Genomic DNA, 56,733 nt, shown 5'->3' with positions numbered 1-56,733 from the left:
GACCTACCGCTGCAACGAGGCCGATCAACTCACGCGCCTGCTCGACATCGCCGAACGCGACCGGCAGACCACGCAGCGCATCGAGGCCGATGCCGCCGCGCTCGTGCGCGCCGTCCGGGAGGCCGACGAGCACGGCAGCGGCATCGACGCCTTCATGCACGAATACGAGTTGTCGAGCCAGGAGGGTGTGGTCCTGATGTGCCTCGCGGAGGCGCTGCTGCGCATCCCCGATGACGCCACGGTCGACAAGCTCATCGACGACAAGATCGGCGGCTCCAACTGGGAGTCGCATCTGGGCGAATCGCGCTCGTGGTTCGTCAACGCCTCCACCTGGGGGCTGATGCTCACCGGGCGCATCCTGCGCTACGAGGATTCACCGCAGCGCAATTTCCGCAGTGTGCTGCAGCGCCTGGTCAAGCGCAGCGGCGAGCCCTTCATCCGCCAGGCCGTCAGCCGGGCGATGCGCATCATGGGCAAGCAGTTCGTGATGGGCCGCACGATCGACGAAGCGATCTCCAACGCCCGTTCCCTCGAAAGGCGCGGCTATACCTACTCCTACGACATGCTCGGCGAGGCCGCGCGCACCGACGCCGACGCGCAGCGCTACTACGACGACTATCATCGCGCCATCGAGGCTTGCGGCGGCGCCAGCCGCGAGCTCGGCCCGGAGAAATCGCCGGGCGTGTCGGTCAAGCTCTCGGCGCTGCTCGCCCGTTACGAACTCGCCCATCGCGAGCGCGTGCACCGGGAGCTGCTGCCGCGGCTGCTCAAACTCGCGCGCCTGGCCGCCGATAAGAACATCAATCTGACCATCGACGCCGAGGAGGCCGCCCGCCTCGACCTGTCGCTGGAACTGTTCGCCTGCGTGTCGCAGGAGGACGATCTGGCCGACTGGCAGGGCCTCGGGCTGGCGCTGCAGGCCTACCAGAAGCGCGCCCTCGACGTCATCGACTGGCTCGCGGACCTTGGCCGCCGTCACCAGCGCCGCATCATGATCCGGCTGGTCAAGGGCGCCTACTGGGACACCGAGATCAAGACCGCGCAGGAGGCCGGGCTCGACGACTATCCGGTGTTCACCCGCAAGACCAACACCGACGTGTCGTTCCTGGCCTGCGCGAACCGCATCCTGGCGCACGACGATGTTTTCTACGGCCAGTTCGCGACCCACAACGCCCATACCCTGGCCTACATCCGTCATGCCGTGGGCGAGCGTACCGACTACGAATTCCAGCGCCTGCACGGCATGGGCGAAGCCCTCTACGAGCAGATCGTGGAGAAGGGCGACCGACGTGCGCCCTGTCGCATCTACGCCCCGGTGGGCGCGCACGAGGATCTGCTGGCCTATCTCGTCCGACGGCTGCTGGAAAACGGCGCCAACAGCTCCTTCGTCAACCGCGTGGTCGACGAGAACGAACCGGTCGAGGACATCGTCGCCGATCCGGTGACCGCCGCCCGCCAGCAGACCGAGGCCCGCCACCCGCGCATTCCCCTGCCCCGCGATCTCTACGGCGAGCGCCGGCCGAATGCGCGCGGCATCGACCTCACCGACGTCCGTGCGCTGGACGCACTGGCCCGGGGCATGCGCGAAGCCGATGCCCGCGTCTGGCATGCTGGCCCGGTTATCGGCGGCCGTCTACGCGGCCCGTCCGACGGCGGCAAGACCGGATCCGACGATCGCGCCCAGCCGGTCCACTCGCCGGCCGACACCGAACACGTCGTGGGCGACGTGGTCTGGGCCGGGGCCGACGACATCGAGGCCGCGCTCGCTTCGGCCGCGGCCGCCGCCGACCGCTGGGATGCGACCCCGGGAACCGAGCGCGCGGCCTGTCTGCGTCGCTACGCCGACCTGCTGGAAACCCATATGCCCGAGTTGATCGCGCTGTGCGCGCGCGAGGCCGGCAAGCATATTCCGGACGGCGTGGCGGAAGTGCGCGAGGCGGTCGATTTCTGCCGCTACTACGCCTGTCAGGTCGAGGACGAGTTCTCCGGCGAAATGCCGCTGCCGGGGCCGACCGGCGAACGCAACACCTACCGCCTGGACGGCCGCGGCGTGTTCGTCTGCATCAGCCCCTGGAACTTTCCGCTGGCGATCTTCACCGGCCAGGTCGCGGCCGCCCTGGCCGCCGGCAACGCCGTGATCGCCAAGCCGGCGGAGCAGACCTGCCTGATCGGCGCCCGCGCGGTCGCGCTCATGCACGAAGCCGGCATCCCGGGCGACGTCCTGCATCTGCTGCCCGGCGACGGCCCGAGCGTCGGCGCCAAGCTGGTCACCGATCTCCGCGTGGCCGGGGTGGCCTTCACCGGCTCGCTGGCCACGGCCAAGGCCATCAACAAGTCACTGGCCGAGCGCGACGGCCCGCTGATCCCGCTGATCGCCGAGACCGGCGGCCAGAACGCCATGATCGTGGATTCATCGGCACTGATCGAGCAGGTGGTCGCGGACGTCATCAAGTCTGGCTTTCAGAGCGCGGGCCAGCGCTGTTCGGCGCTGCGGGTGCTGTATGTGCAGAACGACATCGCCGACACGCTGCTCACGATGCTCTCGGGCGCCATGGCCGAACTATCGGTCGGCGATCCGTGGCGGCTGTCGACCGACGTCACCCCGGTGATCGACGCCGAGGCGCGCGACGCGCTGATCGACTATGCCGACAAGGCCGGCAAGACCTACGAATCGATCTACACCTGCCGGCTCGGCGAGGACACGCGCCGCGGCACCTTCGTCGCCCCGCGCGCCTTCGGGCTGAAGAACGTGGACGAACTCGGCGACGAGCAGTTCGGCCCCATCGTGCACGTCGTACGCTTCGAGGCCGACGAGATCGACGAGGTCGTCGACGCCATCAACGGCCTCGGCTACGGCCTGACCTTCGGCATCCACAGCCGCATCGACACCACGGTCGAGCGAGTGTTGCGGCGCATCAAGGTCGGCAACGCCTATGTCAACCGCAACATGATCGGCGCCGTGGTCGGCGTGCATCCGTTCGGCGGCGAAGGCCTGTCCGGGACCGGCCCCAAGGCCGGCGGCCCGCATTATCTGCACCGCTTCGCCACGGAACGCGCCGTCAGCCGGGATACGACGGCCGCCGGCGGCAACGCGTCGCTGATGTCGCTGGAGGAGGACGAGCCGGCCGACAACACGCTGATCACGCCCGAGCCCCAGCGTTACGCCCGTTGAGCGTGCCCGGCATTTAACCGGCACGCATCACGGCCTCGGATGAGTGATTCGGGGCCGTGACTTCGTGCGCCTGAGTGGATGTAACGCCACCCCGGTCCAGCACGATGCCCGGCGTGAGTCGGGCGGACCCCATCCCCGTAGCCCGAAGGCACCGCGCGTACGCGCTTCGCTGGTTGGGCAGCGGCGGGTCGTGCGCGAGGTACCATCCGCCACGGCCTTTCGCGCCGTGACGGATAGTCCTATAGGCGTGTCGCGCTAGGCTCGGTCCGCCTCGAGCGGGCGGAATTCGCCGCTCGACTCGGTCGCCAGGCTGACGGCATAGATCGCGATCCAGGCGACGATGAAGCCCGGAATGATCTCGTAGATGCCGTCCCAGCCGAAGAACGAACTGTTCCAGCCGAGCTGTATCCAGACGATCACGGTCAGCGCGCCGGCAACCAGCCCCGCGACCGCGCCGCTACCCGACATGCGCGGCCAGGTCAGCGACAGGATGATGAGCGGTCCGAAGGCCGCGCCGAAGCCGGCCCAGGCGTTGCTGACCAACCCGAGGACCTGGGAATCGGGATTGCTGGCAATGAACACGGCCGCCAGGCCGACGAGCAGCACGCTCAGGCGACCGATGAGCACCGTTTCACCCTCACTGGCGTTCCGGCGCAGAAACAGCCGATAGAAATCCTCCGTCAACGAGGATGAGGCCACCAGCAGCTGGCTGGAGATCGTGCTCATCACGGCCGCGAGCAGCGCGGCGTAGAGAAAGCCCGTGATCAACGGATGGAACAACAGGTCCGCGAGCACGATGAAAATGGTCTCGGCGTCCTCGACCTGCACACCGTTGCGCTCGACATAGGCCCGGCCGAACACGCCGAGGGCGACCGCGCCGATCAGCGATACCGCCATCCACGTCATGCCGATATTGCGTGCCTTGGGCACCTCCGAGATGGAGCGGATCGCCATGAAGCGGACGATGATGTGCGGCTGACCGAAATAACCCAGCCCCCAGGTCACCGCGGAAAGAAAGCCGATGATCGACAATCCTTCCGTCCAGGAGAGGAAATTCGGATCGACGCCGGCCAGCGTCTGGGAGGCTTGGTCGAAACCGCCGCCCCCGCTGCCGAAAAGAACCACCACGGGCATCAGGACCAGCGCCACCATCATGATGCAGCCCTGACAGAAGTCGGTCAGGCTCACCGCCAGGAAGCCGCCGACGACCGTGTAGGTGAGCACGATGCCCAGCGTCAGCCAGATACCGACGGCGTAGTCGCTCATGATGTCGGTATCGATGACGCCCCCGAAGGCGCTCGTGAACAGCTTGCCCCCCGCGACCAGCCCCGAGGCGGTGTAGACCGCGAAGAAGACGACGATGATGACCGCCGACACCGTCCGCAGCGCCATCGCGCGGCTAGGAAAGCGGTTGGAGAGAAACTGCGGGATCGTCAGGCTGTTGTCGTAGCGCTGGGTCTGTTCCCGCAGGCGCGGCGCCACGATGATCCAGTTGGCGAACGCGCCGACGAACAATCCGATGCCGATCCAGGCCTCGACCAAGCCCGACGCGTAGAGGGCGCCGGGCAGACCCAGCAGCAGCCAGCCGCTCATGTCCGAGGCGCCCGCGGACAGCGCCGCCACGGACGGGCTCAGATTGCGCCCCCCGAGTATGTATTCCTCCGACGAGGACGTGGACTTGCGCCAGGCATAGAAGCCGATGCCGAGCATCAGCGCGAAATAGCAGATCAGACTGATCCAGATGCCGATTGCCATGATTCCCCCTTGAGCGACTGAATAATGTCTTTTGAACAGTTACACAGTTGGTCACGGGTGTGAAGGTGCCGACGACCGCCGCGCACCGCCGCCCCGACCCGAGCCGGGGCTTCGGCGTCGACCACGAAGCGGACCGCGAGGGCGTGCATTCGCATTGCCACGGGCTTCCATCCAGGCTCGGAATCGATCGATCCGGCACATTCGAGGCGGGCCGGAACCGACGCGACCCGGGCCGAACGGGCGTCATCGACGATGGATTCATGGCACATGCGCCGATCCCGTGCGCGCGCATCGAGACGTGCCGCCCCGCCCGGCCGAGCGGTCGCACCTTGCGACATCGCCTGACAGTCGACGCGTCACGGCTCGGTTCGGCGAGGCGCGTCGCGGTTGCATCGTTCGGATACCGGCGGCGGTGGCCGGCGCGGTCAGATACCGTCGTCCTGGCCCACGCGCTGGCGAATGAAGGCGGCCGTATCGGCCAGCGCGCCGCCCTGCGCGGCGACGAGCCGCGCGCCGGCGGCACCGGCGTCGCGGCCCGCATCGGACGCATCGAACCAGTCGGCGAGCACCGCGGCCAGCGCCTCGGGGCCGGACACGACCTGCAGCGCGCCGGTCTCGGCCAGCGCGTCGACGATATCGCGCCAGTCCTCGATATGCGGCCCCACACAGATCGGACGGCCGAGCGCGGCCGGCTCGAGCACGTTATGGCCGCCGATGCCGGCCACCAGACTGCCGCCGACGAAGGCGGCGTCGGCCGCGGCGTAGAAATCCGGCACCTCGCCGAGCGTGTCCGCGAGCACGACGTCCGTGTCCGCGGCCACCGCCGCACCGCCGCTGCGACGCACATAGCGCCACGAGCGCGCCGCCAGCAGTTCGGCGACCCCGTCGAAGCGCTGGGGGTGGCGCGGCGCGAGTACCAGCAACGCCTGCGGGTGCTGCCGGCGCAGGCGCTCGAACGCCTCGAGCACGATCGCCTCCTCGCCCTCGTGGGTACTCGCGGCGACCAGAATCGGGCGCCCTTCGGCCTGCCAGCGGCGGCGAAGCGCCGGCCCCTCGGCCAGACGCGCCGACAGATCCGGCACATCGAACTTGAGGTTGCCGGTGACGGTCACCGTCTCGCTGCGGGCGCCAAGCGCACGAAAACGCTCGGCGTGGGTTTCGCTGATCGCGCCGATGCCGGCCAGCCGACGCAGCGTGGCGCCGACGAGTCCGGCGATCGGCGGCGACCGATAGCGCGTCGCGGAGCGCGTCGACACGCTCGCGTTGACGATCATCATCGGCACATCGGCGCGCTCGGCGGCGGCGATCAGATGCGGCCAGAGTTCGGTTTCGGCGACGACGCCGAACGCGGGGCGTACGATACGCATGAAACGCCGGGTCGCCCCGACCGTATCCAGCGGCAGGTAGCGCACGCGCACCGTATCGCCGAAGCGCCCCCGCGCGCGTTCGCGGCCGGTGGGGGTCACGGTCGTGAGCAACACCGCCCGATCCGGCCACTGCGCGCGCAGGGCGTCGACCAGCGGCGCGATGAGCACGACCTCGCCCACGGAGGCGGCGTGCACCCAGATCGGCCCGCCGGCGAGCGGCGCGCCCCGGCCGAGCCGCTCGCCCCAGTGCGCGCGATAACCCGGCTCCCGCCGACCGCGCCAGTGGAAATAGACGAATGCCAGCGGCAGCGCGATCGCCGTCGCCAGCCGATAGACCGCGCGGGCGAGCACGTCAGTCCGCCTCGGCCGGGCCGCTCGCGTTCATGCGCTCGATGATGGCGGTGGTGGAGTAGCCCTCGACGAAATCCAGTATTCGGACCTCGCCGCCGGCCGCCCGCACGCACTCGCCGCCGGCGACCTCGTCGGGCCTGTAGTCCCCGCCCTTGACCAGAACGTCCGGCTCGAGACGACAGATGAGGCGCTCGGGCGTGTCCTCGGAGAACGGCACGACCCAGTCCACCGCCGCCAGCCCCCGCAGCACCTGCATGCGGTGGCCGAGATCGTTGAGCGGCCGGGCCGGCCCCTTCAGACGGCGCACCGAGGCGTCGTCGTTGACCGCCACCACCAGACAGTCGCCGAGCGCCCGCGCCGCCTCGAGATAGGCGATATGGCCGGGATGCAGCAGATCGAAGCAGCCGTTGGTCATGACCACGCGCTGGCCGTGGGCGCGGGCGTCCGCGAGCAGCGCGACCAGGCTGTCCTCGTCCACGAGACCGACGGCACCGCCCTGCATGGCGTGGGCGGCGCGCTCGAGCTCGGCGATCGACGCGGTGGCGGTGCCCAGCTTGGCCACGACGATGCCGGCGCCCAGGTTCGCGATGGCTGCGGCGTCGCCCACCTCGAGGCCGGCGCCGATGCCGGCGGCCAGAAGCGCGATGACGGTATCGCCGGCACCGGTGACGTCGAACACTTCCCGGGCCTGGGCGGGCAGATGCAGATGCCCCGCGGCCGAGAACAGGCTCATGCCCTTTTCGCTGCGCGTGACCAGCAGCCCGTCGACGGCGAGATCGACGCGCAGGCGCTCGGCGCGTTCGACCAGGGCGTCGTCGTCGTCGCCGGCCGCGCCCGCGACCGCCTCGAATTCGGTCAGATTCGGCGTGATCAGGCTCGCGCCGGCATAGCGCTGCCAATCCCGTCCCTTGGGATCGACCAGCACGGGGATGCCCCGGCGCCGGGCCGCGGCGATCAGCGCCTGCACATCGGCGAGCGTGCCCTTGCCATAGTCCGAGCACACGACCACATCGGTGCCCGCCAGGGCCTGCTCGTAGCGCTGCATGAGCGCGTCGCGCTCGAAGGCGCCGTCGAGCGCGAAGGATTTCTCGAAGTCCAGCCGGATCAGCTGCTGACTTCGGCTCATCACGCGCAGCTTGGAGACCGTGGGATGCGAGCCACTTTCGAGCAGCAGCGGCTCGACGCCGGCGCCCGCGAGCAGACCGCGCACCGCGGCTCCCGGTTCGTCGTCGCCAATCACGCCGATGAGCCGCGTGACCGCGCCAACGCGCGCCAGGTTGAGCGCCACGTTGGCCGCGCCGCCCAGACGACGCTCCTCGTCGCCGATGCGCACCACTGGCACCGGCGCTTCCGGCGAAATACGGCCGGTGTCCCCGTACCAGTAGCGATCCAGCATCACGTCGCCCACCACGAGCACGCGGGCCTGATCGAACGGGGGGATGGTCAGCATGCGCGCTTTCGCCGGCCGGACAATTCGCGCATCATACAAAGCCTGCCGGATGCTGTGTAGCGCAGCCGGCCGTGTTTTTCCTGTCGTTTTCGCCTATGACCGCATCCCGGCCGTGCCGGCAGGCCGACCGTGGCTGACCCGGCCAACACCCACGGCGACGCCCTGAAGCGCCCCCGCCACTGGCCGAGCTGGCTGGTGATCGGCATCGGCTGGCTCGTCACCCAGCTGCCCTATCGCCTGCAGATGGCGATCGGCCGGGCGCTGGGTCGGCTCGGCTACCACGTCATCGGCGCGCGCCGGCAGGTCGCCGCCATCAACCTGCGGCTGTGCTTCCCGGAGCTCGGCGAAGCCGAACGCGCCCGCCTGCTGCGCGAACATTTCGCCTCCGTCGGCATGGGCGCGATCGAGACCGGGCTCTGCTGGTGGGGCGACCAGGCCAAGATCGACGCGCTCGCCGAGGTCGAGGGGCTCGAACATCTGGAAACCGCGGCGATGCGCGGCCGCGGCATCATCCTGCTGTCGGCGCATTTCACATCGCTGGAGCTCGGCGTGCGCATGGCCAAGCCGCACCTGCGCGCGCTCGGCTATCGCACGACGGCGATGTACAAGCCGCCGCACGACCCGGTCATCGATCACGTCATGCGCACGCGCCGGGAGGCCCACATCGGCGGGGCCAGCATCCCCGACGACGACATGATGGGCCTGCTCAAGGCGCTCAAGCACAAGGATGCGGTCTGGTACGCCGCCGACCAGAAGGCCGGCCGCCGCCACGGCATGCTGGTCGACTTCTTCGGCCAGCCGGCCCAGACCCACGTCGCCATCAGCCGGCTCGCCAAGATGACGCGAGCCACGGTGGTGCCGTTCTTCACCCTGCGGCGTGCCGACGGCCGCGGCTACCGCCTGATCATCCAGGCCCCGCTGGACGACTTTCCCGGCGCCGACGAGGCCGAGGACGCGCTGCGCATCAATCGCATCATCGAGACGGTGATCCGCGAGGCGCCGGCACAGTACTTCTGGCTGCACCAGCGCTTCAAGCGCAAGGGGCACGACCCCTACCGGGCGGCGAACACCGACGCATAGCCGCCCCGCAGCGCCGACCAGTCGCCTTCGGCGAAATGGAATTCGGCAAGGCCGTCGGCGCACTTGTCCAGCGATCGCTTGAGCCGCGCCAGATTGGCTTGCCGCCAGCGGCCGGGCGCGCGCCGGCGCGCCTTGTCGAAATCGATCAAGTGAAACGCGTCCGCGGCGTCGATCAGGATGTTGCGCGCGTTCAGATCGGCGTGATCGATGCCGGCGCGATGAAAGCGCGCCAGCACCCCGCCCAGACGCTGCCATTCGGTCGCCGGCAGCGGCGCCATAGCCAGCCGATCGGCCAGCGGCCGGCTCTCGACCAGCGCCGCGGTGATCACGTCGCCGCGATAGAAGCCGCCGCGCCGGACGGCCCGGGCGGCCACCGGCGCCGGCACGGGCAGATCGTCGGCCCGCATGGCCGCGAGCAGTCGCAGTTCGGCGATCGGGCGCAGACGCGCGGCGCCCGTCCACAGGAAGCGATCGTGGTTGAGGCGCGCCAGCGCCCCACCGCGGCGATTGTGGCGCAGCACCCAGGGCGCGCCGTCCAGCCCGTCGACAAAATAGGCCGCGCCGCGCCCCGCCGCCTCGCCGCGCACCGCCCCACGCGAGCACCACCAGGCGGGATCGAACAGGCGCGCGTCGGCGTCGACCACCCGCGCCGGGTCCCAGGCCAGGTGCTGGCCGTCAACGACCGCCGTGGCCAGCGTCACGGTCGGGACACCGCGGCGGGCCTCAGACGTAGGTGAGCCAGTCGGCGTGATCGTCGCGCTTGCCGCTGACCTGATCGAAATAGCGCGCCTGCAGCGCTTCGGTCACCGGACCGCGCCGGCCCTCGCCGATGGTGCGGTCGTCGAGTTCGCGCATGGGCGTGACCTCGGCGGCGGTACCGGTCAGAAACGCCTCGTCGGCGATGTAGACTTCGTCGCGGGTGATGCGGCGCTCGACGCACTCGATGCCCATCTCCCGCGCATAGGTCAGGATCGTGCGGCGGGTGATGCCGTCCAGGGCGCTGGTCAGATCCGGCGTGATCAGCACGCCGTCGCGCACGATGAACAGGTTCTCGCCGCTGCCCTCGGAGACGAAGCCGTCGCAGTCGAGCAGCATCGCTTCGTCGTAGCCGGCCTTTTTGGCCTCGGTCACCGCCAGCATCGAGTTGAAGTACGGGCCGTTGGCCTTGGCCTTGGTCATGGCCGAGTTGACGTGGTGGCGGGTGAACGACGACGTCTTCACGCGGATGCCGTTGACCATGTTGTCCTCGCCGAGATAGCTGCCCCAGGTCCAGGCCGCGATCATGACGTGGCTGGACAGCGATTCGGCGTGCAGCCCCATGCCTTCGGAACCGTAGAAGATCATCGGCCGGATATAGGCCGACTCCAGCCCGTTCTCGCGCAGGACCTCGACCTGCGCGGCGTTGAGCTCGTCCTCGGAATACGGCATGGGCATGCCCAGGATCTTGGCCGAACGACAGAGCCGCCGCGTGTGCTCGGCCAGGCGGAAGATCGCCGTGCCCCGGCTCGTATTGTAGGCGCGTACGCCCTCGAAGGCGCCCATGCCGTAATGCAGCGTGTGCGTGAGCACGTGGACCTTGGCCTCGCGCCAGTCCACGAGCTGGCCGTCGAGCCAGATCTTGCCGTCGCGATCGGCCATCGTGGTCATGGGCAGTCTCCTGTCGTTGTCGCCTGACGGCGGAAAGGCCCGCTATTTGACCACAGCGCGCCGCCCGCCGGCCAGCGGCTCATCAGCAGGCTGCAGCGTCCGCGGCCACACCGGGAATCACGACCTGCCAACGCGCCCTCACCGATCGCGCCGCCGCTCGCAACCATGGACAGCCGGGGACGGATGGGCGGCTACCGCGGTCGAAACCGTTGGCGCGCCGGATCGGTCGACTGCGGCACGACCCGTCCAATGGCCTATCCGGATCGATCGAACCGCCCCGCGATCGCGCGTCGCCGCCCACGCCTTTCGGCCGGCACCACCGCACGCCCAGCACTGCGGCTCGCGGGAACCCGCCGGGTTACGGGCAGTCGCCGGCGCGGTCTCGCGGGACGCGGTGACCGGCCCTAAACCGTCAGCGCGTGTCGTTCGAGCCAGTCGAGATAGTCGGGCACGCCCCGCTCCACCGGCCGGAACGTGCCCGGATAGCCGGCGGCCCGCAGTGCGCTCATGTCGGCCTCGGTATAGCTCTGGTAGCGCCCGACCAGCGATTCCGGAAACGGGATGTAGCGACGCGCGCCGCGGCCGTGCCAGGCAATGACCGCATCGGCGACCTCGTTGAAGGTCTGGCTGCGGCCGGTGCCGCAGTTGAAGATGCCGGACACGCCGGGATTGTCCAGCAGCCAGAGATTCACCGCCACACAGTCGTCGACGTGGATGAAGTCGCGGCGCTGCTCGCCGTCGCCGTAGCCCTCGGCGCCCTCGAACAGCCGGCATTCGCCCTCGGCCGCGATCTGGCGCGAAAAATGTCGCGCCACGCTCGCCATGCCGTCCTTGTGCTGTTCGCGCGGGCCGTAGACGTTGAAATAACGCAGCCCCGCGACCTGCGACTCGACGCGGCCAGCGTTGGCGCGCACGTACTGGTCGAAGGCGAACTTGGAGAAGGCGTACATATTGAGCGGCCGCTCGGCCGAACGCTGCTCGACGAAGTGCGGCCCCATGCCGTAGACCGACGCCGACGAGGCGTAGAGGAACGGCACGCCGCGGGCCGCGCACCAGTCGTGCAGGCTCTTCGAGTAGCGGTAGTTGCGCGCCATCATGTAGCGCCCGTCCCACTCCGTGGTGGCCGAGCAGGCGCCCTGATGGAACACAGCGTCGATGTCCCCCAGCGCATCGCCGCGTTCGACGCGCGCCAGCAGATCGTCGTACTCGAGATAGTCGGCGAAATCGAGATCGGCCAGATTCAGGCACTTGCGGCCGTCGGCCAGATCGTCGACCAGCAGTATGTCCGAGCGGCCGCGTGCGTTGAGCCCGGCGACCAGATTGCTGCCGATGAAACCGGCGGCACCCGTGACGATGATCATTGTGTATCTCCCGGACCCGCCGGCGCACCGGACCGGGCCTCGTTCGTCCCATCGAGATCGAGACCGAGCTCGCGGTAGAGCGCCACGTAGCGATCGGCCATCGCGCGCGGAGTATACGCGAGGACCTGTTCCCGACCCGCCGCGGCCAGCCGCGCCGCCAGCGACGGATCGGCCCGCAGCCGGCTCAGGGCGGCCGCGAGCGCGCTCGGGTCGCGCGGCGGCACGAGCAGTCCCGTGCGTTCGTGGGCGACCAGTTCCGGGATGCCGTCGACCGCGCTGGCCACGATCGGCAGCGACGCGCGCATGGCATCCAGCAGTGTCGAACCGAGCCCTTCGTGCACCGAGGGAAAGGCGAACAGGTCGAAGGCCGCGAGGTAATCGCCCACGTTGTCGACCTGGCCGGCGAAGCGGATCGCCTCGCAGCCGGCGGCGGCCTCGCGCAGCGCGGCCTCGTCGCGGCCGCCGCCCACGAGCACGAAACGCCAGCCGGGCTCACGGGCGGCCAGCGAGCGGGCCGCGGCGATCAGATCGTGCTGGCCTTTCTGGCTGTCGTCGAGCGCGCCGACATGGCCCACGATGCAGTCGCCGCCGAATCCGGCCCGCAGCGCCGCGGCCTCGGCCGCGTCGACCTGCAGTTCGCCGGCCGCGCTCGGGATACGCACCGTTGCCAGCCCCGGCAGATGATCTTGCATGACCCGCCCGATGGCGTGCGAGAGCACGACCACGGCGCGCGCCCGGCGATACATCCGCCGCGTCAGCCAGCTGCCGCTCGGGCGGTTGTCCACCCGCCGCGTGATCAGATATTCGCAGCCACCCAACACGTGCGCCGCGTGGGCCAGATGCGCCCCCTTGCCGTCGTGCGCATGCAGGAGCCCGCCGCGCAGTGCCCGCGCGTGGCGTATGAACGGCTTGCGGATGGGGCGGCGCTCGAGACCGGGGACATCCGCGAGGCGGCTCACCAGCGGTTGACCCTCGCGCAGCACGATGCGCTGGGCGATGCCGCGTTCGGCCAGCGCCCGGACGAGCAGTTCCGTCTGACGCTCGCCGCCGCGGAATCCGCGCGCGAGATTGATGTGGGTCAGCGTCATGCCCGAGACGCGACCGCGACACCCGGCCGGCGCTCGATCGGGGCAGACGATGGCCGTCGCGTCACGCGAGCGCGGCCGCCCCGCCGTGACGTGGCCTTTGAGGCCGCAGACGCTCGGCGCCCGAAGCCGCTGCCGGCCTCTAGGGCGACACCGACCGCGTGACCCGCGCCGGGCCTCACGAGGCCGCGTCTGCGCCGGCGGGCCCGATCCAATCGTCCCAGAGCGCGGCGACCGCACGGCGCTGCTCCACGTATTCCGCGGCCGGCATCATGGCCCGCTGCTGCTGCAGCGAATCCGCGTGAATACGCTTGCGATAATACCGATAGGCCCGGGTGAGCGTACGGATGTCCTCGTAGGCCGCCAGCCCGGCGGATTCGAGCGTTTCCAGAATGCGGATCGCATCGGTGAACAGGAGCAGTTCGGGGCAGTCGGGTCCGTGCCGCAGGGCCGCGAACTGGGCCATGAATTCGATGTCGATTAGCCCGCCCGGCATCTGCTTGACGTCGAGATGCTCGCCGCGGGTCTCGTCCTTGGCCCGGCGCATGCGATCGCGCATGTGGCGTACTTCTTCGGTCAGCGCGGCCACGTCGCGCTCGCGGGCGAGCACCTCGCGGCGGATGTCGGCGAAGCGGGCACCGAGTTCGGGATTGCCGGCCACGAACCGGGCTCGCACCAGCGCCTGGTGCTCCCATGTCCAGGCCTGATCGCGCTGGTAGCGCGCGAAGGCGTCGACGTGGCTCACCATCATGCCCGCCTTGCCGCTCGGCCGCAGGCGCATGTCGATCTCGTAGGCGCGCCCGGCCGTCGTCTGGGTGCTCAGGATATGGATGATGCGCTGGGCCATGCGCGTGAAGAACGCCTGGTGGGTCAGCGAGCGCTCACCGTCGGTCATGCCCTCGATGTCGCCGTCGTAGAGAAACACGAGATCGAGATCCGAGGTGTAGCCGAGCTCGAGGCCACCAAGCTTGCCGTAGGCGATCACCGTGAAGGCCGCGTCGCTGGGCCGACCGTAGCGGGCGAACATCTGTTCGCGGGCCATGTCGAGCGCGCCCGAGAGCACCACCTCGGCGAGCTCGGTGAGGTTGTCCGAGACGATCATCAGCGGCATCGAATTGCTGACGTCCGCGGCCGCGATCCGCAGCTTGGCCGACTGCGTGAAGCGTCGCAGCGCGTCCATGCGATGTTCCACGTCGTCGGCGTCGATCGCCGCCAGATCCTCGTCCAGCGCCGCCGCCAGTTCACCGCGACGCGGCGGCCGATAGAGCTGCCGCGGGTCGAGCAGACTGTCCAGAAGCGCCGGCTGGGCGCGAATCCGGCTGGTGATCCATTCGCTGGCCGCGCACAGGCGCATGAGCGTCGACAGCGCCGCCGGGTGTTCCACCAGCAGCGCCATGTAGGTGCTGCGACCGACGATCGCATCCAGAACCGAGAGTGTCCGCGTGATCGCGAGATCCGGATCGGCCGCCCGCGCCGCGGCCGCGAACAGCAGCGGGATCAGCCGAGCGATCCAGCGCCGGCCCCGATCCTCCAGCGCACGGTAGAGGCTCTGGTCCTGCATTTCGGCAAGCGCGTGGCGCACCGCGTCGACGTCGCGGATGCCGTAGTCGGCCAGCAGCGCCCGTGCGCTTTCGTCGTCGAGCCCGCCTTCCCACAGGGCGACCAGTCGCTCGCTGTCGGACTCGGCCTCGCCGGCCTCGGCCTGCGGCGAGACGAAGACCTGCTCGAAGGCGTCGTGCACGTCGCGGCGGACCGAGCGCAGATCAGCATCGAAGGCCTCCCAGTCGGCGTAGCCCATGGCCCGGGCCAGCCGGCTGCGCTCGAGATCGGTCTCGGGCAGGTCGTGGGTCTGGCGGTCGTCGACCATCTGCAGCCGGTTCTCGGCACGGCGCAGGAAGTAATAAGCGGCCCGGAGCTCCTGCGCGGTGTGCTCGGGCAGATGATCGCCGGCGACCAGCCGCTCCAGCGTCGGCAGCAGCCGGCTGTCCTGGAGCGCCGGCTCTTGACCGCCGCGGATGAGCTGGAACGCCTGGACGATGAACTCGATCTCGCGGATGCCGCCGCTGCCGAGCTTGATGTTGTCCTGCAGTTCGGCGCGCTCGACCTGCCGGTCGATGAGCGCCTTCATGTCTCGGATGGATTCGAAGGTGCCGTAATCCAGATAGCGGCGATAGACGAACGGCCGGAGCGTGTCGATCAGTGTCTCGCCGCCGTCGATGTCGCCGGCCACCGGGCGGGCCTTGACCCAGGCATAGCGCTCCCACTCGCGGCCGTGGGACTGGTAGTAGTTCTCCATCGCGGCGAGACTGGCCACCAGCGCCCCGGAATCGCCGAACGGCCTCAGCCGCGTGTCGACGCGATAGACGAAGCCCTCCGCGGTGGTCTCCGACAGACACTGCACGAGCATACGCGCCACGCGCTTGAAATAGCCGTCGGCGTCCAGGGCGCGCTCGCCGTCGGACTCGCCGGGCGCACGGTAGCCGAAGATCAGATCGATGTCCGAGGAGAAGTTGAGTTCGCCGCCACCGAGCTTGCCCATACCGATGACGATCAGCCGCTGCGGCCGGCCGTCGGCATCGCGCAGCACGCCGTGACGCTCGGCCACGCGGGCCTCGGCATGCTCGAGCGCCGCCTCGATGCAGCGATCGGCCAGCGTCGACAGCGCTGCCAGCGTGGCCTCGAGCGCGTCGACGCCGGCCAGATCACGCCAGGCGATGATCGCCAGCGTCTCGTCTCGATAGCGACGCAGGGCGGCCTGGAAATCCGGCGGCTCATCCACGGCCGGGGCCGTCGCCACGATCTCGGCCTCCGGATCGTCCAGACGCCCGTCGGCGGCCAGCGTCTCAAAACGCTCGGGGTTGGCTGCGCACCAGGCGTCCAAGAAATCGCTCAGGCCCGCGATGCGTTCGCGCGCGGCCTCGACCGCGGTGGGCAGCTGGGCCATGGTCAGATGCGCTCTGAAGTTCGGGGGCGAACCCCGGTGACGAGACGTCCGGGACGAATGGCCTCCCGTCTCGGCGGGCTCTGGTGCGTGGCGTTCGGCATCCGCGGGCGACATCGTGGAGATCGATGCGCCGTAGTCTACCCGCCGACGCCCTGCCGATGGAACGTGCGCGGCCCACGGACGGGGCCGACGGCCGCCCACAAAAAAGCCCCGCCGAAGCGGGGCTCTCGTTTCACGCGGGATGGTCATCCCATGGGCGTGGAACGGCGATGATTTACATCATGCCGCCCATACCGCCCATGCCACCCATGCCGCCCATGTCGGCACCGGCACCACCCTTGTCGTCGTCGTCCGGGACGTCGGCGATGGTGGCTTCGGTCGTCAGCATGAGACCGGAGATGGAGGCTGCGTTCTGCAGCGCCGTGCGGCTGACCTTGGTCGGATCGAGAATGCCCATCTCGACCATGTCGCCGTACTCGCCGGTCGCCGCGTTGTAGCCATAGTTGCCGTCCTTGGACAGCACCTCGTTGATCACCACGGACGGCTCGGCACCGCTGTTGAACACGATCTGACGCAGCGGCTCCTCGACGGCGCGACGCAGGATGCTGATGCCGGCCTGCTGGTCCTGGTTGGCGCCCTTGGTCTTCTCGATCGCCTTGAGGGTGCGCAGCAGGGCCACGCCGCCGCCGGGCACGATGCCTTCCTCGACGGCCGCACGCGTGGCGTGCAGGGCATCCTCGACGCGCGCCTTCTTCTCCTTCATCTCGACTTCGGTGGCCGCGCCAACCTTGATCAGCGCCACGCCGCCGGCGAGCTTGGCCACGCGTTCCTGCAGCTTCTCCTTGTCGTAGTCCGAGGAGGATTCCTCGATCTGCGCACGGATCTGCTTGATGCGGGCCTCGATGTCGTTATTGCCACCCTTGCCATCGATGACGGTGGTGTTCTCCTTCGAGATCTGGACCTTGTTGGCCTCGCCGAGATGCTCGAGCGTGGCGTTTTCAAGGGTCATGCCCAGATCCTCGGAGATCACGGTGCCGCCGGTCAGGACGGCCATGTCCTCGAGCATCGCCTTGCGGCGGTCACCGAAGCCGGGCGCCTTCACGGCCGCGACCTTGACGATGCCGCGCATGTTGTTGACCACCAGCGTCGCCAGGGCTTCGCCCTCGACGTCCTCGGAGATGATCATCAGCGGCCGGTTCTGCTTGGCCACGTTCTCCAGCAGCGGCAGCATGTCGCGGATGTTGGAGATCTTCTTGTCGTGGAGCAGGATGTACGGATTGTCCAGCTCGGCCTGCATCGTCTGGTTGTCGGTGACGAAGTAGGGCGAGAGGTAGCCGCGGTCGAACTGCATGCCTTCGACCACGTCCAGTTCGTTGGACAGGCCGGAGCCTTCCTCGACCGTGATCACGCCTTCCTTGCCGACCTTGTTCATCGCGTCGGCGATGATCTTGCCGATGTCGTCGTCGGAGTTGGCCGAGATCGAACCGACCTGCGCGATCGCCTTCTCATCGTCGCAGGGCTTGGACAGCTTGGCCAGTTCCTCGACGGCCGCGTCGACAGCCTTGTCGATGCCGCGCTTGAGGTCCATCGGGTTCATGCCCGCGGAGACGGCCTTCACGCCTTCACGCACGATGGCCTGGGCCAGGACCGTGGCGGTGGTGGTGCCGTCGCCGGCCAGATCGGAAGTCTTGGACGCGACTTCCTTGACCATCTGCGCGCCCATGTTCTCGAACTTGTCGTCGAGCTCGATTTCCTTGGCGACCGAGACACCATCCTTGGTGACGGTCGGCGCGCCGAAGCTCTTGTCGAGCACGACGTTGCGGCCCTTCGGACCGAGAGTGACCTTGACGGCATTCGCGAGCGTGTTGACGCCGCGGACCAGACGCTGACGTGCGTCCTCACCGAAATGAATTTCCTTTGCAGCCATTGCTAGCTTCCCCTAGATTCTGTGTGGATGCGGTTCGATGCGTGTGAGCCGCTTCAGCCCACGACCGCGAGGATGTCGTCCTCGCGCATCACGACGACTTCGTCGCCGTCGACCTTGAGTTCGGTACCCGAGAACTTGCCGAACATCACCGTATCGCCGACCTTGACTTCCGGCTTGCGCGTATCTCCGTTATCGAGCGGCTTGCCGTTGCCGACCGCGATCACTTCGCCGCGCTGCGGCTTCTCGGCCGCGGTATCGGGAATGACTATGCCCCCGGCGGACTTCTGCTCTTCCTCGATACGTTTGATGACGACGCGATCATGTAAAGGACGGATATTCATTGCCACCCTTCTCCTCGAACATTGGTTGTTGACGTGAACACTGTGGTCTGTGCCGAGGATTCGGCCCAGACGGGACCGCCGCCATTGGCGATCTCGATCACCCGCATTAGTGCGGCCGGGGCTGGCCCTTTCAAGAGCGCAGGCCGAAATTTTTACCGTGGCGGCGCAGATCGCGGCGTCCGGCCGGCCCACGTCTGAAACGCTTTCTTGTCAGTTTGCACTGCAACATTTATCGTCGACCGACCACCACACAGGCACGCCGAAACCGCTCGGCGCTCATGGAGGCCCCATGTCCGAACCCACGCTTCGTCGCGTCGCCATCGTCGGCGGCGCCCGCATTCCCTTCTGCCGGTCGAACACCAAGTACTCGCATCAGTCGAACCAGGATCTGCTGACCGCCTCGCTCAAGGCGCTGTCCGAGAAGTACCGGCTTGCCGGCCGGCGCATCGGCGAGGTCGCAGGCGGCGCGGTGCTCAAGCACTCGCGCGACTTCAACCTGACCCGCGAGGCCGTGCTCGGCACCGACCTCGACCCGCACACGCCGGCCTTCGACGTCCAGCAGGCCTGCGGCACGAGCCTCGAGGCCACCCTGCTGCTGGCCAACAAGATCGCCATGGGCCAGATCGATTCGGCCATCGCCGCCGGCGTGGACACGACCTCGGACGCGCCGATCGCCGTCAACGAGGAACTGCGACGAATCCTGCTGGACGTCAACCGGGCCAAGACCGGCGGCGAGCGCATGAAACGTCTGGCCCGCATCCGGCCGCGCCACGTGGTGCCGAGCTTTCCCGGCGTCGGCGAGCCGCGCACCGGCCTGTCCATGGGCGAGCACTGCGAACTCATGGCCAAGGAGTGGAAGATCACCCGCAAGGCCCAGGACGAACTGGCGGTCGCCAGCCACCGCAAGGCCGCCCAGGCTTACGTCGACGGTTTCTACGACGATCTGGTCTTTCCCTACCTCGGCGTCGAACGCGACAACAACCTGCGCCCGGATACCAGCGTCGAGCAGATGGCCAAGCTCAAGCCGGCCTTCGACAAGGACAACGGCACGCTGACCGCAGCCAACTCCACGCCGCTGACCGACGGCGCCTCGTCGGTGTTTCTCTGCAGCGAAGCCTACGCACGGGAGCACGACCTGCCGGTGCAGGCCTATTTCACGCCCTATTCCCGCACCGCGGCGGTGGATTTCGTCGACGGCGGCGAAGGCCTGCTGATGTCGCCGACCTATGCGGTGGCCGACATGCTGGACGCCGCGGGCCTCACGCTCCAGGACTTCGACTTCTACGAGATCCACGAGGCCTTCGCCGCCCAGGTGCTGTGCACGCTCAAGGCCTGGGAATCCAAGAAGTACTGCAAGGAGCGCCTCGGTCGGGACACGCCGCTGGGGTCGATCGATACCGGCAAGCTCAACGTCAAGGGCTCGTCGGTCGCCCTCGGCCATCCCTTCGCCGCCACCGGCACGCGCATCGTCGCAACGCTGGCTAAGATACTGGACGAGAACGGCGGTGGCCGCGGCCTGATATCGATCTGTGCCGCCGGCGGCCAGGGCGTCACCGCCATTCTGGAAAAGCCGTAGCGCCCATCGAGACGGTAGTAATCGAAGGCGGGCTCCGGCCCGCCTTTTTCATGCGCCTGCCGACTCTACGACGATTTTCGACGTGACGGGCGTCAGCATTTAGGCTCTACTTGGTCTGGGTCGGCGCATCCGTGGCGCCAGGCGAGACCCGCGGCCGGCGATACGGGCACGATTAGTGCATCGTGGACAGGGCCCGCGACAACTCCGCCGATCCGGGGGCGCAGCGGTCGACGGGGCGAAGACCAGACTTCAGGGGAGCGATTGCATGCACAACGGGATTCGACGCCACGACGCTGCTGGAACGGGCCGGTCATGAGCGTCGCACGCGAGAGCTGGGGCACGCGCATCGGGTTCATCATGGCCGCGGCGGGCTCGGCGGTCGGCCTCGGCAACATCTGGAAGTTTCCCTATGTGGCCGGCGAGAACGGCGGCGGCGCGTTCCTGCTGATCTATATCGGCTGCATCGTGCTGTTCGGGCTGTCGATCGTGATGGCGGAGCTGCTGGTCGGGCGCATGGCCCAGCGCACGCCCGTGGCGGCGTTCCGCGAGGTGGCCGGTCGCGGCTGGTCGCTGGTCGGCGGCATGGGCGTGGTCACCGCGTTCATCATCTTGTCCTTCTATATCGTCGTCGGCGGCTGGACCATCGCCTACATGCTGTACACGGTGGACGGTGCGCTGGCCAGCACTGATTCGGCGTCGCTCGAGAGGGTCTTCACCGAACTGACCGGCGGCACCTGGATGCCGCTCGTCTACGCCGCCGTGTTCATGGCGCTGGTCGCCGGGGTAGTGCTCGGCGGTGTCGGCAAGGGTATCGAGCGGGCCGCGAAACTGCTGATGCCGCTGCTGTTCGTGATTCTGCTCGTGCTGGTCGCCCGGTCGGTCACGCTGCCGGGCGCCGGCGAAGGCATCGCCTTCTATCTGACGCCCGACTTCAGCCGGGTCTCCGGCGAGACCTTCACCGCCGCGATCGGCCAGGCCTTCTTCTCCCTGTCGCTGGGCATGGGCGCGATGCTCACCTACGGCTCCTACATGCCCCGCGATCACAATCTGCCCGCGGACGCGACCGCCGTTGTGGTACTCGATACGCTGATCGCGATCCTGGCGGGCTTCATGGTCCTGCCGGCCATGTTCGCGGCCGGCATGGAACCCGGCTCCGGCGGTGCGGGCACCACCTTCATGGTGCTGCCGGCCGTCTTCGACGCCATGCCCGGCGGCCCGATCTTCGGTTTCAGCTTCTTTTTGCTGCTGACGGTCGCGGCGCTGACCTCGGCCGTCTCCCTGCTCGAGACCGTCGTCTGCTACTTCGTCGACGAGTACGGTGCCAGCCGTCGCGGCGCCACTGCCGGCAGCGCCCTCGTGTGCTTTCTGATCGGCATTCCGGCGTCGCTGTCGTTCGGGCTGATGTCCGACGTCAAGATCTTCGGCCGAACGTTTTTCAATCTGCTCGATTTTCTGTCGAGTTCGATCACCCTGCCGCTCGGCGGCCTGCTGACGGCGCTCTGCGTCGGCTGGGCGCTGGGACCGCGGGCGATCCGGGCCATCGGCAACGACGGCCGCATCGCCGTGCCCTGGGCCGGCGTCTGGCTGTTCGTGCTGCGCTTCGTCGCACCCATCGGCATCGGCTGGATCCTGATCCAGGGACTGTTCTTCTAACCAACGCTCGCGGCTCAAGCCGCATTCAAGGGGGATTCGAACATGGAAGCGCTTTCCGACTTTCTAAGCACGCTCAGCAGCTGGGTCTGGGGCCCGGTGATGCTGATCCTGCTGCTGGGCACCGGTCTCTACCTGACCATCGGGCTGCGGGGCATGCCGCAGCGCAAGCTGGGCTACGGCTTTTCGATGATGTTCGCCGGTCGCAAGCAGACCACCGAACCGGGCGACATCACGCCCTTCCAGGCGCTGGCCACCGCGCTCGCGGCGACCGTGGGCACCGGCAACATCGCCGGCGTGGCCACCGCCATCCATCTGGGCGGCCCGGGCGCGATCTTCTGGATGTGGGTCACCGCCATCGTCGGCATGGCCACCAAGTACGGCGAGGCCGTGCTGGCCGTGAACTATCGCGAGACCAACGCCGAAGGCAACTATGTCGGCGGGCCGATGTACTACATCCGCAACGGGCTCGGCGCGAACTGGAAATGGCTGGCCTTCGCCTTCGCGCTGTTCGCCACCGTGGCGGCCTTCGGCATCGGCAACACGGTGCAGTCCAACTCGGTGTCGCAGGTGTTTCGCGAGACCCTGAACGTGCCCTCCTGGCTGACCGGACTGGTGCTGGCCGCCGGCGTGTTCGCGGTCATCATCGGCGGCGTCCAGCGCCTGGCCCGGGTCACCGAGAAACTCGTGCCGATCATGGCGATCATCTACGTGCTGGGCGCGCTGCTGGTGCTGATTCTCAACGCCGGCGCTGTACCGGGGGCGATCGCGCTGATCTTCTCCGACGCCTTCACCGGCACCGCGGCCACCGGCGGCTTCGCCGGCGCGGGCATCATCATGGCGATCCGTTTCGGCGTCGCCCGCGGCATCTTCTCCAACGAAGCCGGCCTGGGCAGCGCGCCGATCGCCCACGCCGCCGCGCGTACCAACAGCCCCGTGCGTCAGGGCGTGGTCGCGATGCTGGGCACCTTCATCGACACCATCATCGTCTGCACCATGACGGCGCTCGTGATCATCGCCACCGGCGCCTGGTCGTCGGGCACCACCGGCGCGCAGCTGTCCTCCGAGGCCTTCACCACCGGCATGCCCGGACCGGGCGGCTGGATCGTGAGCTTCGGGCTGGTGATCTTCGCCTTCTCGACCATGCTCGCCTGGAGCTACTACGGCGAGCGCACGGCCGAGTACATCTTCGGCTCCAAGGTGATCACGCCCTACCGCATCCTCTGGGTGATCGCGGTATTCGTGGGCGCGATCGCCCAGCTCGACTTCGTCTGGCTGGTGGCCGACGTGATGAACGCCCTCATGGCCGTACCGAACCTGATCGCCCTGATCCTGCTCGGCCCGGTCGTGTTCAAGCTCACGCGGACGTATTTCAACAACCGAACGTAGGCGTCGATCCCGGCCGACGCCGGAGCGCGGGATGCAGCCGGACGGTTGCATCCCGCGCCATCGACCTCACGTATCGCAGTCTGCAACACGATAGCGAGAGGACATGATGGGTTCGCGCCGCGCACCGCGCCCGATCGGGGTGCTGTTCACCAACCTGGGCACGCCCGACGACACCTCCGTATCCGCGGTCAGACGCTATCTCGCCGAGTTTCTGAGCGACCGTCGGGTGGTGGATCTCAACCGTGCGCTTTGGCTGCCCATTCTCTACGGCATCATCCTGACCTTCCGGCCCAAGAACTCGGCCGAGGGCTATCGCTCGGTCTGGACCGACGAGGGATCCCCGCTGCTCGTGTACGCCAAGCGTCAGGCGGCGGGCATCCAGAAGCGTCTCGATACCGAGGTCGAGCGACCGGTGCAGGTGGCGCTCGGCATGCGCTACGGCAATCCGTCGATCGAGAGCGGGCTGCGGGAACTGGATGCCGCGGGCTGCAAACAGGTTCTGGTCTGCCCGGCCTATCCGCAGTATTCGGCCACCACCGTGGCCACGACCTTCGACAAGGTCAGCGAAGTGCTCGCGGACTGGGCGGAACCGCCGGCCCTGCGCCAGATCAATCGCTACTACGACGAGCCGGGCTACATCGCCGCGCTGGCCAATTCGGTGCGCGAGCACTGGGCCGAACACGGCCGCGCGGAGCGGCTGGTGATGTCCTTTCACGGTATCCCGAAGCGCTACGTCAAGCAGGGCGATCCCTACCCCCGCGATTGTGGCGTCACCGCGCAACTGCTGGCCGATGAACTGGGCCTGGGGCGGGACGAGTACAAGGTCTGCTTCCAGAGCCGCTTCGGTCGCGAGCCGTGGCTGCAGCCCTATCTCGACGAGACGATGAAGGCCTGGGGCGCGCGTGGCGTCAAGACGGTCGACGTGATGTGCCCCGGATTCTCGGCCGACTGCCTCGAGACGCTCGAGGAGATCAAGGAGGAGAATCGCGGCTATTTCGAAGAGGCCGGCGGCGAGTCGCTGCGTTATATTCCGGCCCTCAACGACCGCGACGACCATATCGACTTTCTCACCGGCCTGATCAAGCGCGAGCTGTCGGGCTGGCTCTGAGCGCCCCCCCTTCGCCCATCAACGAGACTTCTGCATGGAGCTGATCGCGGATTTCGCCGTCGAGTACGGCCTGTTCCTGGCCAAGGCCGCCACCCTCGTCATCGCTTTCGGGCTGGCCACGGCATGGTTGCTCTCGGCCGTCGTACAGGCGCGCGTGGCGGCGCGACGGGACGACTTGCAGGTGGAGCACGTCAACCGGCGCCTGGAACGCATGGCGGACACGCTCAACGCCACCCTGCTCAACCCGACCGAGCGCAAGGCCCGTCACAAGCGCCGCAAGACCGAGCGCAAACAGCAGGAAAAGGCGGAGAAGCTCGGCAAGCGTCACGAAGCCGCGCGCCTGTTCGTTCTGGACTTCGACGGCGACATTCGCGCTTCGGCCACCGAGCCGCTGCGCGAGACCATCAACGGCATCCTACAGATCGCCGAGCCCAACGACGAGGTGCTCGTGCGACTGGAGTCGGCCGGCGGCATGGTCCACAGCTACGGCCTCGCCGCCTCTCAGCTGGTCCGCCTGCGCGAGGCCGGCCTCAAGCTGACCGTCGCCGTCGATCGCCTCGCGGCCAGCGGCGGCTACATGATGGCCTGCGTGGGCGAGCGCATCGTCGCCGCGCCGTTCGCCATCATCGGTTCCATCGGCGTGGTCGCGCAGGTGCCCAATTTCCATCGGCTGCTGCAGGACAAGCACATCGACTTCGAGATGCACACCGCCGGTGAGCACAAGCGCACGCTGACCATGTTCGGCGAGAACACCGACGCCGGGCGCGAGAAGTTCCGCGAAGAGCTCGAGGACACCCATGGCCTGTTCAAGTCGTTCGTCAACCGCTACCGGCCCACGCTGGACATCGACCGCGTGGCCACCGGCGAGCACTGGCACGGCACCCAGGCGGTCGACTTGGGGCTCGTCGACGAAATCGCCACCAGCGACGACCTCATGCTGACCGCGGCCCGCGACGGCCGGGACGTGTTCACCGTCGGCCTTGACCGGCACCAGGGCCTGATGGCCCGGCTCACCGGACAGGCCGGCCGCGCGGCCAGCCGCGTGCTGGCCGACACCGGGATCGCACGCCTGGCCCACCATCGGCCGTGACGACCGCTGCCGGCGCCGGCGCGCCGTTGCGTGGCAAATGCAGTGAAACTCGACGCAGACGTCATGGTCTCAATCCCGGGACGACCCGGGGACGCCGGTCGTATGGTGTGGACACCAACGAGACATAACCTATGACGACGAACGCCAACCTGCGTGTAGCAACGCTTCTTTTCGCTCTACTGCTCTATTCCCTCGCCGCCAGTGCCCAGGCCGCCGTGCCGAGCGGCATGCTGGGGGGCGAGGATCCCTCTCTCGCGCCGATGCTCGACAACGCCCTGCCGGCGGTCGTGAACGTGGTGGTCACCGGCAAGGCCCAGCAGATGCCGGACAACCCGCTGTTCAACGATCCGTTCTTCCGGCGCTTCTTCGATATGCCCGACCAGCAGCAGCGCCGCGCGCCGCAGCGGCCCACGGCCGCGGGCTCCGGCGTCATCGTGGACGCCGACAAGGGCATCGTGATCACCAACCATCATGTGGTGAAGGATGCCGAAGAGATCACGGTCCGTCTCAACGACGACCGCGAGTACGAGGCCGAGCTGATCGGCGACGATCCGGAGACCGACATCGCCGTCATCCAGATCGACGCGGACAATCTCACCGAACTGCCGATCGCGGACTCCGACAAGCTGCGGGTCGGCGACTTCGTGGTCGCCATCGGCAACCCCTTCGGCCTGCGCCAGACCGTGACCTCCGGCATCGTCAGCGGCCTCGGCCGCCATGGCCTGGGCAACCGCTACGAAGACTTCATCCAGACCGACGCCTCGATCAACCCGGGCAATTCGGGTGGCGCCCTCGTCAACCTCGAGGGTGAGTTGGTCGGCATCAACAGCGCCATCCTCTCCCGGACCGGCGGCAACATCGGCATCGGCTTCGCGATTCCGAGCAATCTGGTCAACAGCGTCTATCAACAGCTGTCCGAATATGGCGAGGTCAAGCGCGGCCGGCTCGGCGTGGTCGGCCAGAACCTGACCGACGATCTCGCCAAGGCCTTCGATCTGGATATCAACCAGGGCGTGGTCGTGGCCCAGGTCATGCCGGATTCGCCCGCCGCCAAGGCCGGTATCCGCGAGCGTGACGTGATCACCCAGGTCAACGGCAAGGAGATTACCGATTTCTCCCAGCTCGCCAATGCCATCGGCCTGAAATCGCCCGGCGAGAAGGTCCGGATCACGCTCATGCGCGACGGCGAGGAACGCGAGATCAAGGCCACGCTCGGCAACGCCGAGAACATGGCCACCAACGCCCAGCGCGGTGACGACGGCCAGCAGAAGCTGGCCGAAGGGCTCGACGGCGCCAGCTTCGGCCCGATCACCGACGACAATCCGCTCGCCGGCGAGGTCGAGGGCGTGGCCGTGACCGACGTGCAGCCCGGCAGCCCCGCGGCACGCGCCGGACTGCGTCCGGGCGACATCATCACCTCGATCAATCGGCAAGAGATCTCGGACGTCTCCCAGCTACCGGACATGGCGGGCCCCGACGCCCAGCAGCTGTTGCTGCACGTGCGTCGCGGTCGCGGCGCCCTGTTCCTGCTCATCCGCTGAGAGCCAAGCGCCCCGCACGTTCCAGGCCCGGCTCCGCGCCGGGCCTTTTTTGTTGCCCGCCGCATTTCCATCGCCCCGACCGGCGGCGCTATACTCGACCACCGACAAGGGAGGCACCATGCATCAGTTCGACATCGCCCAGTTCGAGGACCGGGTCGAGCAGCTGCTCAAGGACTACCGGCAGCTGTTGTCGGACCATCGCGCACTGGAGGCCGCCCACGAGACCGAACAGCAGCGCAATCGCGAGGTGCGCGAGCGCCTCAACGGCGTCATCGAACGCATCCGCGCGCTGGAAGCGGAAGCCGACAGCGCCTGACCCCCGCCGGAGTCGAGCGACCCATGGCCTCAGAAAAACAACCCGCCGCACTGACCATCCGCATCCTCGGACGCGACTACTCGGTCGCCTGCCCCGAGGGCGAGCGCGAGAGCCTGCTCGCATCCGCGGAGTATCTGTCCCGACGGATGCACGCCATCCAGCGCAAGGGCAAGACGCTGGGCATCGATCGCATCGCCGTGATGGCGGCACTCAACATCGCCCGCGACCTGATCGCCGCCGAGCGCAAGCTCGAGCGCCAGGGGGTCGAGCCAGGGGCCGGCACGCCGGCCGGCGACGATCAAATCGAAGAGCGCCTGTCGCAGTTGCAGCTGCGTATCGAATCCGCGCTTGATGACCGCGGCTAGCACCCGTAGTATCCGAGTTGCCGGCACTCCTGCAGTGTTCGACGGCCTCCCGGTTCCCCTTGAGCCTAATTACCTAACCAGGGGCCGGTAAGCGTCGCAGGTGAGTATGCCCGCCCTGGCTGCGGGAAACCTAATGCGGCGTGGAACGCCCCACTTGAGCGCTTGTCTCAAGGTCAGTGGACGGCTGACGGCACAGGCGGGAGTGTCGGTTCTCCCTTCATCAAGAGCCATGCGATGAGCGATATCACCGCCCTGCGCAAGCGCGCGCTCGCCGCGCGCCGCGCCCTGTCCGATCGCGAGCGCGACGATTTCTCCGTCCGCGCCGCCCGCCGTGCCGCGCGGCTGCCGGCCCTGCGCCGAGCCCGGCGCATCGGCTTCTTCTGGCCCATGGCCGGCGAGATCGACCCCCGTCCGCTGATCGCACGTCTCGGCCCCGGGTGCACCGCCTTTCTGCCGCGGGTCGAAGGCCGGGCCCTGTCGTTCGTGGCCGTGAAGTCCGCGGCCTTTCGCTTTCGGACCAGCAGCTTCGGCCTGGTCGAACCGATCGGCGGCCCGGTGCGGCCGGTAAACGCGCTGGACGCCATCATCACGCCGCTGGCCGCCTTCGACGGCCACGCTCGGCGAATCGGCATGGGCGGTGGCTTCTACGATCGTACGCTCGCGCTTCCGGAGGGCCTCGGCGGGTTTCGTCGGCCCTATCTCGTCGGCCTCGCATTCGAGGCCCAGCGGGTGCCCCACATCGAGACGCGCCCCTGGGACATCGATCTCGACGTGCTGGTCACCGAATCCGCCATCCACCGTCGCGCGCAGCGGGCCGGAGAGTCACGCTAGACTGTCGGGCTTGAAACCCATACAGGACGACCGCTATCCATGCGCTACTGGCTGATGAAATCCGAGCCCGACGAGTTCAGCATCCAGGATCTGCAGCAGCGCCCGCAGCAGACCGAGGGCTGGGACGGCGTGCGCAACTATCAGGCGCGCAACTTCATGCGCGACGGCATGTCGGAAGGCGATCTGGCGTTGTTCTACCATTCCAACACCAAGGTGCCGGGGGTGGTCGGCATCATGCGCATCTCGCGTGAGGGCTATCCGGACGACACCGCCTTTGATCCGAAGGATCCGCACTACGATCCCAAATCGGACCCGGAGAAGCCGCGCTGGTACCGCGTCGACGTCACCTTCGAGCGCGAACTCGCGCGCACCATCCCGCTGGCCGAGATCAAGGACCACGCCGAGCAGCTCGAAGGCCTGCCGCTGGTGCGCAAGGGCAATCGGCTGTCGGTGATGCCGGTCGACAAGGCGCACTGGGACTTCATTCTGGACCTGGAGAACGCGGGCGAGGCCTGACGCTCGATCCGGCAATTCGACGCGTAGCGCTGTCGAACCCAACAAGATTCGACTCGGCCTGCCCTTTGCACTGCTGCGCGCCGGCATCGCCGCCTGACGGGCTCCAAGCGTTTTCCCAACCGTTGCCCAATCGGCCGCGCGTTACTGGCCGTCTGCACGCTCCTGGCGAAGCGCCGACCAAGGCGGCCGGAATGGAGCAGCCGAAACTGGGGGCGACAGGGCGTGCCGGAAACGCCAGGACGACCGAGCAGCGCGGGGCATCGGCATGCGGCACCGACCCGAGAAAGTCTCTTCTCTTCTTTGGCCTGCACTGCTCGGCGCCCCCGCTCCCGAGGACCGGAGAGAGGCACGGCACCTGAGCCACGGCGATTCCCTTGGCCCGCCAGCCGGCGACGGAGACAGACCGCGCCGGCGAGTGCCCGGCGCACAGCGACGGTGCGGCCCGCCTGTTCGCGAACGGCCGAAACCGTTCGAGTTCTGGCCGCATCCGTCAACGTGACCCCGAATCGCACTGGCGTCGGCCAGCGCCGGGGGCGGGCGCCCTCGTCTTGGTTTCTTCTTCCGAACAAGTACGGGACGCGATTCGCGCAGCCGTGCAAATTTGTACCCCGATCAGCTTCTCGAGAGTAACTCGGGGCAGACGTTCAGCCTCGTGCCACTCACCCGCGCGCCATCGCCTGATCGAGACGCTCGGTCACGGCCTCGACCGGGATCAGCGCCATCACCCACGCGTCATCCTCGATGCGGGTGCCCCACTTGAGCGCGTCCGGCTCGGCGTCGCGGTAGTGCCGTGCGGCTTGCGCGAAATAGTCCACGCAAAGGTGGCGGCTGCGGTAGGCGCCGCTGCGGCGCGGATCGGTCGCGGCATGCAGCGAGATCGTGTCGATGTCGGTGGCGTTGGCCATATGGGCGGGCCCAGAGTCCGGCGTGACCAGCACCCGGCCGTGCTCGAACAGCGCCAGCAGTTGCTTGAGCGTGGTCTCGCCCACCAGATTGCGCACCGGCGTGGCCATGGCCGCCTCGATCGCCGCGGCCATCTCGCGCTCGACCGCGCTCGGGCCGCCCACGATCACGCTGGCCAGACGGTGCACCCGCGCGGCATGATCGGCGACCGCCGCGTAGCCCGCGGCCTGCCAGTTGCGGCGCGTGTGGCTCGAGCAGGGGCTGATGAACAGGATCTCGCGATCGATCCCCTCGAGCAGCGCGCCGGCGGCCTCCCGATCGGCGGCGGCGATCGGCACCCGCCAGTCGAACACCGGGTCGCGCGCGCCCAGCACCCCGGCGAACGCCAGGAAACCGTCCACCACGTGGCGGCTCTCGATCGCGGGGATGCGTTCGCGCACGAACAGCCGCTGACCGTCGCGCGCGCGCCGGGCATCGAAACCGATCCGACGGTCGGCGCGCACGAGCAGGCTGATGCGGTTGGCCCGCCAGCTGGCATGCATGTCCAGCAGGGCGTCGAAACGCCGGCCGGCCAGCGCGCGCTTCAGAGCGCGCACGGCCTCGCGACCGCCGCGCTTGTCGTAGACCAGACACTCCACGCCGGGGAGATCGGCCACCAGCGACGCCTCGGCACGATTGATGATCCAAGTGATCTCGATGTCGGGACGGGCCGCCTGCAGCGTACGGATGGTCGGCACCACGTTGGCGCAGTCCCCCAGCGCCGAGAGCCGCAGGATGCAGACCCGCCGAGGAATCGCATGCGCGTGCGTCGCCGTCATCTCAGCGCGTTGCGGGATCGGTCGGCTTGGCCGCGTCGCCGGTCGCGCCGTCGGCCCCGGCCTCGGTAGGGCCGTCCGCCTCACGCTCGGCCTCGATGAAGACCCGCTCCACGTGTTCGCACTCGGCCTTGATCGCGCGGTCCATGCCCTGCGTGGCAGCCTGGATCTGCTCGCCGCTGAGCCCGGGGGCGAAGCGCACGCTGATGTTGACCAGTATGAATTCCGGGCCGACGTGCATGGTCAGCACTTCGTTGACACGCTCGACCGCCGGGTCGCGGGCGACCAGCGCGCGGATGTCCCGCACCACGTGCTGATTCGCGGCTTCACCGATGAGCAGGCCCTTGGTCTCGATCGCCAGCCAGACCGCGGTGACCGCGAGGATCAGGCCGATGCAGATCGAGGCCAGGCCGTCGAACTGCGGGATGCCGGTGAGCTGGCCGGCCAGGAGCGCGGCGAAGGCGACGATCAGGCCGAGCATGGCGGCGCTGTCCTCGAACAGCACGAGAAAGGCGCCCGGGTCCTTGCCGCGACGCACGGCCTCGAACGGCCCCCATTTGCCGCGCACGCGATTGAACTGCCGCGCCGCGACGAACCAGGCCGCGCCCTCGAAGAGCATCGCCAGCCCCAGCACCACGTAGTTGATCAGCGGGCTTTCCACCGGATGCGGGTGCAACAGCCGGCTCACGCCCTCGTAGATGGAAATGCCGGCGCCCACGGCGAAGATGAGCACCGCCACCATGAAGCTCCAGAAATAGACCTCCTTGCCGTAGCCGAAGGGAAAGCGCGCATCCGCCGGCTGCTTCGCCCGCTTCATGCCGTAGAGCAGCAGCCCCTGATTGCCGGTGTCGACGGTCGAATGGATGCCTTCGGCCATCATCGCGGCACTGCCGGTGAAGGCGGCGGCGATGAACTTGGTGATGGCGATCAGCAGATTGCCCGCCAGCGCGGCGTAGATGACGGTCCTGGATCCCGAGGCCATGCGCTCTCCTGTCTTGGGCGGGCGCGGCCCGGCGCCCGGCGGTCAGTCTACATAACCCGCGCCCCGCGGCGCGGACATCAGCCCGCCGGGTCGGGCGCGTCTTCGAGCTTGTCGGGGCGGTCGTCGTGGGCCGGCGGATCATCGGCCTCGTGTTCGGCCTCGATGAAGACGCGCTTGACCGTCGGGCAGCGTGTCTTGATCTCGCGGTCCATGCGCGCGATCGCGTTCTGAAGCTCGCGCCCGGAGAGATCGTCTCGAAAGCGCAGGCTGATGTTGGCGAGCACGTACTCCGGGCCGACGTGCATGGTCGGCACTTCGTTGACCCGTTCCACCGCCGGATCCCGCTCGAGCACCGCGCGGATCTCGGCGACCACGTACTGGTTGGCGGCCTCACCGATGAGCAGGCCCTTGGTCTCGATCGCCAGCCCCACGGAGGCCATGGCGAGGATGAGCCCGATGCCGATGGAGGCGATGCCGTCGAAGATCTCGATGCCGGTGTACTGGGTCAGCGCCAGACCGCCGATCGCCAGGGCCAGACCGGCGAGCGCGGCCGTGTCCTCGAACAGCACGAGGAACTTGTTCGGATCCTTGCCGCGGCGCACCGCCTCCAGCGCGCCCCACCGGCCCTTCACGCGCCGGAACTCTCGCGCGGCGATCGTCCAGCTCGTGCCCTCGAACACGACCGCCAGCCCGAGCACGATGTAGTTCACATACGGGTGCGAGATCGGATGCGGGTGGAGGATCTTCTCCACGCCTTCGAAGATCGACAGCCCCGCGCCGAGGGTGAACAGCAGCACAGCGACCATGAAGCTCCAGAAGTAGATCTCCTTGCCGTAGCCGAACGGGTACTTCGCATCCGGCGGCCGGGCCGCACGCTTCATCCCGAACAGCAGCAACCCCTGGTTGCCGGTGTCGATCACCGAATGGATGCCCTCGGCGAGCATGGCGGTGCTGCCGGTGAACGCCGATGCCACGAATTTGCTGACCGCGATCAGGCCGTTGCCGGTCAGCGCGGCGAGGACGACGAACTTCGAACCGGAATCGGACACGCGGCCGGACTAGTCGTTGTTGTGCAGGAACATCTGATAGGCCGGGTTGCCGGTCTCCTCGGCGTAGTCGTAGCCGAGCGCGTCGAGCGCCGCGCGACAGTCACTCTGCTCCGTCGGCGCGACCTGCATGCCGACCAGCACCAGGCCGTGGGCATGGCCGTGGTTGCGATAATGGAACAGCGAGATGTTCCAGCGATCGCCCACCGCCTCGAGGAAGCGGCGCAGCGCGCCCGGGCGCTCGGGGAACTCGACGCGGAACAGCACCTCGTCGCCCACGCCCCGGGCCCGGCCGCCGACCATATGGCGCACATGCAGTTTGGCCATCTCGTTGCGCGACATGTCGAGCACCGCATAGCCGGCCGCCTCGAGGTCGGCGATCATCGTGTCGCGCTCGGCGGTGCCGTTGCTCAGCTTCACCCCGGCGAAGACCTGCGCCCGGGCATGATCGGCATAGCGGTAGTTGAACTCGCTGATCGAGCGATCACCGATGACCTCGCAGAACTGCCGGAACGAGCCCGGCCGCTCGGGGATGGTGACCGCGAGCAGCGCCTCGCGCTGTTCACCCAGTTCGGCGCGCTCGGCGATATAGGACAGCCGGTCGAAGTTGACGTTGGCGCCCGAGGTGATCGCGACCAGGTGCTGATCCTCGATGCCCGTCTCGGCAGCATATTTCTTGGCCCCGGCGACCGCCAGCGCGCCGGCGGGCTCGGCCAGGGCGCGGGTGTCCTCGTAGATGTCGCGCACGGCGGCACAGATCTCGTCGACCGAGACCGTCATCATCGCGTCCACGTGCTTGGCGCACAGCCGGAACGGCTCCGCCCCGGCGCGCTTGACCGCCACGCCGTCGGCGAACAGGCCGACCTCCTTCAGCGTGACCCGCTCGCCGGCCGCCAGCGCCGCGCCCATGCTGGCCGCATCCTCGGGCTCCACGCCGATCACGCGGATTTCCGGGCGCACGCTCTTGATATAGGCGGCCACGCCCGCGAGCAGGCCGCCGCCGCCCACGCACACGAACACCGCGTGGATGTCCTGCGGGTGCTGGCGCACGATCTCCATGCCGATGGTGCCCTGGCCGGCGATCACGTCGGGATCGTCGTAGGGGTGGATATAGACCAGGCCGTCCCGTTCCTGCAGCTCGGCGGCGTGGGCCGCGGCATCGTCGTAGCCGTCGCCGTGGAGCACGATCTCGCCGCCGAAACCGGCGACCGCGCGCACCTTGATCGAGGGCGTGGTGCGCGGCATCACGATCACCGCGCGGATGCCCATGTTGCGGCCGGCGAGTGCCACGCCCTGGGCGTGGTTGCCGGCCGAGGCGCAGATCACCCCGCGCTCGCGCTCGGCGGCGGTCAGCTGGGAGATCTTGTTGTAGGCACCGCGCAGCTTGAACGAGTGCACCGGCTGCAGGTCCTCGCGCTTGAGAAACAGCCGGTTGCCGATACGCGCGGAGAGCTGCTCCGCCGCCACGAGCGGCGTTTCGATCGCGACGTCGTAGACGCGCGCGGCGTTGATGCGCTTGAGATAGTCGGCATCGCCGACATCCACGGCCGGCGCCGAACCGGCCTCGGCGGTTTCGATCAGGCTGGAATTCATGGGAACGCGTCGTTTGAACCGGCGACAATGCTAAACCCTAACCCGGCCGCAGGCCATGCGCGCGGGTCGCCCGTGGCCGGACCCATCGCGTATCATGCGGCGAGTTTCAGACAGCGGGGCCGGAATGGATTCCTCCATCGTGTTCATCGGCGGCGGCAACATGGCCACCAGCCTGGTCAGCGGGCTGCGCAGCGCCGATTGTCCCGGCGAGCGCATCACCATCGTCGAACCCGACGCCGACAAGCGCCGACAGCTCGCCGACGACCACGGCGTCCGCACCGTGGCCGAGGCCGACGCCGAGGTGCTCGGCGCCGACGCGGTGATCCTCGCGGTCAAGCCGCAGCTGCTGCCCGAGGTCTGCGCCGATCTCGCGACCCGCTTCGCCGACCGCCGGCCGCTGATCATCTCGATCGCAGCGGGGGTGCCGCTGGCCGCGCTGGCGCAGTGGCTGGGCGAGGACTTCGCCTTCGTGCGCTGCATGCCGAACACGCCGTCGCTCATCGGTGCCGGGGCCACCGGCCTGTATGCCGGCACCGGGGTGACCGCCGACCAGCGCGAGCTCGCCGACGCCATTCTGGCGACCGCGGGGATCACGGTCTGGGTCGACGCCGAATCCCGGCTGGACGCGGTGACCGCCACCTCGGGCAGCGGCCCGGCCTACTTCTTCGCCTTCATGGAAGCCATGCACGCCGGCGCCCGCGAGCTCGGGCTGGACGACGACACCGCCCGCGAGCTGGTGCTGCACACGGCGCTGGGCGCGGCCCGCATGGCCATCGAATCCGGGGACGATCCGGCCACCCTGCGCGAGAAGGTCACCTCCAAGGGCGGCACCACCGCCGCCGCGCTCGACCGCTTCGAGGCGGGCGATCTCAACGCGCTGGTGCGCGACGCCATGCAGGCGGCCGCCCGGCGCGCCGACACCCTGGGCCAGGAACTGATGGACGACACACGCCGATGACATACAACGCGAACAACGCGCTGCTGTTCCTCGTCGATACCGTGATCGCGCTGTACACGGCCGTGGTGCTGTTGCGCGTGATCCTGCAGCTGGTGCACGCCGATTTCCGCAACCCGATCTCGCAGTTCGTCTGGCAGGCCACGCGCGTGCCCGTCGGCCTGGCGGGCCGGCTGATTCCGCGCTGGCGCAATCTGGACGTGCCGGCGGTGGTCTTCGCCGTCCTCCTGTGCCTGATCAACATCCAAGTGGATCTGTGGCTGGCCGCGCCCGAGTTCGGCGGGCAACCGCTGCTCATCGTCTGGTGGGCGGTGCTCAAGACCGGCGTGCTGATCTGCAACTTCTATTTCTTCACCATTCTGGTGCAGGCGCTGATGTCCTGGATCGCCCCCAATCAGTACTCGCCCGCCGCGGCGATGCTGTTCACCGTCAATGAGCCGCTGCTGCGCCCGGTGCGCCAGTACATGCCGTCGCTGGGCGGGCTCGATCTGTCGCCGCTGGTCGTCATCATCGGCCTGCAGGTCGTCAGCCGCCTGCTGCCCCTGCCTGGTTTGTTCCGCTAGCTGTCGATGGCCGAGCCGAACCCCCAGTCCGTCGGAATCGTCGAACCGCAGACGCTGCACGTGGCCGAGACCATGCCGCTGGACTGCGGCAAGACGATCGAACGCTTCGATCTGGTCTACGAGACCTACGGCACCCTCAACGCCGACCGCTCGAACGCGGTCCTGGTCTGCCACGCGCTGTCCGGCAATCATCACGCCGCGGGCTATCACAACGAGGACGACGAAAAGCCCGGCTGGTGGGACAAGTGCATCGGTCCGGGCAAGATGATCGACACCGACCATTTCTTCGTGGTCAGCCCGGCGAATCTCGGCGGCTACAACGGCTCGACCGGCCCCGGCAGCCTGCATCCGGAGACCGGACGACACTACGGCCCGGACTTCCCGGTGCTGACCTGCAGCGACTGGGTGCGCTCGCAGAACATCCTGCGCGAAGCCCTGGGCATCGAGCAGTGGGCCGCCGTGATCGGGGGCAGCCTGGGCGGCATGCAGGTGATGCAGTGGTCGATCGACTACCCCGACCGCATCGCACACGCGATCGTGATCGCGGCCGCGCCCAAGCTCTCGGCCCAGAACATCGCCTTCAACGAGATCGCCCGGCAGGCGATCATCACCGACCCGGAGTTCCACGACGGCCGCTACTACGAACACGGCGTCGTGCCGCGGCGCGGGCTGATGCTCGCCCGCATGCTCGGCCACATCACCTATCTATCGGACGATGCGATGCGCGCCAAGTTCGGCCGCGACCTGCGCGAGGGCCGCATCAACTACGGCTTCGACGTCGAGTTCCAGGTGGAGTCGTATCTGCGTTATCAGGGCGCGTCATTCGTCGACCGCTTCGACGCCAACACCTATCTGCTGATGACCAAGGCACTGGACTACTTCGACCCGGCGCACGAGACCGGCGGCAGCCTGGCCAGGGCCTTCGCCCCGGCCACCGCGCGCTTCATGGTGGTCTCGTTCACCTCCGACTGGCGCTTCGCGCCGGAGCGCTCGCGCGAGATCGTGGATGCGCTGGTGGATGCCGGCAAGCAGGTCTCCTACGCCGAGGTCACCTCCGACCTCGGCCACGACGACTTCCTGCTGACCATGCCGCACTACGTCCACACGCTGCGCGCCTATCTCCACCGCGTGGCCTGCGAGCGCGACACATGAGCGTGCCCGCGGCCCCCACGCGCGCCGAGCTGCGGCCCGAGCTCGCGCTGATCTCCGACTGGATCGCGCCGGAGACGCGGGTGCTCGATCTCGGCTGCGGCGACGGCACCCTGCTCGCCCACCTGCACGCCGCGCGCAACGTCGCCGGCTACGGGCTCGAGATCGACGCCGACAACGTCATCGCCTGCGTCGCGGCCGGCGTCAACGTGCTGCAGATGGATCTCGACGACGGGCTGTCCCAGTTCGAGAGCAAGAGCTTCGACTACGTGGTCATGAGCTCGGCGCTGCAGGAAGTGATGCGGCCCGACCTGCTCATCGGCGAGATGCTGCGTATCGGCCGCGAATCCATCGTCACCTTCCCGAACTTCGGCCACTGGCGGCCGCGCGCCTCGCTGGGCCTGCGCGGCCTGATGCCGGTGTCCCGAACGCTGCCGAACCGGTGGTACGATACGCCCAACATCCACCTCTGCACGGTGCGGGACTTCGAGGCGCTATGTCGGGACAAGCAGGTCGAGATCGTACGCCGGCACGTCGTCAACCACGCCCATCAGAGCAACGTCATGATGCGCACCTTCCCGAATCTGCTCGGCGAGATCGCGCTCTATCAGCTGCGGGGCCACGACACGGGCTGATCGCGCTGGCCTTACTCGCGCTCCTCGCCCTGGCCGGACCGGCCCTGTCCGGCAGCGTCGAAAGCGGCGACTACACCGTGCAGTACAGCGCCGTGAACAGCATGCAGATACCGGCCTCGGTCGCCGAGGCCAACGGCATCGAACGCGCCGGCGACCGCGCCGTGGTCATGGTCACCCTGCAGCGCCCCACCGCCGACGCCCCGCTCAACGCCGTGCCCGCGCGGGTGGCCGGGCAGGCCCGCACCCTCATGGGCGAGACCCGGGCACTGTCGTTCACACAGGTGGAAAGCGCGAACAGCGTCTATTCGCTCGCCGGGTTGCCGATCGGCGACGACGACACCCTAACGTTGTCGCTGGACGTGCGCGCCGAGGACGGCAGCGCGATGATTCCCGTGGAGTTCAACCAGACCTTCTACACCGAATAGTTCCGGCCCGCGTCCGCGCGGTCGCGGCCGCTATTCGCCGGTAACCGTCAGCTTGGCGCGTATGAACTCGCTGTGCGGCAGGTACAGCAGCTCGGCCATCTCACGCAGCAGATGCTCCTCCCGGGCATCGAGATGCCGGTCGGCATAGGCCACCCGCCAGAGCATCTCCAGCACCTGGCGCTTCTCGGTCGGGTCCAGTCCGTCGTTGAGGGTCTTCAAAAAACGATAGAGCGAAACGGCTTCCTGCGCCTCCGGCTGTGCCGCGGCCAGCAGCTCCTCGGTCTCGTCGTCGTCCAGTCCGAAATGGGCCTTGAGCTGACGGCGGATCTCCGCGTACTCCTCCGGCGCGTGCTGGTGATCGGCGTGGGCCATCTCCAGCAGCAGGACGGCCGCGGCGATCCGCTTGCCGGCCTCCGGGTCCCGCTGTTCGTCCGGATCCGGATCAATCGCGTGCCGCAGTCGTTCGAGCAATCCCATAGAAGCCTCCACTAACCCTCGTCGCTGTCCAGAAAGGCGATGACCCGCCGCCGCAGGTCGGTCAGGCGGCCGTGCAGGAAATGCCCGGCGCCCGCCAGGATCTGGACATCGACCGGCGGCTCGAGTGCCCGCACGGCCGCAATCGATGCGTCGACGTCGATCACATCGTCGGCGTCGCCGAAGATCGCCAGCCACTCGGCCTCCGGTCGTGGCGGGGCGCCGTCGAAGTAGGCCGCGGGAAAACCGACGGTCACCAGCCGCGGCGCGCCGTCGCCGGCTGCCAGCCGCAGCGCCACCGCGGCCCCGAAGGAAAAGCCGCAGACGCCGGCCAGCGTCTCGCCGGAGGCCTCGAGCGCCCAGTCGCGCACGGCGCGGGCATCGTCGACCTCGCCGACGCCGTCGTCGAAGCCGCCCCCGCTCTCGCCCACGCCGCGGAAGTTGAAGCGCACGGCGGTGTAGCCGGACTCGACCGCGGCCCGGGCCATCATGTAGGTGACCTTGTTGTCCAGCGTACCGCCCTGCTGCGGATGCGGATGACAGACCAGAACCACACCGCGGGTCGCCGTCTCGGGGCGGCCGACGCTGACCTCGAGCGGGCCGTCCGGGCCATCGATCAATCCGCGGGCGCTCTCACCCGCCTCAGGCCATTCAAGCATTGTTGTCGTTTCCTTCCTGTCGTTCCCGTTCGAGCGCTTCCTCGCTGTCCGGCAGGGCCCCGGGCAGCGTGCGGCCGCTGGCCGCCACGGCGCGCTCGGCCCGTGCGCGGCGCCGATCGCCGGCATCCTTTTTCGGCGCGTAATAGATCAGCGTGTCGCCGACCTCGGCGCGCGGCGTGCCGCCGGCGGCATTGAACAGCAGCGTGCCGTCGGCGTAGCGCCGGGCGATGAAGATCGCGTCGGTCGGGCAGTCGCGCTTGAAGTCCTCGAAACTGTAGCTCTCGGTGATGCGCGTCTTGTAGAACTGCCAGCTCTGGAAATGCCGCCGCCAGAGTTCCTCGTACTGGGCGTTGTTGTCGAAGGCCGGCCGCCCGCGCAGCGGCCGGGCGACGATCTTGGCGCCGTTATCCTCGTCGGCGGCGTACATCGGCAGCTGGAAGACCCGGTCGTGCTCCAGGCTGGTGACGTAGTGGGAGCACACCAGTGCGTTGTAGGCGTCGTTGCTGGTGGCGGCCAGCAGGCAGGCGATCTCGTTGAGCTCCAGCGACTGCTGGATCTGTTCGGAGAGCACCTCACCGTAGAGCACCCTTACGCCGGCCAGCCGCGCCGTGCGCAGCCGGTGCCAGGACGAATCCACCAGCACCACCTGCACGTCCAGTTCGTTGGTCAGCGCGCGGGCGAGCTCCGTCGACCAGGGCGAGGCACCGACGATGAGAACGCCCTTGGGCTCCGACGACAGGCGCAGCCAGCGGGCCAGCCGGCCGATGGAAAAGCCGTGCAGGATGACGGTGGAGAACACCACCGCGAAGATCAGCGGCAGCAGCTGCTCGGCGCCGCCGTAGCCGGCCTCGACCATGCGCGGGCCGAACACGCCGGCCACCGCCGCCGCCACGATGCCGCGAGGCGCGATCCAGCCCACGAGGACCCGGTCGCGCCAGTTCATGTCGGTGAACATCGTGGACAGGAACACCGCCGCCGGCCGCACCACGAACAGCACCGCCAGCACCAGCGCGCCCGCGTGCCAGTCCAGATGCAGCAGCACGTTCGGATCCAGATCGGCGGTGAGCACGATGAACACGGTCGAGACCATGAGAATCGTGATGTATTCCTTGAATCGACGCAGTTCGGCCATGCCCGCGATCGACATGTTGCCCATGATCATGCCCATCACGGTCACGGCCAGCAGGCCGGCCTCGGCGAAGAACTCGCTGGCCACGCCGTAGATCACGAGCACGAAGGCGAAGGTCAGCGGCGCCTTGAGATATTCCGGAACCCAAGTGTGGTTGAACGCCCAGCCGAGCAGCCAGGCCACGCCGCCGCCGAGGATCAGCGAGATCAGGATCGCCCAGCCCAGATCGATGAACACCTGCATGCCGTCGGCCGCGTCGGCCCCGGCAAACACGAAGTACTGGAAGACCAGCACCGCGAGCAGCGCCCCGATCGGGTCGTTGATGATGCCTTCCCATTTCAGGTACGAGGCCGTGCGGCGATTGAGCCCGGCCTGCCGCAGCATGGGGATGATCACCGTCGGCCCGGTGACGATCAGGATGGCGCCGAACAGCAGCGACACCGGCAGGCTCAGCTGGCCGATGTAGTGCGCGGCCAGCGTGTACAGCAGCCACGACAGCGCCGCGCCCACCGACACCAGGCGCTTCACGCCCGAGGCGGCCTCCTTGAACTCGTGCAGCCGCAGGCTCAGCCCGCCCTCGAACAGGATCACGGCCACCGCCAGGCCCACCAGGGGCGACAGCACCTCGCCGATGTCCTCGCTGGGATTGACCACGCCCAGCACCGGCCCGGCGAGCACGCCGCTGACCAGAAACAGCACGATCGCCGGCATCTTCAGCCACCACGCCACCCACTGGGAGAACACGCCCAGCGCGACGATGGTGATGAGAATGATCGACAGATGATGTTCCATGCGCTATCCGACGCCGACGACGAATCGCCGCGCTGTGCTCGCAGTGAATGGGGATACCGGCGTCAGCATACGCATTCCGGCCGCTTCACGCCCGCCGTCGACGGGCGCGGCACTCGGGCGCGCTCGCCCGGCGCTAGAGCGAATCCCAGCTGTTCTTGCGACGCCGGCGGAACAGCGGCAGTACCAGGCCGACGACGATGCCGCCGACGAGGATGAGCGCGCCGATCTTCATGCCCTCGCGACGGCTCTGCAACGCCTCGTTCTGATGGCGCAGCCGTTCGAGCTCGCTTCGCATCGACATGATCTGCTCGCGGAATTTCTCGTTCTCTTCGCTGATGCGGATGGCATCGGCCGACGTCTCCCGCAGGTTCTGGAGCTCGGAAGACAGCCGCTCGTTCTCGGAAACCAGCTTGCGCTTGGTCTCGCCGAGCTCCTTGGAGCCGCTCAAGGCCTCCGAGAGCTCTTCCTTGAGTTCGGCGTTCTCCTGTTTCAGCGCTTCGGTCTGCTGCTGCATGTCCGCGATCCGGGTGCGGGCCGCCGGGTCCTCGGACAAAAAGCGCGTCAGCACGTACCCGGTGTCGCCGTCTTCCGTGCGGATCTCGGTCCAGCCGTTGCTCTCGGAGCGCGTCTCGACCCGATCGCCGGCGGCCAGCAACTCGGTGATCCGATAGCTCGTCCCGGGCCCCCGCCGCATGTTGATCGACAGTTCATCGCTGACATAGCGCGTCGCCGCACTCGCCGAAACGGTGACCATTATCAGGCCGGCCACGCCGACCAGCTGTCCCACCCGATACCGCATGCTCGCCCTTTCGAATGCACAATGCTCGGCGCGATCCCTGACCGGCGCGCCCCGACCGAGGCCGCGAGTGTAGCAAACCGCATGCGCGCGACCAGACCGCCGCGACGGCCTTGCCCGACGCGCTAGACTGCCGCCAGTTTCGATCGACCCATTCGACCCGCCATGCTCTTGACCGACATCGGCGCCAACCTGGCGCACGAAAGCTTTGCCGAAGACCTCGACGCGGTGCTCGAGCGCGCCGACGCGGCCGGCGTGAGCCGCCTGATCGTGACCGGCAGCGACCTGGCCAGCAGCCGCGCGGCCATCGACATCGCCCGGGCCCACCCCGGCCGCTGCCACGCCACCGCCGGCCTGCATCCACACCACGCCGAGGACTGGGACGAGCCCCTGGCCGGGCTCATGCGCCGGGCCGCGTCCGGCGGCGACATCGTCGCCATCGGCGAGGCGGGGCTGGATTTCTTCCGCGACATCTCCCCGCGGGCGGCCCAGGAGCGGGTGTTCGCCGCCCAGCTCGAGATCGCCTGCGAACACGGCCTGCCGGTCTTTCTTCACCAGCGCGAGGCGCACGCCCGGTTTCTGCCGATCCTGCGCGATTACCTGCCGGACCTGCCGCGCGCCGTGGTGCACTGCTTCACCGACGACGGCGACGCCCTCGATGCCTATCTCGCCGAGGACCTGCACATCGGCATCACCGGCTGGATCTGCGACGAACGCCGCGGCGCCGAGCTGCACGACATCGTCGACCGCATCCCCGACGACCGCCTGATGATCGAGACCGACTGCCCCTACCTGATGCCCCGTACGATCCGGCCGAAACCCCGGACACGCCGCAACGAACCGGCCAACCTGCCCTGGGTGCTGCAGACCGTGGCCGAGGCCCGCGGCCAATCGCCGGAGGCCGTGGCGGCCCACACCCACGCCAATGCCGCGCGGTTCTTCGGACTCACGGACGCCGGCTGAACGACACCCGGTGCACTACGGATGTCCATTCGTCGTGCACAACCGGTATGCTCCACGTTCTACTCAGACAATCCCACCAGGGAGGCTCCCCATGTCCCAGAATCCCGAATCCGAAGCGCTCCGCAAGGACATCGACCAGCTCAAGCGCGACCTGTCCGCGCTGGCCGAGACCTACAAGCGCTCTTCCGAGCAGCGCGCGCAGGCCGGCATCGACTCCGCACGCGGCAAGTACGATGAACTCAAGCGCGAAGCCAACCGCCAGACGCAGGATCTCGGAAGCGAGATCGAATCGCGCCCGTTCACCAGCGTGCTCGCGGCGTTCGGCATCGGCCTGGTCCTGGGCAAGCTCATCGGTCGATAATCCATGAATGCCAAGGCAATACTGGCCAAGGCGTTCAGCCTCAACGTCGTCATCTGGCTGGGGATGCTCACCGCATTCGCCGGCCTGCTCTGCTGCGCGGCCGGCGTCTACATGCTGCTGGCCGAACAGTTCACGCCGGCCGAGGCGGCACTGATCACCGGTGGCGGTCTGATCGGCCTCGTCGTGCTGTTGCTGGTGATCGTGCTGATCGCCAGCGCCGGCGGCCAGAAGAGCAAGGCCAAACAGCTGCGTCGCAATCCGGACAACATGCTGGAACAGCAGCTGCGCCCGGTGATCGGCGATCAGGCGACCAACTGGGCCAAGCGCAACACCGGCCTCGCGGTCGTGGGCGCCCTGTCGGCCGGCGTGATCCTCACCGCCAGCCCGCGGATCCGCTCGCTGCTGATGGGCGCGGCCGGACCGCTGGCCACCCGCAAGGCCATCCAGGCCCTGCAGGACCTGTCCGACAACGGCGACTGACGGCGGCGCGGGACGCAACGACGAACGGAAGGCGCCGCCCCGGCGCCTGACGTCTGCCCCGACCGCACCGAGCCGTTTCGGCGCGGTGCGGCGGCCACGCCTGCCCGGCTGTCGGTATTCATGACAGGTTCAGGTAGGCCATTGCAGAGCGGTACACGGTTCCATGCGCACCGTCGAAACCGCCACTAACGCAGCATGACGGCGTGTATACCCGCGCGGCCCCGCATATGCGGTGCAAAAGTCGCCGTGCCCGGCTGTCGAAAAACCTTACGACACCGCTATCCCTGCTGCTGAAAAGAAACACAACAACCTGAATAAAAACGGTTATTATTCTGGCATCGATTTTGCCGGTTTATGGGTGATTGCGGTACCGGATCCTCGAATCATCCGTATCGGCCCAATCGGCAACGCGGAGCGCATGCGCCGCCGGGTGGACCGATAGCCGCTTTCATAACCGTTGTGCGGTGGCCGGGGTCGCGTTTCTGGGGAGCGTGATCCCGGTTTTAGGTCGCACCGCGGCGAACGACTCGGGGGCCGGGCAAGCGGTCCCGGAGATTCGACGACGGTTGTCCCGCAATCCCGCGTCAGACGCACGTACCGGACGCGCAACGACGGCGAACGTCGTGGCGATCTGCGGCCCGGCGCCATCTCGCCGGCGGCTGCCATTCCACACTGGCCGAACCGGCGAGCGCTCACGCCCCGAGTCCGTTTCAGCCCCGTATCCTGCCCCGGACGACCCCGAGCGCGCGGGCGCGGTTCATCCGCCCACGGTCCGTGCCCGAGTCGCGGCGACGATCACGCATGGCGCGGCCCGAGCATGATGATCGCCGCGCCCAGCAGACAGACGACGACGCCCACGATATCGGCGGTCGTCGGCCGGACCGAATCCACCATCCAAAGCCAGGCCAGCGCCACGCCGATATAGATGCCGCCGTAGGCCGCATAGACCCGCCCCGCGGCCTCCGGATGCAGCGTCAACAGCCAGGCGAAGCCGGCCAGGCAGACGCCCGCGGGCACCAGCAGCCAGGCGCTGTGGCCCTTGTGCAGCCACAGATACGGCAGATAGCAGCCGATGATCTCCACCACCGCGGTGAAGACGAACAGACCGAAGACCTTGAGCAGTTCCATGCTGTGTCCGTGTTGGATCGGGGTGGATGCCTGCGGCCGCGCGCGGCCGCAGGCGGCGCGAATACGCGCCGTGCGTCGCAATTAAAGCAAGACGCGTGCCTTCGACCACCGGCCGCTGTTGCACGGGCGTGGTGCAGGATACCGTGGCAGGCGGCGGCGCTCGGCAATCGACACGCGCCCGGCCGCTTCGATGCAGACCGGCTGCCGCGACCAAGCCGGCAGCACGCGGCGAACGCCGGCGTCACGACGTCCCGCTGCGCAAGACGTCACGCGGGACCCGCGTGTCATCGGCGCGCCCGGCCTGTCGGACGACCACGCGCCCTCAGTCGTCGATATCCAGCCGCAGCCGCGTGATCGTCGCCGTGCCGTCGTGCACCCGCAGCGTCGCCGCTTCGCTCAATGTCAGCTCGCGGGCGTCTGGCGCCGTGCCGAGCCGCTCCTCAATCTCGGAGAAGGCGAGAACCCCATCCTCCGTGGCCAGCAGCTGCGGCGTGCCCCGCCGATAGCGGTACGCGTCGGCCTGCTCGAAGGTATCGCGCCAGAGCGTTTCCAGCTCGGCCCGCGTCAGGCGCGTCCAGCCGGCGCCATTGGGCAGGCGCACGCGAATCTCCGCGTCACGGTCGATCCGGGCCACGATCCCCGCGGCATCGCGGGCCCCGGCGGCTTCGTCGACGGCGCGCAGCGTCGCCAGCACGGCCTCGCGTCGCGCCGCGTCGAGCGCGCCCCGGCCCGCCTCGCCCTCGCCGCGCTCGACCAGGAACTGCTGGGCCTCCGGATCGTTGCCCGTCCAGGCCGCAGTGCGGATCCATTCCAGACCGGCCAGATGCTCGCCGCGCGCGTAGAGGCGCCGGCCCAGCAGCCACTGCGCCTCGGTCGTATCCTGCTCGGCGGCCTCGCGCAGCCAGCGGTCCGCGGCCTCGGCGTCGGCCGTGGTCCCGCGCCCGTCCCGATAGGCCAGCGCCAGCTGCAGCATGGCGTTGCCCGAGCCCTGCTCGGCGGCACGGCGATACCAGGTCAGGGCCCGGGCCTCGTCGCGCTCGGTACCCTCGCCGGCGGCATACATGTTGGCCAGGTTCGTCATGCCCTGCACGCTGCCCGCCTCCGCCAACGCCCGGTAGCGCTCGAAAGCGGCCTCGTAGTCGCCGGATTTGTAGACCGCATAGGCCTTGAGCACGCGCACCATCTCGCGCGCGACGTGATCCTGATCCCCGGTCGCCGGCGACGTGCCGAACGAGGACGTCTGTGCGACCGCGCTCGTCGCCAACAGCAGCCCGATCGCCGCCGCCGTTCCGCGCAGCCTTGGCCCCGCGCCGTTTCCGATGGTCATGCCGCCCCTGAGCGCGCCGGTATCGAATCCCGAGACTAACAGCCTGCGGACGAAACGGGCGCGAAAGACGGCGCACGCGGCGACGAAAGCGCAACCACCCGGCGTGCCCGCGAATCCCCGGCCGGTGAGCAGTCAGGCCGATCGCCGTCGAACGCCCCGGCCGCGCCGTTCACGTTCGCGGCGCGGTTGCGCCGACACCCCCGCCTGCCGGCAGCTCAGACCCAACACCGAGGCCGCAGCGTGGACCCGCGGCGGCCGAGCGTGGATACTCGTATCGCTCACCACGGAACCATCAAAGGGAGATTCGCATGCGCAAGGCTGTCACCATCCTCGCGGTCGCCACCGCCGGGCTCGCACTCACCGCCTGCGGCGATTCCGAGCCGCATCGTCCGCATTCGCACGGCGGTCCCGCGGTCGCGCCGCCGGCCTCGCCCGCCATCCATTTCCAGGTCAACGACGCCAACGGCAACGCGATGGACCTCACCATCGAATGCGGCGCCGATACCTCGCTCAAGGAATGCGCCGAGGTCAATCAGAAGATCATCGACAAGGTCTCGTCGGCGCAGGGCAAGGCCGGCAAGTAGGCGCGCGGACCGGGCGCGACGGCACGACGCCGAGCGCCCGGCTCGCCCGGCCGCCGGCGCGATGCCGGGCCGCCCCACATGCCGGCGGCATCGATCTCAAACCGCCAGATCCTCGCGACGCGCGCGCAGCCGCCGCGCGTCCTGCGGCGACGGCAGCAGCGCCAGCCCCGCCGTGAGCGGCCCGAGGCGACCCAGAAACATGAGCACGATGATCACCCACTTGCCGGTGTCGTCGAGGGTCGCGGTCGCGCCGAGGCTCAGGCCCACGGTGCCGATCGCCGAGGTCGCCTCGAAGATCAGTGGCACGAAGCCGCCGGCCTGGGTGAGCAGCAGCGCGAAGGTGCCGGTGATCAGGCAGATCATGTAGAAGGCGAACGCCGCGAGCGCCGAATTCACGCGCGCGGTGTCGATCTCGCGGCCGGCCAGCACGATCCGCTCGCGCCCGCGCAGCATGGCCACGATGGCGCCCAGAAACACCGCCGCGGTCGTGGATTTCACGCCGCCGCCGGTACCGGACGGCGAGGCGCCGATGACCATGGCCACCACGATCAGCAGCAGCGACGCCAGCGCCATGTCGTTGATGGCGTAGGTATCGAAGCCCACGGTGGTCATCGCCGTCATGGTCTGGAAGAACGCCGCCAGCCAGCGCTCGCCCATCGGCAGTGCGGCGAGCGCGTCGTCGGTCAGCCCGATCAGCAGCGTGCCGACGATCATCAGCCCGAAGGTCACTCGCAGGATGATGACCGAGGTGAGCGATACCCGGCCCGGGCGCCCGCGCGCCAGCCGCCACACATCGCTCATCACGATGAAGCCCAGCGCGCCGAGGATGCTCAGCGCCGCGATCGTGAGGTTGATGACGACGTTGTCGCGAAAGCCTTCCAGGCTGGTGTTGAACAGGCTGAAGCCGGCCGTGCAGAACGCCGAGATCGCGTGGAAAATACCGTTCCAGACCGGCGCCGGCACGTCCGCGGCCATGAAGGCGGGCACCAGAATCGCCGCACCGATCGCCTCGATCACGAACGTGAACAGCACCACGCCGCGGATGAAGCGCGCCAGTTCCATGCCGCGGGGCAGCACGAACGCCTGGCGCGCGACCTTCGTGTGCAGCGAATCCAGCCGGTGGCGCACCGCCAGCATGAAGAACGAGCCCAGCGTCATGTAGCCGATGCCGCCGAGCTGGATCAGGCCGGTGATCACCAGCTCGCCGAAGAAGCTGTAGCTGTCCGCCGAACTGATCGAGGCCAGGCCCGTGGTGGATACCGCCGACGTGGCGATGAACAGATGATCCAGCCATGCGACGTCCTCGGCCTCCTGCGCCCAGGGCAGGCACAGCAGACCGAACCCGATCAGCACATACAGCGCATAGCCGCCCGCCACCAGCCGCACCGGACGCTGGCGTCCCAGAAACCCGCGCACCCACCGCCACGCTCGCATACCGGACCGCCTCACCCGTCCCTACAGGACACGCGAACGTGATGATACGACGACGCCGGGGCCGGCAGACCACGGCGGACACAAAAACTCCGCCGGGTTGCTACGCCCCTGCGCTGCGTCCTGAATGGCCCGGCACGCCGGCCGCGGGGCGGCTCATTCCACCCGCTGCCGGAGCGTATCGAGCCAGCGCACGGCTCGCTTCGCGGTCGCGTCCCGCATCACCAGGCCGAGATGCGACACGCCATCGAGCAGCTTGATATCCACGGCCGCGTTGTGCGGCGTGATCGCCGGCGCGTAGCGCTCCGGCCGAAAGGCCTCGTCCGCGGCGCCGGCCAGCAGCAGCGCCGGCGCGTCGAGGGCCGCGAACGCCGAGCGGTAGTCCGCCGGGCCGAAGCCCGTCATCAGCCGATACGAATAGGCTAGCGTTTCCCGCCCCGTCCGATACCGCGCCGGCAGATCGAAGTGCAGCACATCCGCGCCGTTGAACCAGCGAATGCCGATTGCATTCGCCATCGCGATCGGCACGATGCGCCACAGATTCGGCCTCGCCCAGCCGTTGCCGCTCGGCCGCGCGGTGGGCGCGTCGTGGCCGAGATACGGCGCCAGCAGCAGACAGCCCGATGCGAGATCGCCGTGCGCTCCGGCCGCGAACCGCAACGCCAGCCCGCCGCCCGAGGAATGGCCGCCCACGATGACGCGGCCAGCGCCCTGCGATCGCAGATGGCCGACGAGATCCGCGAGATCGTCCTCGAGCTGGTCGATATAGGCGATATCGCCGCGCCGGCCCGGCGACGGCCCGTGGCCGCGCAGATCCGGCGTGACCACCTGCGCGGCGTCAGCGCCCGCGACCGCATTAGCGAAGCGCTGCAGATACACGCTGTCGGTGGCCGAGCCATGGATCAGGATCAGCCGGACCGGTGAATCCGCTTCGTAGTGGCGATAGTGCAGACGGGCGCCGTCGCGCGCCCGATACGCCTGGCGCGGCGGCAGGGCGCCAGCGGTGTCGTTCGGCGCCATCAGCGCCGAGAAGTCGAGGCCGTCCGGCGCTGGCGACGAGCCTTCGCCCGAACAGCCGAGCGGACACGCCAGGGTGGCAGCCAGCACGGCGGCGAGGCCGGGCCGGTTCACGGCCGGCCAGCACGCATCGGCATCGACGCCCGAATGGGCGCGAGGCCGCGAATCGAGCGCCCGCTTCGCCTCATCCGGTCATCGTGTTGCCGACTTGGGCAGCGGTCAAACACCGGCGCATTCTCCGAGTCGCGGAGCGTCCACGCAGCGGTCCGCGAACAGGCATCCGCTACCCGGCCGGGACGCATCCGAATACGTCGGCGCATTCACCGGCCCACAGCACGCCAACGCTCGGCCAGCGTCGGCGATCAACCAGCACGCAACGAAAAACGCGCCCGAAGCGACGGTGCACGGCACCCACCGCTTCGAACGCGTTTCGTCGCGAGGGCGGCTCACCGCCCCGTCGTCCGTCGCGTTACATGATCCCCATGAACGACAGTATCGCGATCACCACGACCACAAGCCCCACGAGATAGATGATCTGGTTCACGGCGTCTCCCTGACTGATTGATTCTGCATCGATCGTATCATCGAAAGTCTGCCCGAGTACGACGCATCGCAGCCGGGCGCCACCGGCCGAACCGAACGCGAGGCACCGCGGCGATCCTTTCGCGCGCCCGCAGCCGTCAACGGCCCGCCCCTGCGACGCATTCGATGCCCACAGACAGGCGATGCATCGCATCGATAGCCGTCGGGCGGCCGGTTTCGTGCCCATCGGTCATACCGGATACGCTGGTTCAACTGTCGGCGCCGACGTTAAACTCGCCGCGGTGCCAGACTCGCGAAAATCGCTGCGGACAGCGGCCCCGCCCATCACGGGCGCCGGCGCAGCCGCCAGCGCCTCCCACTCGCACCCGCAACGCGCCGGGGCCGAGCGGCTCACAGCGCCCCTCTACAGTCATAACGAGAACAAGAAATGAACGACAATCCGACGTGTCCGGTCTGCAGCAACCAATCCTGGGACAATCGCGGCCACCGGACCTATCACCGCGCGGATCGGCAGCGCGGCGCGCGGCCCTATCGCAACGCCATGGAGGTCCTGTTCGACGTCTGGGCGCCGGGCCAGGACGCCTTCCGCGTCGAGTTCATCGCCTGCCGCAACTGCGGCTTTCTGACCTACAGCCCCCGGCCGACCGCCGACGACATCGCGCGCAAGTATCGGCACACGCCGAGCGACAGCGCCCAGGACGCGCCGGCGGCCACAGCGGCGCTCAGCCGGCAGGACGTTCGCCGCGCGCGGCGCCTGACCCGACTGATACTGGGCGAAACGAAAGCCAAGTCGACCCGCGGCCTGCGCGTGCTGGACTTCGGCGGCGGCGACGGCCGCATGCTCGGGGGCCTCGTCGACCGCGGCGCGCTGTGTCATCTCGTCGACTATTCCGAGCGCGTGCACCCGGGCGTCACCAAGATCGGCGACACCGAACACGACATCCCTGCGGATGCCAATTACGACGTCATCATCTGCAGCCATGTGGTCGAGCATCTGCCCGATCCGCGCGAAACCCTCGCCGCGCTGCGCGACGCGCTGGCGCCGGACGGCATCATCTATGTGGAGGTGCCGATCGAAGTCGTCGGCCAGCTACCGGCCGCCCACGAGCCGGTGACACATCTCAACTTCTTCACGCCCGACTCGTTGCGCGCCCTGCTGGCGTTCGCGGGCTATGGGGTGAACTGGTCGCGCCTGGTCGCCGAGCCGCATCCGTGGGGCTACAAGCAACTGTGCGCCGGGGCCGTGGCCACTCCGGCCGCAATCGCGCCGGAGGATGTACCGGTGTCGGGGCTCGACTTCCTGGAACCGTATCTCGACGGCGCCTACGCGGTCCGCGCGAAGCGGCGCTGGGTGCTCGGCCTGGAAAAGCCCGACATGCTGCGCAAGGGACTGCGAAAGCTGCCGATTCTCTGGCGCTATTCCTGATCGTGCGGGACGCTCTCCTGCGGGATCCGGCGACGCGTCAATCGACATCGTCCGGGCGTCACGACGAATACCACGGCATGGCATGGAGGCTCGACACGCCGCTGGCACGCGCCAGCGGCGACCTGCCAGACGATGGCGACGCAACGGTGGTCTCGTGCCGTAGCCGAGACCGACCCACCTTCGACGCCCGGCCCGATCGTCGATAGAGGCGCGCCGCGGCCATGCGGCATGCCGCATGGCCCGACCCGGACCCACAACGAAGCCGCCCGGCCGCCATCGGCCGCGCCGGCGACGTCAGGTCGTCGCCGAGAACGCCTGGTGGTAGACGACCTCCGCCTGCGGAAACGCATCCCCGAGCGATAACGCCTGGAAATACGCCGGCGCCGCGCCGGCCAGCACCAGCCCTTCGACGGTCTCGAACCCGAATCGCCCGTAGTAATCCGGGTCGCCCAGCACCACGCATCCCGAGGCACCGATCGCGGCGAGATCCGCCAGCGCGGCGTCCACGAGTCGGGCGCCGATGCCCTGCCGTCGATGCGTCGGCAGCACGGCAAGCGGCCCCAGCCCGTACCAGTAGGCGCCGCCCGGCACGCTCACCGGCGACACGGCCACATGACCGACCATCGCCCCGTCGACCTCGGCCACCAGCGACACCGCCAGCGCGCCCGACCGGCGCAGCGCCGCCACGATGGACGGCTCGGTCGGATCCGCATGCGGCGCCTCCCGACACGCGGCCTCGACGACCTGGTGGATACGCGCTTCGTCGCCCGGGGTTTCGTCGCGGATCCGGCAATTCAAAGGTCGCACTCCGGCGAGGGCTGGACCATCAGCGAACCATCCCCGGGCCGCAACGCACAAGACCGGGCATCATCGCTTCATGATTGCAGAGCGTCGGATCATGCGTCGCAAGCCAGAGCGCCGGATCACTTTTCGACGAAGCCACGCAACGCCAGGACCGTCGTTGACTAGCCAGCCGGTGCGGCGGTTTGGCGGGAAGTGCGGCGATTGCAGACCCGCCCCGAGCGTGCCCGCTGACCGCGGCGCTCGCTGAAGCCTCTCGCTCCGCGTCCCCGGGCGCCGATCGCAGCCACTCCGGGCGTCCATCGCGGAGACGGTTGCTGTCGCCGCTACCCAAGGAAGCGCCGAATCGCCGCCGCAATCTCCTCGGCGTGGGTTTCCAGGGCGAAGTGACCGGTATCGAAAAACTGCACGTCGGCCTCCGGCATGTCGCGCTTGAATGCTTCCGCGCCCGGCGGCAGAAAGAACGGATCGTGCTGGCCCCACACGGCGAGGAACGGCGGCCGATGCGTTCTGAAATACGCCTGGAACGCCGGATACATTTCGATGTTGTAGCGATAGTCGCCGAACAGATCGAGCTGAACGTCGGCGATGCCCGGGCGCGCCAGGTAGTGCATGTCCAGCATGTAGCCATCGGGGGAGACGCGTTCGGGCTCCGGCACGCCGTGCGTGTACTGCCAGATCGTGGTCTCTTCGGTCAGCAAGGTGCGCAAGGCGTCGCGGTTGGTCTGCGACGGGTCCTCCCAATAGGCGCGCACCGGATTCCAGCCGTCGCCCAGGCCCTCTTCGTAGGCATTACCGTTCTGGCTGATGATCGCCGTGATGCGCTCCGGATGCCGCAGCGCCATGCGAAACGCGGTCGGCGCGCCGAAATCGAATACGTAGACGGCGAAGCGGTCGAAGCCCACGCGTTCCGTGAACCCCGTCATCGAGTCCGCGAGCGATTCGAACCGGTTCATCTCGGGCAAACCCGAACGACCGAAGCCGGGCATATCCGGGGCCACGAGATGATAGCGGTCCGTCAGCTTCGGAATCAGATCCCGAAACATGTGGCTCGACGTCGGAAAGCCGTGCAACAAAAGTAACTTGGGCGCTCCGGGCACGCCGGCCTCGCGATAGAAGATGTCGATGCCGTCGACATCGACGCTGCGATAACGAATATCGGTCATGATGTACTCGCTGGGTTGATGAAACGAAAAGTGGTGACGTCACAGGCGCGATTCCGATAGGCCGTGCGTGCGCCGTTGCCGCGGGGCCGTGCCGAGCGAGCGGCGCGCCCTGAACTCGCGGGGCCGCACACCGCTCTGTCGTAGCCGCCCGGTCTGAACCGTCACCGGGTACGCGGCTAACCGTAGGGCCTTTCGCTTTCGAAGATAACGGGGCAGTATCGGGAATGACTCTCCCGAAATCCGGAGCGGCATGGATCGACTGGAGGCGATGTCGCTACTCATCGCGGTGGCCGAAACGGGCAACCTGTCCGCCGCATCGCGACGACTCGGCATCCCGTTATCGACCGTGCATCGGCGCATCGGCGCATCGGCGATCTCGAAACATATCTGGGCAGTCGGCTGCTCCATCGCACCACGCGCCATACACGGCTGACCGACACAGGCGCGGCCTACGTTGCGGCGTGCCGGGGCATCCTCGAGCAAGTCGACGACGCCGAGCGGGCCGTACGCGGAGAATATGCCGTCCCGCGCGGCGAAATCGTGATGACGGCACCGATCGTGTTCGGGCGGCTGCATGTCTTGCCGTTGATCGCGGAATTCATGGCCCGCTATCCCGACATCGATATTCGGCTGCTGCTGGTCGATCGCCTCGTCCACCTGATGGAGGAACACGTCGACATCGCGCTGCGGATCGGTGAACTCGCGGACAGCAACATGGTGGCGCTGCCCGTCGGCCGCATCGGCCGGGTCTGCTGCGCGGCCCCGGGCTATCTGGATCGCTTCGGCCGGCCGGGCCATCCCGGCGAACTGGGCCATCATCAATGCATCGCCATGGGCGCGCCGAACGAGCGGATCGCCTGGTCATTCGCCGATCAGGGGCAAACTCTCATGCAGGCCATCGAACCGCGACTGAGTGTGACGACCGCCGAAGGCACGATCGCCGCCGCGCAACACGGCAGTGGCATCACGCAGGTGTTGTCGTATCAGATCGCCGACGCGCTTGACGCCGGACGGCTGGAGACCGTCCTCCAACCATTCGAGCCCGCGTCCTGGCCGGCCAATCTCATACATGGGGGACAAGCGCCAATGCCGCAGAAAACGCGTGCCCTGCTCGACTTTCTCAAGCCGCGACTGCGTGAGCGCCTGAGTGCAGGGTCAACCGGCGGTGCCTAGAAAGCGGCGAGCATCTGACACCCGTTCGCAATGATCTCCGAGCTGGGAGACCGAGCGCACCTTGGCTTAACGATTACAAAGCCTTTGAAAGTGTGTTGAACGTCACGGCCGAGGATCGCGGCTCAACAAAACTAAGCGCCGCAAGACCATAATGGACTTTGTCGCTCGCGCAGCGGCTTGCTAGAGCATTTTGCGTATTTGGTAAGTCATCTATAGCCGGCATGGGCGAGCAGGTTGCGACATTCGGCCGTGGTGAATTGGTCCAGGGCCTGCGCGATGGCCGCTCGGGTACGCGCCGCAGTGCGTCGCAATAATGCTTTGAGCTTGGCAAACGCCATCTCGATCGGATTGAGATCGGGCGAATAGGGCGGCAGATAGAATAGCCAAGCCCCAGCGCCTTCGATTGCGTCGCGCACGCCCGCCACTTTGTGGGCGGCCAGATTATCCATGATCACGATATCGCCGCGCGCCAGTGCGGGCGCCAGGATCTGTTCGGTATAGGCTCGAAACAGCGCGCCGCTCATGGCCCCGTCGAGCACCATAGGCGCCACGAGACCGTGCTGGCGCAGACCGCTCACAAAGGTCGTGGTCTGCCAATGACCGCGCGGCACGCCCGCCTTACAGCGGGCCCCGCGTTCGGCGCGGCCATAGGCGCGCGCCATCGCGGTCGAGGTCGCCGTTTCGTCGATGAAGACCAGGCGCGCCGGATCGAAGATCATCTGTTGGTCAAACCACACTCGGCGAGCGCAGGCGACATCCGGACGCTGTTGTTCGATCGCGTGCGCGGTCTTTTTTTAAACGTGAGCCCCTGGCGATGAAGAAACCGGCACAACGTCGCCAAGCTGGTCTTCACGCCACGCTCGTGGTCCAGATGCCGCGCGAGCTCGGCCAGGGTGAGATCGCGCTGATGCGCAATCTGCGTTCGGATAAACACGGCATGTGCGTCGAGCTTCGAGCCGTGGTCTGGCTTCTTGCCCGGTCGACGGGCCGTTTGCTGGCCCGTCGATCGCCATTGATCGGCCCACCGAATAGCGGTCGCCGAACTGACGTCGAAACGCACCGCCGCGGCCCGTGCTGATTGACCATTCTCAATCGCGCGCAGCACACGACTACGCAAATCCGAACTATAGGCGCCCGGCATTACGGATCCAATCTAGCAAACCTAAAATGACGCTAACGTGCTGTCGTAACTCAGTAAAAGAGAAAAATGCTCTAGACATGGGGCAATGCAAGATCCGCCCCCGTGCATCCGAATCACGGTTCAGCGAGTTCACGCGCAGCAAGAACCGTCGTAGCGCTTCTCGCTCGCGCAACGCCCTGCTCGAAATGTGGCAATGCAAGACCTGCCCCGGACGCCACGCGAAGCGCTAGCGGAGCCGTGACGGCAATTCACTCGGGTTCGCTTTGCCATGAGTACAGGCGAGGACCGTAATCTTTGCGCCTTCGACTCGGTACCAAACCAAAAACGGGAGTCGGCGGAGGACCGCACGCCGAATTTCGCGGTATCTCTGCGGGTAAAGAAACGGAGTATCAGCAAGCCGATCCAGAGTCGAACTGAATTCAGCGTTGAACTCGGCAGCCAGACCCGCTTGTTGCTGTTCGTACCATCGCTGCGCTTCGGCGACATCGCGTTCTGCAGCGCCACGGACATAAACGCTATAGCTCAAGGCAGCTGACGCTTTAGCCGCTCGCGAACGTCAGACCATGAGCTTTCGTCGCCAGGATTGATGTCCGCGTCCGCAATACGCGTGTCCAATAGCGACCGCTCGGCAGCTGTGATCGGAACATCTTCTTCAGCCATCGTTTGCCAGACGGCCTCGATGAACTCCAACCGCTCAGCGGGCGTAAGTTCTTTTACCTTCGAGATCAGCGTTGCATCAATCATGGTTAGAGAATAGCGCGATCGTACTGTTAACCCAACGCCTGAACTGACGTGAACGAATTGCTAGCCTGCTACTTCACGCCTCACCCAACGTTATCCGCAGCTAAACCCTACTAAACCGCAGCGCGCCGAGGCCGGTTCAGGCAACTCGCGCAACTTGAACGCGCTGGTCGCAATTTCCCATACGCCGCCACGTTACCGCGGGACAAATGGTTAAGGCGACTCATCGTCTATGACTTGGCCAACAACGCGCGGAAACTCTTTTCAGCTTCCGCGAGTCCTTCATCGGACAAAACCACCGATCTAGTCTTGGTCTTCGGGTTATCGATCAACCCGCGTTCGTGTAATCGATCGGTCGCGTCCCACGGGAAGCTTTTCCATGCCCGCCTACCGTCGTGCAACGTGAGGTACATCAACGCCAGCACGGCGGCGTCTATTTTTTCGTCATCTGGTTCCATGGTATGAAGATTACCGTAGCGGTGCAGCTCCGACGAAAACGGTAGCCGCCGTTACGTTCTGAAGCTCAAATGAAATAGCTGTCCAGAAACAAATGTGGCATTGCAAGACCTGACCCTACCGCCCCTGCAGCGACCTGTTATGCATTTTCCGCCGACCAAACTACGACGCCGATAGATTTGAACTTACTAACTGATAAGGCGCCACGCTCGTTCCT

The 56,733-nt window shown here is 67.9% G+C and carries 53 protein-coding genes, 1 other RNA gene and 2 pseudogenes (1 of these 56 only partly in view); 27 read left to right on the top strand and 29 right to left on the bottom strand.

The window, feature by feature from the left end; translation table 11 throughout:
- A protein-coding gene (gene putA / locus SAOR_RS03935) for a bifunctional proline dehydrogenase/L-glutamate gamma-semialdehyde dehydrogenase PutA (protein ID WP_123630316.1) crosses the window boundary here: on the top strand, positions 1-3,172 show its 3' portion. Its footprint begins 56 nt before the window's first position; 3,172 of the gene's 3,228 nt are visible here — the last part of the coding sequence; its start codon lies off the left edge, out of view; it ends in the stop codon at positions 3,170-3,172.
- Positions 3,173-3,427: 255 nt separating this feature from the next.
- Here putA and putP read toward each other — a convergent pair whose 3' ends face one another.
- The 3 genes from putP to hldE all read right to left on the bottom strand — a co-directional run bounded on the left by putP (position 3,428) and on the right by hldE (position 8,095).
- Positions 3,428-4,927, bottom strand: coding sequence for a sodium/proline symporter PutP (putP, locus tag SAOR_RS03930; protein ID WP_123630315.1), 1,500 nt, complete (start codon positions 4,925-4,927; stop codon positions 3,428-3,430).
- A gap of 425 nt (positions 4,928-5,352) precedes the next feature.
- Positions 5,353-6,645, bottom strand: a complete 1,293-nt coding sequence (gene waaA / locus SAOR_RS03925; protein ID WP_123630314.1) for a lipid IV(A) 3-deoxy-D-manno-octulosonic acid transferase — start codon at positions 6,643-6,645, stop codon at positions 5,353-5,355.
- 1 nt (position 6,646) lies between these two features.
- The gene (gene hldE / locus SAOR_RS03920) at positions 6,647-8,095 is read right to left on the bottom strand and encodes a bifunctional D-glycero-beta-D-manno-heptose-7-phosphate kinase/D-glycero-beta-D-manno-heptose 1-phosphate adenylyltransferase HldE (RefSeq protein WP_123630313.1); all 1,449 of its coding nucleotides are present in this window, start codon (positions 8,093-8,095) and stop codon (positions 6,647-6,649) included.
- 129 nt (positions 8,096-8,224) lie between these two features.
- On the opposite strand from hldE, the gene SAOR_RS03915 reads away from it, so the two are divergent.
- A complete protein-coding gene (locus tag SAOR_RS03915) occupies positions 8,225-9,175 on the top strand; it encodes an LpxL/LpxP family acyltransferase (protein WP_123630312.1) in 951 nt (316 codons plus the stop codon).
- Here the strand turns inward: SAOR_RS03915 and SAOR_RS03910 are convergent.
- The 7 genes from SAOR_RS03910 to groES form a co-directional block, all read right to left on the bottom strand.
- Entirely contained in the window at positions 9,148-9,876 is a 729-nt protein-coding gene (locus SAOR_RS03910; RefSeq protein WP_185015534.1) for a 3-deoxy-D-manno-octulosonic acid kinase, read from the bottom strand. The two genes, SAOR_RS03915 and SAOR_RS03910, sit on opposite strands and share 28 nt — an antisense overlap.
- Before the next feature lie 22 nt (positions 9,877-9,898).
- Positions 9,899-10,822 carry a branched-chain amino acid transaminase gene (locus SAOR_RS03905; RefSeq protein ID WP_123630310.1) on the bottom strand — a complete coding sequence of 308 codons (924 nt, stop codon included), beginning with the start codon at positions 10,820-10,822 and terminating at the stop codon, positions 9,899-9,901.
- A gap of 404 nt (positions 10,823-11,226) precedes the next feature.
- A complete protein-coding gene (gene rfaD / locus SAOR_RS03900; RefSeq protein ID WP_123630309.1) occupies positions 11,227-12,183 on the bottom strand; it encodes an ADP-glyceromanno-heptose 6-epimerase in 957 nt (318 codons plus the stop codon).
- A complete protein-coding gene (locus SAOR_RS03895) occupies positions 12,180-13,271 on the bottom strand; it encodes a glycosyltransferase family 4 protein (RefSeq protein ID WP_123630308.1) in 1,092 nt (363 codons plus the stop codon). Before SAOR_RS03895 ends, rfaD begins: the two co-directional genes overlap by 4 nt.
- A 175-nt stretch (positions 13,272-13,446) precedes the next feature.
- Positions 13,447-16,212 (bottom strand): bifunctional [glutamate--ammonia ligase]-adenylyl-L-tyrosine phosphorylase/[glutamate--ammonia-ligase] adenylyltransferase, encoded by a 2,766-nt coding sequence (gene glnE / locus SAOR_RS03890; RefSeq protein ID WP_123630307.1) that lies wholly within the window; start codon positions 16,210-16,212, stop codon positions 13,447-13,449.
- 274 nt (positions 16,213-16,486) lie between these two features.
- Positions 16,487-18,139 (bottom strand): chaperonin GroEL, encoded by a 1,653-nt coding sequence (gene groL / locus SAOR_RS03885; protein ID WP_123590826.1) that lies wholly within the window; start codon positions 18,137-18,139, stop codon positions 16,487-16,489.
- 53 nt (positions 18,140-18,192) lie between these two features.
- On the bottom strand, positions 18,193-18,480 hold the full coding sequence (groES, locus tag SAOR_RS03880) for a co-chaperone GroES (protein WP_123590827.1): 288 nt from the start codon (positions 18,478-18,480) through the stop codon (positions 18,193-18,195).
- A 289-nt stretch (positions 18,481-18,769) separates the two neighbouring features.
- On the opposite strand from groES, the gene SAOR_RS03875 reads away from it, so the two are divergent.
- The 11 genes from SAOR_RS03875 to SAOR_RS03825 all read left to right on the top strand — a co-directional run bounded on the left by SAOR_RS03875 (position 18,770) and on the right by SAOR_RS03825 (position 28,862).
- A complete protein-coding gene (locus SAOR_RS03875; protein ID WP_123630306.1) occupies positions 18,770-20,056 on the top strand; it encodes an acetyl-CoA C-acetyltransferase in 1,287 nt (428 codons plus the stop codon).
- 312 nt (positions 20,057-20,368) lie between these two features.
- Positions 20,369-21,709 carry a sodium-dependent transporter gene (locus tag SAOR_RS03870; RefSeq protein WP_123630305.1) on the top strand — a complete coding sequence of 447 codons (1,341 nt, stop codon included), beginning with the start codon at positions 20,369-20,371 and terminating at the stop codon, positions 21,707-21,709.
- A 42-nt stretch (positions 21,710-21,751) separates the two neighbouring features.
- Positions 21,752-23,095 carry an alanine/glycine:cation symporter family protein gene (locus tag SAOR_RS03865; protein ID WP_123630304.1) on the top strand — a complete coding sequence of 448 codons (1,344 nt, stop codon included), beginning with the start codon at positions 21,752-21,754 and terminating at the stop codon, positions 23,093-23,095.
- Between the two features lie 106 nt (positions 23,096-23,201).
- A complete protein-coding gene (gene hemH / locus SAOR_RS03860; RefSeq protein ID WP_123630303.1) occupies positions 23,202-24,203 on the top strand; it encodes a ferrochelatase in 1,002 nt (333 codons plus the stop codon).
- A gap of 34 nt (positions 24,204-24,237) precedes the next feature.
- The gene (gene sohB, locus SAOR_RS03855; protein ID WP_123630302.1) at positions 24,238-25,293 is read left to right on the top strand and encodes a protease SohB; all 1,056 of its coding nucleotides are present in this window, start codon (positions 24,238-24,240) and stop codon (positions 25,291-25,293) included.
- Between the two features lie 131 nt (positions 25,294-25,424).
- Entirely contained in the window at positions 25,425-26,834 is a 1,410-nt protein-coding gene (locus tag SAOR_RS03850; protein WP_123630301.1) for a DegQ family serine endoprotease, read from the top strand.
- Between the two features lie 118 nt (positions 26,835-26,952).
- Positions 26,953-27,150, top strand: coding sequence for a hypothetical protein (locus SAOR_RS03845; protein ID WP_123630300.1), 198 nt, complete (start codon positions 26,953-26,955; stop codon positions 27,148-27,150).
- Between the two features lie 23 nt (positions 27,151-27,173).
- Complete coding sequence (locus SAOR_RS03840) at positions 27,174-27,515, top strand: cell division protein ZapA (protein ID WP_123630299.1); 342 nt, start codon at positions 27,174-27,176, stop codon at positions 27,513-27,515.
- Between the two features lie 23 nt (positions 27,516-27,538).
- A non-coding RNA gene (gene ssrS / locus SAOR_RS03835) (6S RNA) lies at positions 27,539-27,722 on the top strand.
- A gap of 27 nt (positions 27,723-27,749) precedes the next feature.
- Positions 27,750-28,346 (top strand): 5-formyltetrahydrofolate cyclo-ligase, encoded by a 597-nt coding sequence (locus SAOR_RS03830; protein ID WP_123630298.1) that lies wholly within the window; start codon positions 27,750-27,752, stop codon positions 28,344-28,346.
- 39 nt (positions 28,347-28,385) lie between these two features.
- Positions 28,386-28,862, top strand: coding sequence for an EVE domain-containing protein (locus SAOR_RS03825; protein WP_123630297.1), 477 nt, complete (start codon positions 28,386-28,388; stop codon positions 28,860-28,862).
- A gap of 659 nt (positions 28,863-29,521) precedes the next feature.
- Here the strand turns inward: SAOR_RS03825 and SAOR_RS03820 are convergent.
- The 4 genes from SAOR_RS03820 to ilvA all read right to left on the bottom strand — a co-directional run bounded on the left by SAOR_RS03820 (position 29,522) and on the right by ilvA (position 34,201).
- Positions 29,522-30,583 (bottom strand): glycosyltransferase family 9 protein, encoded by a 1,062-nt coding sequence (locus SAOR_RS03820; protein WP_123630296.1) that lies wholly within the window; start codon positions 30,581-30,583, stop codon positions 29,522-29,524.
- A 1-nt stretch (position 30,584) separates the two neighbouring features.
- Positions 30,585-31,562, bottom strand: a complete 978-nt coding sequence (locus SAOR_RS03815; protein ID WP_123630295.1) for a cation diffusion facilitator family transporter — start codon at positions 31,560-31,562, stop codon at positions 30,585-30,587.
- A 77-nt stretch (positions 31,563-31,639) separates the two neighbouring features.
- Entirely contained in the window at positions 31,640-32,611 is a 972-nt protein-coding gene (locus tag SAOR_RS03810; protein WP_123630294.1) for a cation diffusion facilitator family transporter, read from the bottom strand.
- Between the two features lie 9 nt (positions 32,612-32,620).
- Entirely contained in the window at positions 32,621-34,201 is a 1,581-nt protein-coding gene (gene ilvA, locus SAOR_RS03805) for a threonine ammonia-lyase, biosynthetic (protein WP_123630293.1), read from the bottom strand.
- A gap of 124 nt (positions 34,202-34,325) precedes the next feature.
- Here ilvA and proC point away from each other — a divergent pair, with 124 nt between their 5' ends.
- The 5 genes from proC to SAOR_RS03780 are packed head-to-tail and all read left to right on the top strand — an operon-like array spanning position 34,326 to position 37,928.
- On the top strand, positions 34,326-35,159 hold the full coding sequence (gene proC, locus SAOR_RS03800; RefSeq protein WP_123630292.1) for a pyrroline-5-carboxylate reductase: 834 nt from the start codon (positions 34,326-34,328) through the stop codon (positions 35,157-35,159).
- Positions 35,156-35,719, top strand: coding sequence for a YggT family protein (locus tag SAOR_RS03795; RefSeq protein ID WP_123630291.1), 564 nt, complete (start codon positions 35,156-35,158; stop codon positions 35,717-35,719). Before proC ends, SAOR_RS03795 begins: the two co-directional genes overlap by 4 nt.
- Before the next feature lie 6 nt (positions 35,720-35,725).
- Positions 35,726-36,871, top strand: coding sequence for a homoserine O-succinyltransferase MetX (gene metX / locus SAOR_RS03790; protein ID WP_123630290.1), 1,146 nt, complete (start codon positions 35,726-35,728; stop codon positions 36,869-36,871).
- On the top strand, positions 36,868-37,503 hold the full coding sequence (metW, locus tag SAOR_RS03785) for a methionine biosynthesis protein MetW (RefSeq protein WP_123630289.1): 636 nt from the start codon (positions 36,868-36,870) through the stop codon (positions 37,501-37,503). Before metX ends, metW begins: the two co-directional genes overlap by 4 nt.
- On the top strand, positions 37,500-37,928 hold the full coding sequence (locus SAOR_RS03780; protein WP_281273412.1) for a DUF4426 domain-containing protein: 429 nt from the start codon (positions 37,500-37,502) through the stop codon (positions 37,926-37,928). Before metW ends, SAOR_RS03780 begins: the two co-directional genes overlap by 4 nt.
- Positions 37,929-37,958: 30 nt before the next feature.
- Here SAOR_RS03780 and SAOR_RS03775 read toward each other — a convergent pair whose 3' ends face one another.
- From SAOR_RS03775 to SAOR_RS03760, 4 genes are all read right to left on the bottom strand, one after another.
- Positions 37,959-38,405 (bottom strand): tellurite resistance TerB family protein, encoded by a 447-nt coding sequence (locus SAOR_RS03775; RefSeq protein WP_123630287.1) that lies wholly within the window; start codon positions 38,403-38,405, stop codon positions 37,959-37,961.
- A gap of 11 nt (positions 38,406-38,416) precedes the next feature.
- On the bottom strand, positions 38,417-39,061 hold the full coding sequence (locus tag SAOR_RS03770) for an alpha/beta hydrolase (protein ID WP_123630286.1): 645 nt from the start codon (positions 39,059-39,061) through the stop codon (positions 38,417-38,419).
- Complete coding sequence (locus SAOR_RS03765; RefSeq protein WP_123630285.1) at positions 39,054-40,982, bottom strand: cation:proton antiporter; 1,929 nt, start codon at positions 40,980-40,982, stop codon at positions 39,054-39,056. Before SAOR_RS03765 ends, SAOR_RS03770 begins: the two co-directional genes overlap by 8 nt.
- A 133-nt stretch (positions 40,983-41,115) precedes the next feature.
- Positions 41,116-41,781 carry a TIGR04211 family SH3 domain-containing protein gene (locus SAOR_RS03760; protein WP_123590849.1) on the bottom strand — a complete coding sequence of 222 codons (666 nt, stop codon included), beginning with the start codon at positions 41,779-41,781 and terminating at the stop codon, positions 41,116-41,118.
- Between the two features lie 162 nt (positions 41,782-41,943).
- On the opposite strand from SAOR_RS03760, the gene SAOR_RS03755 reads away from it, so the two are divergent.
- The 4 genes from SAOR_RS03755 to SAOR_RS03740 all read left to right on the top strand — a co-directional run bounded on the left by SAOR_RS03755 (position 41,944) and on the right by SAOR_RS03740 (position 44,024).
- Positions 41,944-42,741, top strand: coding sequence for a TatD family hydrolase (locus SAOR_RS03755; protein ID WP_123630284.1), 798 nt, complete (start codon positions 41,944-41,946; stop codon positions 42,739-42,741).
- A 91-nt stretch (positions 42,742-42,832) separates the two neighbouring features.
- The gene (locus tag SAOR_RS03750) at positions 42,833-43,102 is read left to right on the top strand and encodes an ElaB/YgaM/YqjD family protein (protein ID WP_123590851.1); all 270 of its coding nucleotides are present in this window, start codon (positions 42,833-42,835) and stop codon (positions 43,100-43,102) included.
- Positions 43,103-43,105: 3 nt separating this feature from the next.
- Positions 43,106-43,582, top strand: coding sequence for a hypothetical protein (locus SAOR_RS03745; RefSeq protein WP_123630283.1), 477 nt, complete (start codon positions 43,106-43,108; stop codon positions 43,580-43,582).
- A gap of 232 nt (positions 43,583-43,814) precedes the next feature.
- A complete protein-coding gene (locus tag SAOR_RS03740) occupies positions 43,815-44,024 on the top strand; it encodes a hypothetical protein (protein WP_123630282.1) in 210 nt (69 codons plus the stop codon).
- A 353-nt stretch (positions 44,025-44,377) separates the two neighbouring features.
- On the opposite strand, the gene SAOR_RS03735 is transcribed toward SAOR_RS03740, so the two are convergent.
- Together SAOR_RS03735 and SAOR_RS03730 are read right to left on the bottom strand one after the other, a co-directional pair.
- Positions 44,378-44,710, bottom strand: coding sequence for a YnfA family protein (locus SAOR_RS03735; RefSeq protein WP_123630281.1), 333 nt, complete (start codon positions 44,708-44,710; stop codon positions 44,378-44,380).
- A 322-nt stretch (positions 44,711-45,032) separates the two neighbouring features.
- On the bottom strand, positions 45,033-46,037 hold the full coding sequence (locus SAOR_RS03730; RefSeq protein ID WP_123630280.1) for a tetratricopeptide repeat protein: 1,005 nt from the start codon (positions 46,035-46,037) through the stop codon (positions 45,033-45,035).
- Between the two features lie 308 nt (positions 46,038-46,345).
- Between SAOR_RS03730 and SAOR_RS03725 the strand changes: the two genes are divergently transcribed.
- Positions 46,346-46,621 carry a hypothetical protein gene (locus SAOR_RS03725; protein ID WP_123630279.1) on the top strand — a complete coding sequence of 92 codons (276 nt, stop codon included), beginning with the start codon at positions 46,346-46,348 and terminating at the stop codon, positions 46,619-46,621.
- 96 nt (positions 46,622-46,717) lie between these two features.
- Here SAOR_RS03725 and SAOR_RS03720 read toward each other — a convergent pair whose 3' ends face one another.
- The 3 genes from SAOR_RS03720 to SAOR_RS03710 form a co-directional block, all read right to left on the bottom strand.
- On the bottom strand, positions 46,718-48,055 hold the full coding sequence (locus tag SAOR_RS03720; RefSeq protein WP_123630278.1) for a TrkH family potassium uptake protein: 1,338 nt from the start codon (positions 48,053-48,055) through the stop codon (positions 46,718-46,720).
- A 153-nt stretch (positions 48,056-48,208) separates the two neighbouring features.
- The gene (locus tag SAOR_RS03715; protein WP_221179864.1) at positions 48,209-49,183 is read right to left on the bottom strand and encodes an alpha/beta hydrolase; all 975 of its coding nucleotides are present in this window, start codon (positions 49,181-49,183) and stop codon (positions 48,209-48,211) included.
- A gap of 355 nt (positions 49,184-49,538) precedes the next feature.
- The gene (locus SAOR_RS03710) at positions 49,539-49,838 is read right to left on the bottom strand and encodes a hypothetical protein (RefSeq protein ID WP_123630277.1); all 300 of its coding nucleotides are present in this window, start codon (positions 49,836-49,838) and stop codon (positions 49,539-49,541) included.
- 201 nt (positions 49,839-50,039) lie between these two features.
- Here SAOR_RS03710 and SAOR_RS03705 point away from each other — a divergent pair, with 201 nt between their 5' ends.
- Complete coding sequence (locus SAOR_RS03705) at positions 50,040-51,038, top strand: class I SAM-dependent methyltransferase (RefSeq protein ID WP_123630276.1); 999 nt, start codon at positions 50,040-50,042, stop codon at positions 51,036-51,038.
- Between the two features lie 294 nt (positions 51,039-51,332).
- Here the strand turns inward: SAOR_RS03705 and SAOR_RS03700 are convergent, their stop codons facing one another.
- Both SAOR_RS03700 and SAOR_RS03695 read right to left on the bottom strand, forming a co-directional pair.
- Positions 51,333-51,836 carry a GNAT family N-acetyltransferase gene (locus SAOR_RS03700; protein WP_123630275.1) on the bottom strand — a complete coding sequence of 168 codons (504 nt, stop codon included), beginning with the start codon at positions 51,834-51,836 and terminating at the stop codon, positions 51,333-51,335.
- Between the two features lie 329 nt (positions 51,837-52,165).
- Positions 52,166-53,005 carry an alpha/beta fold hydrolase gene (locus SAOR_RS03695; RefSeq protein WP_123630274.1) on the bottom strand — a complete coding sequence of 280 codons (840 nt, stop codon included), beginning with the start codon at positions 53,003-53,005 and terminating at the stop codon, positions 52,166-52,168.
- Between the two features lie 250 nt (positions 53,006-53,255).
- Here SAOR_RS03695 and SAOR_RS17270 point away from each other — a divergent pair.
- The 3 genes and pseudogenes from SAOR_RS17270 to SAOR_RS03690 form a co-directional block, all read left to right on the top strand.
- Positions 53,256-53,321, top strand: a pseudogene (locus SAOR_RS17270) (hypothetical protein); the annotation flags it as partial.
- Positions 53,321-53,416 (top strand): annotated as a pseudogene (locus SAOR_RS17265) (hypothetical protein); the annotation flags it as partial. The pseudogenes SAOR_RS17270 and SAOR_RS17265, both read left to right, overlap by 1 nt.
- A gap of 132 nt (positions 53,417-53,548) precedes the next feature.
- Positions 53,549-54,178 carry a LysR substrate-binding domain-containing protein gene (locus tag SAOR_RS03690; RefSeq protein ID WP_221179861.1) on the top strand — a complete coding sequence of 210 codons (630 nt, stop codon included), beginning with the start codon at positions 53,549-53,551 and terminating at the stop codon, positions 54,176-54,178.
- A 206-nt stretch (positions 54,179-54,384) separates the two neighbouring features.
- Here SAOR_RS03690 and SAOR_RS03685 read toward each other — a convergent pair.
- From SAOR_RS03685 to SAOR_RS03670, 4 genes are all read right to left on the bottom strand, one after another.
- Positions 54,385-55,319 (bottom strand): IS630 family transposase gene (locus SAOR_RS03685; RefSeq protein WP_123630273.1). Its coding sequence is split into 2 segments (ribosomal slippage): positions 54,385-54,972 and positions 54,975-55,319, totalling 933 coding nucleotides; the frame shifts between segments, so codons are not numbered across the junction.
- Between the two features lie 226 nt (positions 55,320-55,545).
- Complete coding sequence (locus SAOR_RS17380; protein WP_123630272.1) at positions 55,546-55,845, bottom strand: type II toxin-antitoxin system RelE/ParE family toxin; 300 nt, start codon at positions 55,843-55,845, stop codon at positions 55,546-55,548.
- Complete coding sequence (locus tag SAOR_RS03675) at positions 55,842-56,063, bottom strand: addiction module protein (protein ID WP_123590864.1); 222 nt, start codon at positions 56,061-56,063, stop codon at positions 55,842-55,844. The genes SAOR_RS17380 and SAOR_RS03675 overlap by 4 nt, the downstream gene beginning before the upstream one ends.
- 227 nt (positions 56,064-56,290) lie before the next feature.
- The gene (locus SAOR_RS03670) at positions 56,291-56,518 is read right to left on the bottom strand and encodes a DUF6429 family protein (RefSeq protein ID WP_123630271.1); all 228 of its coding nucleotides are present in this window, start codon (positions 56,516-56,518) and stop codon (positions 56,291-56,293) included.
- Between the last annotated feature and the right edge of the window lie 215 nt (positions 56,519-56,733).

Source organism: Salinisphaera orenii subsp. orenii MK-B5, assembly GCF_003788635.1.
Classification (GTDB): Bacteria; Pseudomonadota; Gammaproteobacteria; order Nevskiales; family Salinisphaeraceae; genus Salinisphaera; species Salinisphaera orenii.
Note: the sequence above shows the minus strand (reverse complement) of the source record. Positions and strands in the feature narration are given on the sequence as shown.

Bases quoted from the DNA above. Each gene is read 5' to 3' on its own strand.
- putP (WP_123630315.1), bottom strand. From the start codon at position 4,927: ATGGCAATCGGCATCTGGATCAGTCTGATCTGCTATTTCGCGCTGATG.
- hldE (WP_123630313.1), bottom strand. From the start codon at position 8,095: ATGCTGACCATCCCCCCGTTCGATCAGGCCCGCGTGCTCGTGGTGGGC.
- SAOR_RS03905 (WP_123630310.1), bottom strand. From the start codon at position 10,822: ATGACCACGATGGCCGATCGCGACGGCAAGATCTGGCTCGACGGCCAG.
- rfaD (WP_123630309.1), bottom strand. From the start codon at position 12,183: ATGATCATCGTCACGGGTGCCGCCGGTTTCATCGGCAGCAATCTGGTC.
- SAOR_RS03895 (WP_123630308.1), bottom strand. From the start codon at position 13,271: ATGACGCTGACCCACATCAATCTCGCGCGCGGATTCCGCGGCGGCGAG.
- glnE (WP_123630307.1), bottom strand. From the start codon at position 16,212: ATGGCCCAGCTGCCCACCGCGGTCGAGGCCGCGCGCGAACGCATCGCG.
- groL (WP_123590826.1), bottom strand. From the start codon at position 18,139: ATGGCTGCAAAGGAAATTCATTTCGGTGAGGACGCACGTCAGCGTCTG.
- groES (WP_123590827.1), bottom strand. From the start codon at position 18,480: ATGAATATCCGTCCTTTACATGATCGCGTCGTCATCAAACGTATCGAG.
- SAOR_RS03875 (WP_123630306.1), top strand. From the start codon at position 18,770: ATGTCCGAACCCACGCTTCGTCGCGTCGCCATCGTCGGCGGCGCCCGC.
- SAOR_RS03870 (WP_123630305.1), top strand. From the start codon at position 20,369: ATGAGCGTCGCACGCGAGAGCTGGGGCACGCGCATCGGGTTCATCATG.
- SAOR_RS03865 (WP_123630304.1), top strand. From the start codon at position 21,752: ATGGAAGCGCTTTCCGACTTTCTAAGCACGCTCAGCAGCTGGGTCTGG.
- hemH (WP_123630303.1), top strand. From the start codon at position 23,202: ATGGGTTCGCGCCGCGCACCGCGCCCGATCGGGGTGCTGTTCACCAAC.
- sohB (WP_123630302.1), top strand. From the start codon at position 24,238: ATGGAGCTGATCGCGGATTTCGCCGTCGAGTACGGCCTGTTCCTGGCC.
- SAOR_RS03850 (WP_123630301.1), top strand. From the start codon at position 25,425: ATGACGACGAACGCCAACCTGCGTGTAGCAACGCTTCTTTTCGCTCTA.
- SAOR_RS03845 (WP_123630300.1), top strand. From the start codon at position 26,953: ATGCATCAGTTCGACATCGCCCAGTTCGAGGACCGGGTCGAGCAGCTG.
- SAOR_RS03840 (WP_123630299.1), top strand. From the start codon at position 27,174: ATGGCCTCAGAAAAACAACCCGCCGCACTGACCATCCGCATCCTCGGA.
- SAOR_RS03830 (WP_123630298.1), top strand. From the start codon at position 27,750: ATGAGCGATATCACCGCCCTGCGCAAGCGCGCGCTCGCCGCGCGCCGC.
- SAOR_RS03825 (WP_123630297.1), top strand. From the start codon at position 28,386: ATGCGCTACTGGCTGATGAAATCCGAGCCCGACGAGTTCAGCATCCAG.
- SAOR_RS03820 (WP_123630296.1), bottom strand. From the start codon at position 30,583: ATGACGGCGACGCACGCGCATGCGATTCCTCGGCGGGTCTGCATCCTG.
- SAOR_RS03815 (WP_123630295.1), bottom strand. From the start codon at position 31,562: ATGGCCTCGGGATCCAGGACCGTCATCTACGCCGCGCTGGCGGGCAAT.
- ilvA (WP_123630293.1), bottom strand. From the start codon at position 34,201: ATGAATTCCAGCCTGATCGAAACCGCCGAGGCCGGTTCGGCGCCGGCC.
- proC (WP_123630292.1), top strand. From the start codon at position 34,326: ATGGATTCCTCCATCGTGTTCATCGGCGGCGGCAACATGGCCACCAGC.
- SAOR_RS03795 (WP_123630291.1), top strand. From the start codon at position 35,156: ATGACATACAACGCGAACAACGCGCTGCTGTTCCTCGTCGATACCGTG.
- metX (WP_123630290.1), top strand. From the start codon at position 35,726: ATGGCCGAGCCGAACCCCCAGTCCGTCGGAATCGTCGAACCGCAGACG.
- metW (WP_123630289.1), top strand. From the start codon at position 36,868: ATGAGCGTGCCCGCGGCCCCCACGCGCGCCGAGCTGCGGCCCGAGCTC.
- SAOR_RS03775 (WP_123630287.1), bottom strand. From the start codon at position 38,405: ATGGGATTGCTCGAACGACTGCGGCACGCGATTGATCCGGATCCGGAC.
- SAOR_RS03770 (WP_123630286.1), bottom strand. From the start codon at position 39,061: ATGCTTGAATGGCCTGAGGCGGGTGAGAGCGCCCGCGGATTGATCGAT.
- SAOR_RS03765 (WP_123630285.1), bottom strand. From the start codon at position 40,982: ATGGAACATCATCTGTCGATCATTCTCATCACCATCGTCGCGCTGGGC.
- SAOR_RS03760 (WP_123590849.1), bottom strand. From the start codon at position 41,781: ATGCGGTATCGGGTGGGACAGCTGGTCGGCGTGGCCGGCCTGATAATG.
- SAOR_RS03755 (WP_123630284.1), top strand. From the start codon at position 41,944: ATGCTCTTGACCGACATCGGCGCCAACCTGGCGCACGAAAGCTTTGCC.
- SAOR_RS03750 (WP_123590851.1), top strand. From the start codon at position 42,833: ATGTCCCAGAATCCCGAATCCGAAGCGCTCCGCAAGGACATCGACCAG.
- SAOR_RS03745 (WP_123630283.1), top strand. From the start codon at position 43,106: ATGAATGCCAAGGCAATACTGGCCAAGGCGTTCAGCCTCAACGTCGTC.
- SAOR_RS03735 (WP_123630281.1), bottom strand. From the start codon at position 44,710: ATGGAACTGCTCAAGGTCTTCGGTCTGTTCGTCTTCACCGCGGTGGTG.
- SAOR_RS03730 (WP_123630280.1), bottom strand. From the start codon at position 46,037: ATGACCATCGGAAACGGCGCGGGGCCAAGGCTGCGCGGAACGGCGGCG.
- SAOR_RS03725 (WP_123630279.1), top strand. From the start codon at position 46,346: ATGCGCAAGGCTGTCACCATCCTCGCGGTCGCCACCGCCGGGCTCGCA.
- SAOR_RS03720 (WP_123630278.1), bottom strand. From the start codon at position 48,055: ATGCGAGCGTGGCGGTGGGTGCGCGGGTTTCTGGGACGCCAGCGTCCG.
- SAOR_RS03710 (WP_123630277.1), bottom strand. From the start codon at position 49,838: ATGGGCACGAAACCGGCCGCCCGACGGCTATCGATGCGATGCATCGCC.
- SAOR_RS03705 (WP_123630276.1), top strand. From the start codon at position 50,040: ATGAACGACAATCCGACGTGTCCGGTCTGCAGCAACCAATCCTGGGAC.
- SAOR_RS03695 (WP_123630274.1), bottom strand. From the start codon at position 53,005: ATGACCGATATTCGTTATCGCAGCGTCGATGTCGACGGCATCGACATC.
- SAOR_RS03690 (WP_221179861.1), top strand. From the start codon at position 53,549: ATGACGGCACCGATCGTGTTCGGGCGGCTGCATGTCTTGCCGTTGATC.
- SAOR_RS03675 (WP_123590864.1), bottom strand. From the start codon at position 56,063: ATGATTGATGCAACGCTGATCTCGAAGGTAAAAGAACTTACGCCCGCT.
- SAOR_RS03670 (WP_123630271.1), bottom strand. From the start codon at position 56,518: ATGGAACCAGATGACGAAAAAATAGACGCCGCCGTGCTGGCGTTGATG.